Source organism: Corynebacterium sp. HMSC069E04 (assembly GCF_001813175.1).
Lineage (GTDB): Bacteria > Actinomycetota > Actinomycetes > Mycobacteriales > Mycobacteriaceae > Corynebacterium > Corynebacterium aurimucosum.
In genome coordinates this window covers 1-57671 of record NZ_KV811634.1, presented here as the reverse complement: position 1 = coordinate 57671, position 57671 = coordinate 1, and the positions used below count along the sequence as shown (strand labels likewise).

General features: G+C 58.7%; 51 protein-coding genes and 1 tRNA gene (1 of these 52 running past the window's edge). 39 read left to right on the top strand and 13 right to left on the bottom strand.

Annotated elements, in window-relative coordinates; all coding sequences use genetic code 11:
* Positions 1–939: the 5' portion of a carboxylesterase family protein gene (locus tag HMPREF2896_RS02395; RefSeq protein ID WP_070717408.1), read on the bottom strand. Its footprint begins 333 nt before the window's first position; only the first 939 of its 1272 coding nucleotides appear in the window; its start codon is at positions 937–939; its stop codon lies off the left edge, out of view.
* A 168-nt stretch (positions 940–1107) separates the two neighbouring features.
* Here HMPREF2896_RS02395 and HMPREF2896_RS12800 point away from each other — a divergent pair, with 168 nt between their 5' ends.
* The gene (locus HMPREF2896_RS12800; RefSeq protein ID WP_168160905.1) at positions 1108–1269 is read left to right on the top strand and encodes a hypothetical protein; all 162 of its coding nucleotides are present in this window, start codon (positions 1108–1110) and stop codon (positions 1267–1269) included.
* A 12-nt stretch (positions 1270–1281) separates the two neighbouring features.
* Here HMPREF2896_RS12800 and malQ read toward each other — a convergent pair whose 3' ends face one another.
* Positions 1282–3381 carry a 4-alpha-glucanotransferase gene (gene malQ, locus HMPREF2896_RS02390; RefSeq protein WP_246823976.1) on the bottom strand — a complete coding sequence of 700 codons (2100 nt, stop codon included), beginning with the start codon at positions 3379–3381 and terminating at the stop codon, positions 1282–1284.
* 93 nt (positions 3382–3474) lie between these two features.
* On the opposite strand from malQ, the gene HMPREF2896_RS02385 reads away from it, so the two are divergent.
* Both HMPREF2896_RS02385 and HMPREF2896_RS02380 read left to right on the top strand, forming a co-directional pair.
* Positions 3475–5316: an AMP-dependent synthetase/ligase gene (locus tag HMPREF2896_RS02385; RefSeq protein WP_070717403.1), complete on the top strand. Its 1842-nt coding sequence runs from the start codon at positions 3475–3477 to the stop codon at positions 5314–5316.
* Positions 5317–5441: 125 nt separating this feature from the next.
* Positions 5442–6122, top strand: a complete 681-nt coding sequence (locus HMPREF2896_RS02380; RefSeq protein WP_070710542.1) for a hypothetical protein — start codon at positions 5442–5444, stop codon at positions 6120–6122.
* 162 nt (positions 6123–6284) lie between these two features.
* Here HMPREF2896_RS02380 and HMPREF2896_RS02375 read toward each other — a convergent pair whose 3' ends face one another.
* On the bottom strand, positions 6285–7352 hold the full coding sequence (locus HMPREF2896_RS02375) for a CNNM domain-containing protein (RefSeq protein WP_070446688.1): 1068 nt from the start codon (positions 7350–7352) through the stop codon (positions 6285–6287).
* Positions 7352–8725 (bottom strand): hemolysin family protein, encoded by a 1374-nt coding sequence (locus HMPREF2896_RS02370; protein WP_070644576.1) that lies wholly within the window; start codon positions 8723–8725, stop codon positions 7352–7354. Before HMPREF2896_RS02370 ends, HMPREF2896_RS02375 begins: the two co-directional genes overlap by 1 nt.
* A 142-nt stretch (positions 8726–8867) precedes the next feature.
* Between HMPREF2896_RS02370 and hemW the strand changes: the two genes are divergently transcribed.
* The 11 genes from hemW (at position 8868) to HMPREF2896_RS02315 (ending at position 20143) form a co-directional block, all read left to right on the top strand.
* On the top strand, positions 8868–10016 hold the full coding sequence (gene hemW, locus HMPREF2896_RS02365) for a radical SAM family heme chaperone HemW (RefSeq protein ID WP_070717401.1): 1149 nt from the start codon (positions 8868–8870) through the stop codon (positions 10014–10016).
* Between the two features lie 431 nt (positions 10017–10447).
* Positions 10448–11620 carry an ATP-binding protein gene (locus HMPREF2896_RS02360; protein WP_070717396.1) on the top strand — a complete coding sequence of 391 codons (1173 nt, stop codon included), beginning with the start codon at positions 10448–10450 and terminating at the stop codon, positions 11618–11620.
* 10 nt (positions 11621–11630) lie between these two features.
* On the top strand, positions 11631–12665 hold the full coding sequence (hrcA, locus tag HMPREF2896_RS02355; RefSeq protein WP_070525541.1) for a heat-inducible transcriptional repressor HrcA: 1035 nt from the start codon (positions 11631–11633) through the stop codon (positions 12663–12665).
* Positions 12666–12719: 54 nt separating this feature from the next.
* Entirely contained in the window at positions 12720–13862 is a 1143-nt protein-coding gene (gene dnaJ, locus HMPREF2896_RS02350; RefSeq protein WP_070717393.1) for a molecular chaperone DnaJ, read from the top strand.
* Positions 13862–14602 carry a 16S rRNA (uracil(1498)-N(3))-methyltransferase gene (locus HMPREF2896_RS02345; RefSeq protein WP_070717391.1) on the top strand — a complete coding sequence of 247 codons (741 nt, stop codon included), beginning with the start codon at positions 13862–13864 and terminating at the stop codon, positions 14600–14602. The genes dnaJ and HMPREF2896_RS02345 overlap by 1 nt, the downstream gene beginning before the upstream one ends.
* A 10-nt stretch (positions 14603–14612) precedes the next feature.
* Positions 14613–15578 carry a PhoH family protein gene (locus HMPREF2896_RS02340; protein WP_070717389.1) on the top strand — a complete coding sequence of 322 codons (966 nt, stop codon included), beginning with the start codon at positions 14613–14615 and terminating at the stop codon, positions 15576–15578.
* Positions 15575–16150 (top strand): rRNA maturation RNase YbeY, encoded by a 576-nt coding sequence (gene ybeY, locus HMPREF2896_RS02335; RefSeq protein WP_070513587.1) that lies wholly within the window; start codon positions 15575–15577, stop codon positions 16148–16150. The genes HMPREF2896_RS02340 and ybeY overlap by 4 nt, the downstream gene beginning before the upstream one ends.
* 116 nt (positions 16151–16266) lie before the next feature.
* Positions 16267–17115: a pyridoxal kinase PdxY gene (gene pdxY / locus HMPREF2896_RS02330; RefSeq protein ID WP_070717386.1), complete on the top strand. Its 849-nt coding sequence runs from the start codon at positions 16267–16269 to the stop codon at positions 17113–17115.
* A gap of 534 nt (positions 17116–17649) precedes the next feature.
* Positions 17650–18645, top strand: a complete 996-nt coding sequence (era, locus tag HMPREF2896_RS02325; RefSeq protein ID WP_049157277.1) for a GTPase Era — start codon at positions 17650–17652, stop codon at positions 18643–18645.
* 18 nt (positions 18646–18663) lie between these two features.
* On the top strand, positions 18664–19380 hold the full coding sequence (gene recO, locus HMPREF2896_RS02320) for a DNA repair protein RecO (RefSeq protein WP_070644583.1): 717 nt from the start codon (positions 18664–18666) through the stop codon (positions 19378–19380).
* 10 nt (positions 19381–19390) lie between these two features.
* Positions 19391–20143, top strand: coding sequence for an isoprenyl transferase (locus tag HMPREF2896_RS02315; protein ID WP_070717384.1), 753 nt, complete (start codon positions 19391–19393; stop codon positions 20141–20143).
* Positions 20144–20211: 68 nt separating this feature from the next.
* Here the strand turns inward: HMPREF2896_RS02315 and HMPREF2896_RS02310 are convergent, their stop codons facing one another.
* Both HMPREF2896_RS02310 and HMPREF2896_RS02305 read right to left on the bottom strand, forming a co-directional pair.
* Positions 20212–20631 (bottom strand): Fur family transcriptional regulator, encoded by a 420-nt coding sequence (locus HMPREF2896_RS02310; RefSeq protein WP_070446678.1) that lies wholly within the window; start codon positions 20629–20631, stop codon positions 20212–20214.
* A 27-nt stretch (positions 20632–20658) separates the two neighbouring features.
* Entirely contained in the window at positions 20659–20958 is a 300-nt protein-coding gene (locus HMPREF2896_RS02305; protein ID WP_070446677.1) for an ArsR/SmtB family transcription factor, read from the bottom strand.
* A gap of 190 nt (positions 20959–21148) precedes the next feature.
* Between HMPREF2896_RS02305 and HMPREF2896_RS02300 the strand changes: the two genes are divergently transcribed.
* The 3 genes from HMPREF2896_RS02300 to HMPREF2896_RS02290 are packed head-to-tail and all read left to right on the top strand — an operon-like array spanning position 21149 to position 23483.
* Positions 21149–22528, top strand: a complete 1380-nt coding sequence (locus tag HMPREF2896_RS02300) for a glycine--tRNA ligase (protein ID WP_010190757.1) — start codon at positions 21149–21151, stop codon at positions 22526–22528.
* Entirely contained in the window at positions 22528–23046 is a 519-nt protein-coding gene (locus tag HMPREF2896_RS02295) for a hypothetical protein (RefSeq protein ID WP_070644585.1), read from the top strand. The genes HMPREF2896_RS02300 and HMPREF2896_RS02295 overlap by 1 nt, the downstream gene beginning before the upstream one ends.
* Entirely contained in the window at positions 23046–23483 is a 438-nt protein-coding gene (locus HMPREF2896_RS02290) for a hypothetical protein (protein WP_070717382.1), read from the top strand. Before HMPREF2896_RS02295 ends, HMPREF2896_RS02290 begins: the two co-directional genes overlap by 1 nt.
* A gap of 605 nt (positions 23484–24088) precedes the next feature.
* Here the strand turns inward: HMPREF2896_RS02290 and HMPREF2896_RS02285 are convergent.
* Entirely contained in the window at positions 24089–26155 is a 2067-nt protein-coding gene (locus HMPREF2896_RS02285; RefSeq protein WP_070717380.1) for a TPM domain-containing protein, read from the bottom strand.
* A 44-nt stretch (positions 26156–26199) separates the two neighbouring features.
* Between HMPREF2896_RS02285 and HMPREF2896_RS02280 the strand changes: the two genes are divergently transcribed.
* The 3 genes from HMPREF2896_RS02280 to HMPREF2896_RS02270 all read left to right on the top strand — a co-directional run bounded on the left by HMPREF2896_RS02280 (position 26200) and on the right by HMPREF2896_RS02270 (position 31621).
* Entirely contained in the window at positions 26200–26784 is a 585-nt protein-coding gene (locus HMPREF2896_RS02280) for a YdcF family protein (RefSeq protein ID WP_070717378.1), read from the top strand.
* Between the two features lie 11 nt (positions 26785–26795).
* Positions 26796–28070, top strand: coding sequence for a deoxyguanosinetriphosphate triphosphohydrolase (locus HMPREF2896_RS02275; protein ID WP_070717375.1), 1275 nt, complete (start codon positions 26796–26798; stop codon positions 28068–28070).
* A gap of 245 nt (positions 28071–28315) precedes the next feature.
* Complete coding sequence (locus HMPREF2896_RS02270) at positions 28316–31621, top strand: LamG-like jellyroll fold domain-containing protein (RefSeq protein WP_070717372.1); 3306 nt, start codon at positions 28316–28318, stop codon at positions 31619–31621.
* 61 nt (positions 31622–31682) lie between these two features.
* Here the strand turns inward: HMPREF2896_RS02270 and HMPREF2896_RS02265 are convergent, their stop codons facing one another.
* Positions 31683–31916 carry a barstar family protein gene (locus HMPREF2896_RS02265; RefSeq protein WP_070525502.1) on the bottom strand — a complete coding sequence of 78 codons (234 nt, stop codon included), beginning with the start codon at positions 31914–31916 and terminating at the stop codon, positions 31683–31685.
* 3 nt (positions 31917–31919) lie between these two features.
* Positions 31920–32447, bottom strand: a complete 528-nt coding sequence (locus HMPREF2896_RS02260; RefSeq protein WP_070717369.1) for a guanyl-specific ribonuclease — start codon at positions 32445–32447, stop codon at positions 31920–31922.
* Between the two features lie 156 nt (positions 32448–32603).
* Between HMPREF2896_RS02260 and dnaG the strand changes: the two genes are divergently transcribed.
* Positions 32604–34532, top strand: coding sequence for a DNA primase (gene dnaG, locus HMPREF2896_RS02255; protein ID WP_070717366.1), 1929 nt, complete (start codon positions 32604–32606; stop codon positions 34530–34532).
* 51 nt (positions 34533–34583) lie between these two features.
* Here dnaG and HMPREF2896_RS02250 read toward each other — a convergent pair whose 3' ends face one another.
* Positions 34584–34859: a hypothetical protein gene (locus HMPREF2896_RS02250; protein WP_070525497.1), complete on the bottom strand. Its 276-nt coding sequence runs from the start codon at positions 34857–34859 to the stop codon at positions 34584–34586.
* Between the two features lie 218 nt (positions 34860–35077).
* Here HMPREF2896_RS02250 and HMPREF2896_RS12795 point away from each other — a divergent pair, with 218 nt between their 5' ends.
* From HMPREF2896_RS12795 to HMPREF2896_RS02240, 3 genes are all read left to right on the top strand, one after another.
* Positions 35078–35215: a hypothetical protein gene (locus HMPREF2896_RS12795; protein ID WP_168160907.1), complete on the top strand. Its 138-nt coding sequence runs from the start codon at positions 35078–35080 to the stop codon at positions 35213–35215.
* 96 nt (positions 35216–35311) lie between these two features.
* Positions 35312–36469 carry a non-hydrolyzing UDP-N-acetylglucosamine 2-epimerase gene (gene wecB / locus HMPREF2896_RS02245; protein WP_070717363.1) on the top strand — a complete coding sequence of 386 codons (1158 nt, stop codon included), beginning with the start codon at positions 35312–35314 and terminating at the stop codon, positions 36467–36469.
* 76 nt (positions 36470–36545) lie between these two features.
* The gene (locus HMPREF2896_RS02240; RefSeq protein WP_070717361.1) at positions 36546–37208 is read left to right on the top strand and encodes a DUF1707 SHOCT-like domain-containing protein; all 663 of its coding nucleotides are present in this window, start codon (positions 36546–36548) and stop codon (positions 37206–37208) included.
* 70 nt (positions 37209–37278) lie between these two features.
* On the opposite strand, the gene HMPREF2896_RS02235 is transcribed toward HMPREF2896_RS02240, so the two are convergent.
* Positions 37279–37351 (bottom strand) — tRNA-Asn (locus tag HMPREF2896_RS02235).
* Positions 37352–37546: 195 nt separating this feature from the next.
* Between HMPREF2896_RS02235 and HMPREF2896_RS02230 the strand changes: the two genes are divergently transcribed.
* Positions 37547–38947 (top strand): glycosyltransferase, encoded by a 1401-nt coding sequence (locus HMPREF2896_RS02230; protein WP_070717357.1) that lies wholly within the window; start codon positions 37547–37549, stop codon positions 38945–38947.
* Positions 38948–38967: 20 nt separating this feature from the next.
* Here the strand turns inward: HMPREF2896_RS02230 and HMPREF2896_RS02225 are convergent, their stop codons facing one another.
* Positions 38968–39714 carry a hypothetical protein gene (locus HMPREF2896_RS02225; RefSeq protein ID WP_168165680.1) on the bottom strand — a complete coding sequence of 249 codons (747 nt, stop codon included), beginning with the start codon at positions 39712–39714 and terminating at the stop codon, positions 38968–38970.
* Positions 39715–40023: 309 nt separating this feature from the next.
* Between HMPREF2896_RS02225 and wecC the strand changes: the two genes are divergently transcribed.
* From wecC to HMPREF2896_RS02165, 13 genes are all read left to right on the top strand, one after another.
* Entirely contained in the window at positions 40024–41289 is a 1266-nt protein-coding gene (wecC, locus tag HMPREF2896_RS02220) for a UDP-N-acetyl-D-mannosamine dehydrogenase (protein WP_070717353.1), read from the top strand.
* A 58-nt stretch (positions 41290–41347) separates the two neighbouring features.
* Positions 41348–42661: a glycosyltransferase family 4 protein gene (locus tag HMPREF2896_RS02215; protein ID WP_070525481.1), complete on the top strand. Its 1314-nt coding sequence runs from the start codon at positions 41348–41350 to the stop codon at positions 42659–42661.
* A 21-nt stretch (positions 42662–42682) separates the two neighbouring features.
* Positions 42683–43258 carry a hypothetical protein gene (locus HMPREF2896_RS02210; RefSeq protein WP_070717350.1) on the top strand — a complete coding sequence of 192 codons (576 nt, stop codon included), beginning with the start codon at positions 42683–42685 and terminating at the stop codon, positions 43256–43258.
* A complete protein-coding gene (locus HMPREF2896_RS02205; protein WP_070717347.1) occupies positions 43255–45372 on the top strand; it encodes a glycosyltransferase in 2118 nt (705 codons plus the stop codon). Before HMPREF2896_RS02210 ends, HMPREF2896_RS02205 begins: the two co-directional genes overlap by 4 nt.
* A gap of 59 nt (positions 45373–45431) precedes the next feature.
* The gene (locus HMPREF2896_RS02200; RefSeq protein WP_141754752.1) at positions 45432–46424 is read left to right on the top strand and encodes an ABC transporter permease; all 993 of its coding nucleotides are present in this window, start codon (positions 45432–45434) and stop codon (positions 46422–46424) included.
* Complete coding sequence (locus HMPREF2896_RS02195) at positions 46408–47388, top strand: ABC transporter ATP-binding protein (protein ID WP_070717344.1); 981 nt, start codon at positions 46408–46410, stop codon at positions 47386–47388. Before HMPREF2896_RS02200 ends, HMPREF2896_RS02195 begins: the two co-directional genes overlap by 17 nt.
* A gap of 81 nt (positions 47389–47469) precedes the next feature.
* Positions 47470–48393, top strand: coding sequence for a hypothetical protein (locus HMPREF2896_RS02190; RefSeq protein WP_070717342.1), 924 nt, complete (start codon positions 47470–47472; stop codon positions 48391–48393).
* Entirely contained in the window at positions 48393–50561 is a 2169-nt protein-coding gene (locus HMPREF2896_RS02185; RefSeq protein WP_070717336.1) for a glycosyltransferase, read from the top strand. The genes HMPREF2896_RS02190 and HMPREF2896_RS02185 overlap by 1 nt, the downstream gene beginning before the upstream one ends.
* A gap of 41 nt (positions 50562–50602) precedes the next feature.
* Positions 50603–51544, top strand: coding sequence for an NAD-dependent epimerase/dehydratase family protein (locus HMPREF2896_RS12320; protein ID WP_083311438.1), 942 nt, complete (start codon positions 50603–50605; stop codon positions 51542–51544).
* 90 nt (positions 51545–51634) lie between these two features.
* Entirely contained in the window at positions 51635–52036 is a 402-nt protein-coding gene (locus tag HMPREF2896_RS12620) for a hypothetical protein (protein WP_141754751.1), read from the top strand.
* The gene (locus HMPREF2896_RS02175) at positions 52036–54207 is read left to right on the top strand and encodes a glycosyltransferase family 2 protein (protein ID WP_070717328.1); all 2172 of its coding nucleotides are present in this window, start codon (positions 52036–52038) and stop codon (positions 54205–54207) included. The genes HMPREF2896_RS12620 and HMPREF2896_RS02175 overlap by 1 nt, the downstream gene beginning before the upstream one ends.
* Positions 54208–54326: 119 nt before the next feature.
* A complete protein-coding gene (locus HMPREF2896_RS02170) occupies positions 54327–54881 on the top strand; it encodes a hypothetical protein (protein WP_141754750.1) in 555 nt (184 codons plus the stop codon).
* A complete protein-coding gene (locus HMPREF2896_RS02165) occupies positions 54871–55950 on the top strand; it encodes a glycosyltransferase family 4 protein (protein ID WP_070717321.1) in 1080 nt (359 codons plus the stop codon). The genes HMPREF2896_RS02170 and HMPREF2896_RS02165 overlap by 11 nt, the downstream gene beginning before the upstream one ends.
* A gap of 60 nt (positions 55951–56010) precedes the next feature.
* Here HMPREF2896_RS02165 and HMPREF2896_RS02160 read toward each other — a convergent pair whose 3' ends face one another.
* Positions 56011–57210: a hypothetical protein gene (locus HMPREF2896_RS02160; protein WP_070717318.1), complete on the bottom strand. Its 1200-nt coding sequence runs from the start codon at positions 57208–57210 to the stop codon at positions 56011–56013.
* Between the two features lie 281 nt (positions 57211–57491).
* On the opposite strand from HMPREF2896_RS02160, the gene HMPREF2896_RS02155 reads away from it, so the two are divergent.
* Positions 57492–57671, top strand: a 180-nt coding sequence (locus HMPREF2896_RS02155) for a transposase (protein WP_246823975.1), incomplete at its 3' end; no start/stop codon positions are given.

Below are 57671 nucleotides of genomic sequence, written 5' to 3'. Positions count from 1 at the left end.
CTTGTCCATGTGCTGCACCACCTGATACCAGGGTTGGAAACCATTGCGGGGAAAGCCAAAGCGCGGCGCCGCATAGCGCAGGATGAGGCCGCGGAACGGGGAGCGGTCAATCTTCCGTGTGGCCGGGATGTTGTAGAACTCGTCGCGGGTACTGCCGAGGATGAGGGGGACGTCGGCAAGCTGCCCACACTCCAGGGGCGTGGGGCCCAGTGCCATATCGAGGCTGTACTTCTTGCGGAACTTGGCGTAGCTGGCGGCAAGCTCCTCTTGGCTCATCGCCGCAAGCGAGGAACGCGTGATGGGCTTCTTCATCACCTGACGCAGGGTGGCACTGCGCTCCTCGAAGGTCTCCCGCGGGAAGCCCGGGGAGAGCGCTAGTGCTCGGCGAAAGGCCCCGCGGTAGTGGTCCCGCCGACACAGCCACAGCACGGCGTTGGCGCCGGCGGACTGGCCCAAGATGGTGACGTTGGTGGGATCCCCGCCGAAGGCCTCGATATTGCGCTGGATCCATTCCAAGCCCAGCTGCAGGTCCTCGATGGCGCGGTAGCGGTCGGGCTCATCATCACGGAAACGGGCAAGCCCCGGCAGGCCCACGCGGTAGCCCAGCTGCACGTGGACGATGCCTGCCTGTGCGGTCGGCGTGCCCTCTGCGCGGGGATCCTCGTGGGAGCCGTGCTCGTAGCGGCCGCCGTGGATATAGACCAACGTGGGCGCCAGTGACGTGGTGCGGCTGCCGGGTGCGGGGGCGGTGATGGTGAGCGCGACCTTCTCCGGGTGCGGGGTGCGTGCATCCTGGTCACGGGGTGGGGCAGGTTCGGGGTTCTCGAAATCCCCCGGGATATGGGAGTACTCGATGGAGTGAAAGTGGGCCACGTCCTCATCGAGGTAGCCGGTGATGGTGCCCGCGGGGCAGGTGACGTCGAAAGGTGCACTGCTCATGGTGAACAGGCTACCCTGAGGGCATGGAATGGCTCGTGCAGGCGCCAGTGTGGGCGCAAATGGCGGTGCTTGCCGTCACCGCAGTGCCGGCCGCAACCGTGATGGGGTGGGGGTTGATGTGGGCCATCGACCGCGTGTACACACTCGTGGAGGGGCGGACTAGGATAAATGACCATGACTCCCGATGATCACCGCGAAGGCCTGTGGGACCCTGAGCGCTCACAGCCTTCTCACCGCAAGCGCGCACTACCCAAATCCCGAGTGAGCGTGACCCTCTGGTTGATGATCACGCTCATCGTCGTGGTGGCCATCGTCGGCGTCGTCCTTTAGAGGGACGACGCTTTAGCGTTGGGTGCCCGGACGTTGGGCGGCCTGGGCGAGGCGCTGGTAGAGCTCCTGCTTCGGTAGATCCTCCAAGAGCACCGGCTTGCCGGCGGTATCGCACAGCGGGATGCACCAGTTCGGGTACTGATCTTTCGTCGTGCCCGGCTGGTTCTGTGCGCGCACGTCACCGACCATGTCCACCACGTTGGTGACCGTCAGCGCCGAGGGAGTTCCCGCAACATAACGATGCAGGGCGACGAGCACGTCCTCTTCGCTCTCGCGGTTCTCCAACATGCCATAGGCCTGCAGATTATCCTTGACCTTTTCTTGCCAGGCGCGGTCCTCGGCTACTTCTTCCGCCACGGGGCGGGTCAAAAGGCCTAGGCGGGCACGCAGCTCGATGTGGTCGCCACGCAGGAAGGCGAGCGTCGGCGGCAGATCGTGCGTGCCCACCGAGGACATCGCCATGTGGCGGTATTGATCCTGCGGGCGCGGGGTGGGACCGTCTTCGGCATGCTCAAACCAGATGATCGTGGTGCCCAGCACGCCCATATCGCGCAGAGCGTTTTGTACCCACGGCTCCAGCGTGCCCAGATCCTCGCCCACGAGGACCGCGCCAGCGCGCTCTGCTTCGAGCGCGAGGATGCCCAGCATGGCTTCCCAGTCATAGGTCACGTAGGTGCCGTTGAGCGGGGTGGAGTGGCGCGGGATCCAGTACAGGCGGAACAGGCCAAGGACGTGGTCGACGCGCAGACCACCAGCATTGCCCAGCATCGTGCGCAGCAAATCACGCCATGGCTCGTAGCCGGCTTCCGCTAGGCGTACCGGGTGCCACGGCGGCTGGGACCAGTCCTGGCCCTGCTGGTTATAGTCATCCGGCGGGGCACCCACCGAGCATTGCGGGGCGAGGTATTCCGCCAGATTCACGGCATCGGCACCAGCGGGGTGGATACCTACGGCCATATCGGTGATGAGGCCGATGCTCATGCCGGCCTCGAGCGCGCGGCGCTGGGCGGCATCCAGCTGCTCATCGCAGAGGAATTGCAGCCAGGAGTAGAACTCGGCTAAGTCGTTGACGTCGAGGCTCAGCGCGTGGCGGCGTCCACTGTGGCGCGAGAGCTCAGTCTCTGCACACCACAGCGCGAAGTTGCGCAGGACGCGGCCCTCGCGGCGCTGGTACTCGCTGAAGGCGGTGCGGCGCTCCGGGGTCATCCCCTTGCTGAAAAGCTCCTGCAGGACCTGCAGCTTGGCCTCGAAGATGGAATCACGGTCGATCTCTTCGGCAGACCGGTTGCGTTCGCGGAACTCGGCGGCGAGCTCGGCCACATCATCCTGAAGTTCTGGGCTGAGCAGCTTCAGCTCTGGGACATCTTCGATGCGAATATAGATCGGGTTGATGAAGCGCCGGGTGGTGGGCAGGTAGGGCGAATCCTCCACTGGCGGAATCGGCTCGCCCGCGTGCAGCGGGTTAATAAGGAGGAAGTCATAATCCGGTGCCAAGGTCTCCGCCAATTCGGCGAGGTCACCGAAGTCACCCATGCCCCAGGACTTCTCGGAGCGCACCGAATACAGCTGCGCCATCGCGCCCGCCGCGGGGCGGTCAAGGTAGCGATCCGCAGTGCTGAGGTGATTGGGCACCACGATGAGCGGGCACTCGTGCTCGCCGATGCCGGGCGAGGACAAGCGCAGCTTGTGGAAGCCTAAGGGCAGGTCCCCGGGGACGTGGAAACTGGCTTCGCCCCACATGGTTCCGGCGACGTCGGCAGCCGGGGCGTCGTTCGGATCCTGGTAGGTCGGCCGAGTCTCGCCGTTCTCCAGCTCGATGGTCACGGTGACGGGGTCGCCGTCGTGGACGTGGACGGCAAAGGACTTTTCGGCGCCTTCGCGGGCCACCACGCAGGGCGGCAGCGGGCGGGAGGCGCGTTCGAGGTAGTCCTCGAACAAGGCCTGGGTTAGCTCTTCATCGTCCGGACGGTCGGAGATAGAGACGCCGAGTGCGCGCAGCGTATAGGTAATTGTCTCCTCGCTGACGTACACGGGCTGTCCGTTCTGGGCGGTGTACTCGCAGGCCACGCCGTGGCGTTGGGCAAGTTCTTGAAGCAGATCACGGGTAGTCACGTCCCCCAATTGTGCCACGCCCTTGCTGCGCGCGGGAGAAATCCGGTTGGTAGAGTGGGCTGGAATTTAATTTTTGTGGGAAAGGACACAACTGTGACTTTGAATGAAGCGCATACGAAGGCGGAGTTCGAGATCAAGGACGGCGAAACCTGCCTTACCGCGATGATGGCTACGGCGCACGCCCGCCCACATGGCGTGCTGTTTACCCGCCCTGCGAACTATGAGTGGGTCAACGTGACCGCCAAAGAGTTCGTGGAAGAGGTCTACGCGGTGGCCAAGGGGCTCATTGCTTTCGGCGTGGAGCAGGGCGACCGCGTAGCCCTTATCTCTACCACCCGCTATGAGTGGTCCCTGCTGGACTACGCCATCTGGGCGGCCGGTGCTATCTCCGTTCCGGTGTACCCCTCTTCGTCGATGTCCCAAGTCCAGTGGATTATCGAGGATTCCGGTGCCATCCTCGCCATCACGGAAACCCGCGAGCACTCCGAGCTGGTCAAGCACCTGAAGCTGCAAGAGGATGGCACCCCACAGTTGCACGGCTCTCCTTCCCAGCTGCGCCGCATCCTAGAGATCAACTCTTCCGCCATCGATACGCTGAAGTTCGAGGGGCGCGATGTCAGTGACGATACCGTCGACCAGCGCATCGAGGCCACGGGCACCGATGACGTCGCCTCGTTGGTCTACACCTCCGGCACTACCGGGCGCCCCAAGGGCTGCATGCTGACCCACCGCAACTGGCTCGCGGAAGCTCGCGGCCTGCTGACCAACCCCATTGGCGCCATCGCCGTGCCGGGTTCCCACGTTCTGACCTTCCTGCCCTTGGCACACGTCTTTAGCCGCGCGGTGTCGCTGGCGGTCACCATCGGCGGTGCCTCCCAGAACCACTGGTCCGACTTCAGTACCATCACCATCGAATTCGCGCGCTCCCGCCCGAACCTGATCCTGGGCGTGCCGCGCGTCTTTGAGAAGGTACGCAACGGCGCTTCCGCCAAGGCTCACGGTTCTTCTGCAGTCAAGGGCGCCATTTTCGATCGCGCGGAGAAGGTCGCTATCGAGTACTCGAAGGCGCTGGATACTCCGGAGGGGCCTAACCGTGTCCTTAAGGCCAAGCACAAGGCTTTTGACAAGCTGGTCTACTCCGCCATCCGTCAAGCCATGGGCGGCGACGTTAAATATTGCATCTCCGGTGGTTCGGCCATCTCGCAGGATCTGCTGCACTGGTACCGCGGCATCGGCGTGACCATCTATGAGGGCTATGGCTTGACGGAAACCGCCGCGGCCGCCGCCGTCGACTTTGTCGATCAATCCATCGGTACCGTTGGTCCACCACTGGGTGGAACGACGATGCGCATTAACGACGACGGCGAGATCATGATCAAGGGCGATATCGTCTTTAAGGGCTACTGGCAGAACGAGGAAGCCACCGAGAACGCCCTGCAGGACGGTTGGTACAACACCGGCGACCTGGGGGAGATTGATGAGGATGGCAAGCTCGTCATCACCGGCCGCAAGAAGGATCTCATCGTCACCGCTGGCGGCAAGAACGTCTCTCCTGGCCCGATGGAAGATATCCTGCGCTCCCACCCGCTGATTTCCCAAGCCATGGTGGTCGGTGACGGCAAGCCGTTCGTCGGCGTGTTGCTCACCCTGGATGAGGATGCGCTCAAGCGCTGGAAGGCCGATCACAACATCTCCGCGACCAAGGGAATGCGCGAAGTAGCGGCTGATCCGGCGCTGCGCGCGGATATCCAGGACGCCATTAACCAGGTCAACGCCACCGTTTCCCACGCGGAGGGTATTAAGAAGTTCGTCATCCTCGACCAGGACCTCACCGAGGAAAGTAACGAGCTCACCCCCACGATGAAGGTCAAGCGCTATGTCGTGGCGCAGCGCTACGCAGCGGATATCGAGCGCCTCTACGCCGGCAAGAAATAAGGCTGGATGGAGTCTGTGAATTCCTTCGGAGTGTCGCGCAGCCGAATGGGTGGATCTCTAATAGAGTCAGCGGGGTCAGAAAAACTCTAAACCTCAACTAGAGGTTCTCACGGAAAGGGCAGCCTATGCACAAGATCGCAGCCGAGCTGCGCCACCGTGAGCTGACCCAAGAAATCTATAACATCGGCGATGAAGTCGTTGACTACATCGAGCACCTCATCGAGGCCATTGAGGACTGGGATGATGAACTCGCCCTCGACTGCCTAGCCGAGCTGGGGGATATCGTCGAAGACGCCCGCGTGGATTCTGGGCGTTGTGTCGGCGAGCTCATCGGCCTGCGCCACGCGCTGGTCTCCGGCCTGAAGTCCGGCACCATTTCCGCTGCCTCCTCCGGCGACAATGATGTGGAGGAGCCGAAGCAGCTTACCGCCCGCGCGTTGGCTGAGGGCTTGCCCATCTCCGGCCCGCCCGTTGTGGTCTCGGAGCTGGCGGAAACCCTGCGTGGCCGCACCGCCGCGGTGGCCGCCTACCTGCGCGAGCTGGTCGAGTACGTGCTGGCGCAAACCGACGCCGTGGCCCGCAACCTCGATGTGGTCTCCCTGCCGAATCTGTACAAGCGCGCGGGTGAATCCTCGCTCATCGCCGTGCAGGCTTGGCGTCACACCGTCGTTGAGGCGCACCCCGCCTTCGTGCGCACCATGCGCGGGCATAACCCGCCGCCCTTCTTGGAGGAGCGTGCGCGTATCGACGCCGTCGTTGCCCGTGTGCGCGCCAAGCGCCAGAAGAAGGCCGCCACGACCGCATAGTCGCCGCATCACAGACTTCCTTGTTGCCAACACACAAGGATTACCTAAGAAGAGCGCCGCCGAGATTCCCTCTCTCGGCGGCGCTCTTCGCTGCTAGTGTGGCACGAATAATTTTGCGTGCCACCGTCTAGCTTCGTGTGCCAGGGGCTTAGCGCGTACGCGCTAAGCCCCTGGGTTCTTGGTGGCCGGCGCGGCCTGGTCCAACTGCTCCGTAATCTGCGGCCACAGCTGGCCCATGATGTCATCCCAGGTGAGGATCCACACGGTCTTGTCTTTGGTGGGTTTGCCCACCATGACGAGCTGCTCGTTGCGGGCGCGCATCTGGTCCAGCGTCTTCTGCACGGTGGAGGATGAGCCCACCGCCAGTGCGGGGCGGGAGAAATCCAGCACCGGAGTTTCCGGGTCCGCGAGCAAGGTATCGCGCACGTGGACGATGCGCGGGATGCGCGAAGTACGCGGGTAGACCAGCACGCGCATGATGGACTTGCGCACCACGAGGTCATGAAGCTCAGCCACGGTGGCATCGGAGGATAGCGGCAGGATTTCCGAGCCGTGCTCGCGGGCCAACTGGGCCGCAGTGGCGGCTTCCAGTTCGATGACGCCGGTGATCTGGTTGGCGGAGTCATCGTCAAGCGTGCCCGTCAGGCGCGAGTGCTCGACCAAGTGGCGAAGGGTCTCCGCGTCATAGCCAGCCGCACCAGCGCGGTCGACAGGTTCCTCGCCGGTCATCGTCACCAGCTTGTTGGCCATCTTGTTGATCCAGAGCAGCAGCGGACGGAAGAGCCAGATGAAGCCGCGGGCAGGCACCGCGATGAGCTGAAGGGCGGTCTCCGGGTGGGCGATGGCCCAGGACTTCGGCGCCATCTCACCAATGACCAGGTGCAGGAAGGTCACGACGAACAGCGCCAGCAGGAAGGAGATGACGTCAGCAACGCCCAGCGGCAGGCCAAGGGCCTCCAGTGGGGTCATCAGCAGGTGATGGACCCAAGGTTTGGTCACCGCACCGAGGACGAAGGTTGCGGCGGTAATGCCCAGCTGGGCGCCGGCCAGCATGACGGTCAGCTCATTCAGCGAGCGTAGGCCCGCACGCGAAGCCGCCGAGGATTCCGCGGTCTCCTCCAAGCGGTTGCGGCGCGCCCCCATGAGGGAAAACTCGATGACCACGAAGAACGCGGAAGCAGCGATGATGAGAATAGTGATAAGGAGGTTAAACCACCAGGTATCAGTCATTAGTCATCCTCTCCTTCCGGGAATTCCTCTACCAGCTCGAGTGCCAGGACGGAGGGCACGTGGCGGTCGATTTCCTCGACGCGCACGTTGAGCGTGCGGATGGGGGCTTCGTCACCATCGACCCAATCTTCCGGTTCGGCCTCGAGCTCGATGGAGAGCTTTTCACCCTCGTCCGGCAACGTGCCGGAATGCGCGATGAGCAGACCGGCGACGGTTTCGAAATCGCCCTCCGGCAGGTCGTGGCCAATGGCGCGCTCGACCTCGTCGATGGGGGTGTCACCGTCGACGATCCAGTGCGTCTCGTCCTGCTCGGTGATTTCCTCGGTCTCTTCGAGGTCGTGCTCGTCGGTGACATCGCCGAGGATTTCCTCGGCCAAGTCCTCCATGGTCACGATCCCGACGAAGCCGCCGTATTCGTCGATGACGCAGGCGAGTTTCTCGTCGGCATCGCGAAGCTCCGTGACGACGTCGGGAAGCGGCATGAGCTCCGGCACCACCACGGGTTCCTTCATGATTTCACGAGCCGGGGTAGCCAATGGCAGCTCACTGCCCAGCACGTCGTAGAGGTGCACCACGCCGATGGGATTGTGCTCATCGTCGATGATGGGGTAGCGGGTGTGGTTCTCCGACATCATCTCGCGCACCTCACCAATGGTGGTCTCCGGCTCGATGACATCCACGCGCGAGCGCGGGATCATGGCGTGTTCCACGTCGTGCTCGGGAAAGTCGAGGAGACGGTCGAGGACCAGGTAGGTGTCCTCATCCAAGTCGCCAGCCTCGTGGGAGGCATCCACGATGGACTCCAGGTCATCGGTGGTGGCCGAAGAATCGACATCCTCCACCGGCTCAATACCGAAGACCTTGAGCAGGGCATTGGAGGAATACTCAAAGAAGTGGATGAGCCAGCCGAAGATCTTGAGGTACCACATCGTGGATGCGGACAACCACAGCGCTGACTTCATGGGGGCGGCGATGGTGTAGTTCTTCGGGAAGAGCTCGGCGAAGAGCATCGTGAGAACCGTCGACACCGCCAGCGCTGTCACCGTGCCGATGGCGACAGACACGCCCGTGGGCACGCCCACGCCGCCGAGCAGCTGGCCCAAACCTTGGCCCACGAGGGGCTCGGCCACATAACCAATGAGCAGACCTGTAATCGTGATACCCAGCTGCGCGCCGGAAAGCATGAAGGAGGTCTTTTGGGTGATCTTTAAGGCGCGCTCCGCGGACTTATCCCCTGTCGCTGCGCGCTGGCGCAGCTGCGTGCGGTCCACCGACATGAAGGCGAATTCCTGCGCCACGAAATAGGCGTTGGCCACGATAATGAGAGCGATGACGGCGAAACCCGCCACAATCATCAGGATGGCAGATAACACGGCTTACCCCACCGCCTTAAGACGGCGGTGGGGACATCGACTCGGAGGTTCCACTTAAAAGAGGCCTTTCTTCATTAATCGGGGTGGCAAATCTGCACTATAGACTACCGCTTTAACGGCGCTGTCGGATACTTTGTTCCCCATGGATCCCTTTGGTCTCTATATTCACGTTCCTTTCTGTGCCTCCCGCTGCGGATACTGCGACTTCAACACCTACACCCCCGGCGAGCTGGGAGGGGATTTGACCAGCGATTATCTAAGTGCTTTGGAGAAAGAGCTGGAGATGGCGGCGGCGCAGGTGGGCCGCGAAGCCGAGACTGTTTTTATCGGTGGCGGCACGCCGAGCCTGCTGGGTGCTGAGGGCCTGGGCCGTGTCTTGTCGAAGGTCCGCGATACCTTTGGCCTCGCCCCAGGCGCGGAGGTCACCACGGAATCCAACCCGGAATCCACTTCGCCGGAGTACTTCGCCGGGCTTCTCGACGCCGGCTTCACCCGCCTCTCCCTGGGTATGCAATCCGCCTCGCCGGGGGTGCTCGCCGTGTTGGAGCGAGCCCACACGCCGGGCCGTGCCTTCGATGCCGCGCGCGAAGCCATCGCTGCGGGCTTTGAGCACGTCAACCTCGACATGATTTATGGCACGCCGACTGAAGAAGATGCCGACGTTGCCCTGACCTTGGAGCGCGCCCTGGAGACCGGGGTGGACCACATAAGTGCGTATTCGCTCATCGTGGAGGATGGCACGCGCATGGCCCGCAAGGTGTCCAAGGGCCTCCTGCCCGCACCGGATGAGGACGTGCTGGCCCGGCGCTATGAGATGATCTCCTCCACACTCGAGGCCGAAGGTTTTGAGTGGTATGAGGTGTCCAACTGGGCCAAGCCGGGCGGGGAGTGTCAGCACAACCGCATTTACTGGGTGGACGGCAACTGGTGGGGTGCGGGCCCGGGCGCGCATTCGCACTTAGGCAACGAGCGCTTCTATAACGTGAAGAACCCGCGGACCTACATCAAGGCGGTAGGCGAGGGCGAGTTGCCCATCAAGGAGCGCGAGCAGCTCACGGAGGCTGACCGTCATACCGAGCGCATCATGCTGGGACTGCGCCTGCGCGAGGGCATTCCTGCGTCCTGGCTCGCGCCGGCGGCTGAGCCCGTGGCCGCGCGTTTTATCGAGCGCGGCCTGCTCGAGCGCGCCGGTGACCGCCTTCGCGTGACCAAGGCAGGCCGCCTGCTCGCGGATGGCATTATTACGGACCTCCTCGTCGCTGAAGACACCGCCCAAAACACCGCCCGCTAGCGGCTTGCCCCGCCGGCGGGCCGACCTCCGAGTCCGCATCAGCTGGCTCATTAGCGGCCGTACCCTGATCGTGGCCTGCCCTGCCTTCTGCACATGGTTCCAGTGGAAAGGCTCCGGTCGGAAGGTTCGTTTGGGGGTAAGCAAACCTTCCTTAGGCTGCTAGAAGGTTCGTTTGGGGGCAGGTAAACCGTATGACCTGAGCCATCTGAGTAGAACCATCTGTGTGATGCAACCGCGAAGCCGCGAAGAAGTGGCCAAGCCTTGGCCTTTCGATACCGAGGAGACATAGTGACTTAAAGTTAGCCCCGCTGGGAATTTGTTAGTTTTTCTCCTTTCGTCGGAAAGTTTGATAGCGGCGTTAGTCGGTGTTAGTTTCTTTCTCTACGTCGAGAAACCTGTTAGTCGCTCTCGATAATGCTAGTATTAGTGGCATGGATGATGCCTTAAACCCCTACACTCCTGGCTCGGGCATCGCGCCGACAGTTCTTACTGGGCGCGAGAGAGACCTTCATGCGTTTGACAATCTTGTCAAACGCGTCCAGAACGGATTGCTTGGCCGTCCAATGCTGCTCGTTGGCTTGCGTGGAGTGGGTAAGACCGTGCTGCTCAACCAATTAAAAAGGAAGGCTGACCAAGCCGACTGGCTAACGATTAAGTTTGAGGCTTCGCAGGGGGCACGTGGACGAGAAGGAGCACGCCGTGCTCTAGCACAAGGTTTAGCCAAGGCCTCTTTGCGTTACCGAACGAAAGCCAAGGTATCTGAGGGTTTTAACTTTATTGCTGCGGCCGTAAAATCCTTTTCGCTCTCGGTAGGACAAAGCATTATTGACCTTGGAGTTGAAGTAGGAGACATTCCTCCGGCAACAGGAAACCTTGAGCTTGATCTGCACGATGTGATCGAGGCCATCACCACGACGCTCCTTAAGGAGGATAAAGCTTTAGGAATCTTCATCGACGAAATGCAAGACCTCGATGAAGAGCTGCTCGAAGCGCTCATTTCTGCACAACATGAAGCAGGGCAGCTGGGCTTGCCTTTTTACATTATTGGTGCTGGGCTTCCGAGTCTGCCAGGGATTCTGGCGGAGTCCCGCTCTTATGCAGAGCGAATGTTCGAGGTGCACCAAATTGGCAGGCTCGAAATGTATGCCGCACTTGCCGCCTTCCGTGAACCTGCGCGGACACAGAATGTGGAATTTGACGATGAAGCAGTTGAATATCTAGCAAATGTATCGGGGCAGTATCCGTATTTCATCCAGGAATTTGGTGCACAAATGTGGTGCACTGCGCGAACTTCACCTATGGATTCCGATGCAGCTCGACGCGCCGCGCGGCTTGGAATTGAGCAGTTGGACCGCGGGTTTTTCCAAGCCAGGTGGGATCGCGCTACTCCAGCCGAGCGGGACTACTTGACCGCGATGGCGAAGGTTGGCGGAGTGGAAATCTCGAGCAAGGACATCGCGGACATCTTAGGTAAAGACACGAAGAAATTGGGTCCTGTGCGAGCCAAGCTCATTAGTAAAGGGTTGATCTATGCTCCAGAACACGGCAGGGTGAGCTACACTGTGCCAAATTTTGACGACTTCATCGCCCGCCAGGACGGATAGTCTTAAAGACATGTCTAGCTCCACCGATGCCCGCCGCCAAGAGGTCCTGCGCGCCATCGTCGCGGACTACATCGCCTCGCAATCGCCCGTCGGCTCCAAGGCCCTGCTCGAGCGCTACCAGCTGGGCGTGTCCTCGGCGACGATTCGCAATGACATGGCCGTGCTCGAAGCCGAAGGCCTCATCGCCCAAGAGCACGCCAGCTCCGGGCGCGTGCCCACGCAGAAGGGCTACCGCCAGTTCGTCGATACGCTGCACGATGTTAAGCCGCTTTCCAAGGCCGAGCGCCGCGCCATGCTCACCTTCCTCGAGGGCGGCGTGGATTTGGAAGACGTGCTGCGCCGCTCTGTCCAGCTGTTGGCCCAGGTAACTAAGCAAGCGGCCGTCGTACAGATGCCTAACCTCAAGGTCTCCCGCGTGAAGCACTGCGAGGTCGTGGCACTCTCACCGGTGCGTCTGCTCTTGGTGTTGATTACGGATAATGGGCGCGTCGATCAGCGCAATGTGGAGCTCGATGATGTCATCGACCCCGAGCAGACCCACCGCCTGCGCGATATCCTCAACACCGCCCTGGAGGGGAAAACGCTCACGGAAGCCTCGGTGGAGCTGGCCGCGCTTGTCGACGACTCCCCGGCCGATATCCGCCCCCACCTCCTCAAGGCGGCGACGACGCTGATTGAGACCCTCGTGGAGCAGCCCTCCGATCGCCTGATCATGGCGGGTACGTCCAATCTCACCCGCGTGGCCCTGACCGAGGGTTTGCCCTCTATCATCGAAGCTCTTGAAGAGCAGGTCGTGGTGCTGAAATTGCTGGCCCGCGTGCCAGACTTGGGCAACGTATCAGTCTCCATTGGTGAGGAAAATGAAGCCGATGAGCTGCGCCAAACCTCCGTCGTGGCCACGCGCTATGGATTCGGCACCGGCTCGGAGGCTGCAGCACTCGGCGGGCTTGGTGTGGTGGGGCCGACATATATGGATTATTCGGGAACAATCTCCAAGGTCTCTGCCGTTGCACGCTATGTGAGTGAAATTTTGGCGGGCGAGTAAGCTGGCCCGTCGGATTAGATTTAGTATCAACGAGATATAGAAGGATGACAGTACGTGGCTCGTGACTACTACGGCATTCTTGGTGTAGAAAAGTCGGCGTCCGACGCCGAGATTAAGAAGGCTTACCGCAAGCTGGCGCGCAAGTACCACCCGGATGTGAACCCGGGCGATGAGGAGGCCGCGGAGAAGTTCCGCGAGGCTTCCCTTGCACAGGAGGTTCTGCTGGATCCGCAGAAGCGCCGGGTTGTGGACATGGGTGGTGACCCCATGGAGGAGCGCGCGGCCCAGGGCGGCGGCTTTGGTGGTTTCGGTGGCGGCGGCCTCGGGGATATCTTCGCCGAGTTCTTCGGCGGGGGAGCAGCCTCCCGCGGCCCGCGTTCCCGCGTGCAGCCGGGCGATGATGCGCTCCTGCGCACCACCATTACTCTCGAGGAGGCCTATAGCGGCGTTAAGCAGCAGGTCAAGGTTGATACCGCTGTGGTTTGTGACCGCTGTGAGGGCTCCGGTTCTGAGTCCAAGTCCAAGCCAGTGACCTGTGATCACTGTGGCGGCATGGGCCAGGTCCAAGAGGTCCAGCGCAGCATGCTGGGCAACATGATGACCACTCGCGATTGCCCGAAGTGCTATGGCTTCGGCGAAGTAGTCACCGACCCTTGTGGCCACTGCGGCGGCGATGGCCGCGTGCGCAAGCGTCGCGATATTACGGTGAATATCCCCGCCGGCATTGGTGATGGCATGCGCATCCGCATGGCTTCCCAAGGCGAGGTCGGCCACGGCGGCGGCCCCGCTGGCGACCTGTACGTTGAGGTGCACACTGAGCCGCACCCCGTCTTCGAGCGCAATGCCGATGACCTGCACCTGACCGTGCGCGTGCCCATGGTGGATGCCGCGCTGGGTGCTTCCTGCACCGTCGAGCAGCTCGACGGCGAGGAGCTCACCATCGATATCGCGCCGGGCACCCAGCCGGGCGAGTCCATCACCCTCCAAGGCAAGGGCATGCCGCGCCTGCGCACCGATGGCTTTGGCAACCTCCACGCCCACGTGGATGTTGTTATCCCAACTGACCTGGATAAGAAGACCCGCGAGGCACTGGAGAAGGTCCGCGCCGCCGGCCACGGCGGCACCGAGGTCCACCATGCCGGGGACGGCCAGGGTGAATCCCTTTTTAGCCGCTTCCGCGATAAGTTCCGCCGCTAATGTCTTTACCCGTCTTCCTCCACCCGGATCTTTCCCTCGCGAAGGTCAGCCAGCCGGTGGGCCTCGATGGTGCGGAGGGCCGCCACGCGGTCACCGTCAAGCGCATGGGCCCAGGGGAGCACCTGGTCCTGATCGATGGGTCCGGGCGTCGCGCCACCGCCACCATCACTGATACGCAGGGCAAGGACACGCTGGTCGCGCTTGTCGACGACCTCGCGATCCTCCCCGAACCCTCCCCGAGGGTGGTCGTGGTCCAGGCTATCCCCAAGTCTGAGCGCGCCGAACTCGCCGTCGACCTGGCCACCCAGGCCGGGGCGGATGAGATCATCGCCTGGCAGGCGGATCGCTGCGTGTCCAAATGGGATGCCAAGAAGGCCCCGAAGGCGCTAGCGAAGTGGGAATCTGCAGCCGTGGCGGCGGCGAAGCAATCGCGCCGAGTGCGCGTACCGGTGGTGCGCGGCCCGCTTACTACCCGCCAGCTGTGCCAGGAGATGTCCGGCACCCGCGCCTTGGTCCTCCACGAGGAAGCTCAAGCGCGGCTCAAGGATCTGGAGGACCTCGACTCCACCGGAACCATCTACCTGCTGGTGGGGCCGGAGGGCGGCATCGGCGCGGAGGAACTAGCTCGCTTGCAAGAGGCCGGTGCGACGGCGATCAAGTTGGGGCCGGAGGTGTTGCGGACGGCGTCGGCAAGCATGGTGGCCTTGGCCAGCATCGGCACCCTGACCGCGCGCTGGTAGCCTTTTGGGCGTGCCTATTATCACCACCAAGTTTGATCTCGATTCCGCCTACCTCGCCACCGTGCTGGGCCCGGCGGACGATAACCTGCGCGTTTTGGGCAACCTCGTGGGCGTGGACCTCTTTGCCCGCGGCACCACCATTACTGCCGCCGGCCCGGATTATGAGGTGGCCCGTGCACGCAAGGTCCTGGAAGAGCTCGAGGCGATTGCACGCCGCGGCCATCCGGTGAGCACGGATACCGTTAAGCACACCCTGGACCTTGTCACGGTGGATGCTCCAGCTTCCGTGTCCGAGACGCTCGCGGCCGATATCGTCTCGCGCCGCGGCAAGGCTGTGCGCGCGAAGACGGTGGGGCAATCGCGCTATGTGCAGGCGATTGATGAGAACACGATTGTCTTCGGCATTGGTCCGGCCGGTACCGGCAAGACCTACCTGGCGGTGGCCAAGGCCGTGCAGGCCCTGCGCGCCAAGCAGGTCAGCCGCATTATCTTGACCCGCCCGGCCGTGGAAGCGGGGGAGAAGCTGGGCTTTCTGCCTGGCACGCTCAACGACAAGATCGATCCTTATCTGCGCCCGCTCTACGACGCTTTGCGGGACATGATTGATCCGGAGATGATTCCGAAGCTCATGGAAGCCGGCATCATTGAGGTCGCCCCCTTGGCCTATATGCGTGGCCGCACGCTCAACGATGCCTTCGTCATCCTCGATGAGGCCCAAAACACCACGCCGGCGCAGATGAAAATGTTCCTGACGCGTTTGGGCTTTGGCTCCACCATCGTAGTGACCGGGGATATCTCCCAGGTGGATCTGCCCGGTGGCCAGGTCTCCGGGCTGCGCCTGGTGCGCCGCATTCTCAAGGGCGTGCCGGATATTCACTTCGCGGAGCTGGGCTCTGCTGATGTGGTGCGCCACCAGCTGGTCGGGCGCATCGTGGAGGCCTACGACAATTTTGCTGAGCAGAAGGAGAAGAAATGAGCATCGAGTTTATCAACGAGTCCGGCTATGACGGCGTCAACGAGGAGATGCTGATCGACGTCTGCTCCTACGCCCTCGGCCGCCTCGACGTGAATCCGGATGCCGAGTGCACCATTACCGCGGTGGACCTAGACACCATCGCGGAGTTGCATGTGCGTTGGATGGACCTGGAAGGCCCGACGGACGTGATGAGCTTCCCCATGGATGAGCTCACCCCGGGGGCTACGGCCGGCCGCCCTGATGCGGTGGAGGCCGGACCGGCCATGCTGGGTGATATCGTACTCTGCCCGGAGTTTGCGCAGCGCCAAGCCACCGCGGCCGGCCACTCCCTGGGGCACGAGTTGGCTCTGCTCACCGTGCATGGTTGCCTGCACCTGTTGGGTTATGACCACACCACCGCGGCAGAGGAGAAGGAAATGTTCGGCCTGCAGAATGAGCTGCTGGCGGACTGGTACGAGGACTTGGCAGCGCGCGGCGTGAGCTACCAACCTAAGCCTTCTGGCCCGAAGGCCTTCCCGGATGCCGCCGAGCGCGCCGAGCTGGATAAGGAAGTCCCCGGCGGCGGCTTGTAATCCGGATGTGAGTGGGCCCACCGCCTGTGTCTGTTGCGGACAAACACAGGCAGTGCGTTTGCTTAAATGGGGCTAATCGTTGAGGTGCGTGGTGGGGCGTAGCACAATGGAGAGTTATGAATATCCTCTCCATCCAGTCCCACGTCACCTTCGGCCACGTGGGCAATTCCGCAGCAGTCTTTCCTCTTCAGCGCGCTGGCCATGAGGTATGGCCTATCCACACGGTGAACTTCTCCAACCACACCGGTTACGGCGATTGGGGCGGGCCGATGATCCCGGCGGAAGAGGTCACGGCGATTGTGGATGGCATCGAAAAGCGCGGCGCCTTCTCGCGCATTGATGCGATCTTGTCTGGCTACCAGGGCGGTCCGGACATCGCCGGTGCCATCGTGGATGCTGTGAACCGCATCAAGGCGGTCAACCCCAAGGCCCTCTATGCCTGCGACCCGGTGATGGGCAACGCCAAGTCTGGCTGCTTCGTCTCCGATGAAATTCCACCGCTGCTGCGCGATAAGGTTGTTCCGGTCGCGGACATCATCACCCCGAATCAGTTTGAGCTGGGCTACCTGACTGACTCCGAGGTGGGCACCTTGGAACAGACCCTTGCCGCGGTGAAGCGTGCGCAGGAGATCGGTCCGAAGCCTGTGCTGGTGACCTCGGTGCAGCGCCCAGAGACCAGCGAGGACGAGATTGAGATGCTCGCCGTTGATGGCGAGCGCGCCTTCCTGGTCAGCACTCCCAAGCTGCCGTTCAAGCGCAACGGCTCGGGTGATGTCACGGCCTCGCTCTTTACTGGTCACTACGTGGAAACGCACGATGCAAAGGAAGCGCTCAAGCGCACGGCTTCCTCGGTCTTCGACTTGCTGCAGAACACCTACGAGGCGGATTCGCAGGAGCTGCTCCTCATCGAATCGCAGGACACCTTCGCTCACCCGCAGCTGCAATTCCAGGTCGAGGAGCTCTAGCCGCCAATCCGTGACCGCTGCCCGCGCGCCTTTGCAGCTTGAGGCTTGGCGGTCTCGCGCACCAGTCTGAGTCTCGGCCTTACGTGGCCCTGCCGTCAGCCTTCGCTGTGGTCCCGCAAAAGGTGCCCGGCAAACGGCATCTCCCAAAAGGCGTCTCTGGTAGTAAAAACGCCATCTGGACGCCGCAAAAGGCGTTTTTAGGCGTGAAAACGCCTTTTAACAGATGCCTCCTGGAAGATGCCATGTGGCGCAAGCTTTTTCGCAGTCGCCATGCGGCGGATACGCTCGCGCCATCAACTCTCACCCTCGCGCACCGCTGCTTTCGTGGCCCACCTTCAACGATGTGGTTTCCAGCCATAAGGTTCTACTCACATGGTTCGGGTCAGAAGGTTCTCTTGGGGGCAAACAAACCTTCTGCAGGTCGCTAGATGGTTCGTTTGGGGGCAAGGAAACCTTATGACTAGAACCGTCTGACTGGAACCATCTGCGCAGCGCGAAGGAACCACCGGTGCGTGCGTTATGATATGAGGCAATATGAGCACTGATTTCGATGCCGCCTTCGCCGACCTACCAGCCGAGGGCGAAGCCAACCCAGCCGACTACTCGCAGTACACCGACACGCCCGAGGGCTTCCGCTCCGGCTTCGTGTCTTTCGTCGGCCGCCCCAACACCGGCAAGTCCACCCTGACCAACGCGCTGGTGGGGCAGAAGATCGCCATCACGGCGGACCAGCCCGAGACCACCCGCCACCCCATCCGCGGCCTGGTGCACCGCGAGGATGCGCAGATCGTCCTCGTCGACACACCTGGCCTGCACCGCCCGCGCACTCTGCTCGGCGAGCGCCTCAACGAGGTAGTCAAAGACACGTATGCAGACGTTGACGTCATCGGCCTGACCATCCCCGCGGACGAAAAGATTGGCCCCGGTGATCGTTGGATCTTGGAGAACGTCCGCAAGGTCGCGCCGAAGACCCCCATCATCGGCATCGTCACCAAGCTAGATAAAGCGTCCAAGGACCAAGTCGGCGCCCAGCTGCTTGCCCTGCACGAGCTGCTCGCGGAAGAGAACCCCGATGCCGTGGTCATCCCCGTTTCCGCCACCGAGCGCGTGCAGCTGGATGAGCTGACCCAGGTCATCGTGGACCACCTGCCCGAAGGCCCCAAGTTTTACCCCGATGACCACGTCACCGACGAAGACCAGTCCAAGCGCATCGCCGAGCTGATCCGCGAGTCTGCGCTCTCCGGCCTGAAATACGAGCTGCCGCACTCGGTTGCCGTCGAGGTCGATGAGATTCTGCCTAGCCAGGAGCGCCCGGACGTCCTCAACGTCCACGCCATCCTCTACCTGGAGCGCCCCGGCCAGAAGCGCATCATCGAAGGCAAGGACGGCCGCCGCTTCCGCCGCATCGTGGGTACCGCCCGCAAGGAAATCATTCAGCTCCTTGGCCAAAACGTCTACCTTGACCTGCGTATTAAGGTGCTCAAGAATTGGCAGTCGGACCCGAAGGCGCTGGGCCGCCTGGGCTTCTAAAAGCCGGAGAACTTCCACATGCGCGAAAACTTCCGCGACCGCGCCCTTGTCATCCGCTCCTATGATTTTGGCGAGGCGGACCGCATCATCGTGCTCTTGACCCGTCGTCACGGCCTCGTGCGCGGGGTGGCCAAGGGAGTGCGCCGCGCCAAGTCGCGCTTCGGCTCGCGCCTGCAGCTCTTCGTTAACCTCGACGTTCAGCTTTATCCCGGGCGTAACCTCTACACCATTTCCCAGGCCGATACCGTGGATTACTTCGGCGCGCGCATCATCGAGGACTACGAGCGCTATACCGCCGCGTGTGCTGCCCTTGAATCCGCCGAGCGCCTCGCCGCCGCTGATGCCCCCGGCGATCCCTACCTCTATGAGGCCTGCGTCGATGTCCTCGACAAGCTTCAGCACGGCGATCCGCTCATGCTTCTCGACGCCTTCCTTCTCAAAGCCATGTCCCACGCCGGCTGGGCGCCCAGCCTTTTCGATTGCGCCCAGTGCCAAAGACCCGGCCCGCACCACGCCTTCCACCCAGCCGTGGGCGGGGCCGCCTGCCACCAATGCCGCCCACCAGGCGCCGCCGAGGTAGACCCAGAAACCCTGCACCACATGTGGCTCATCGCCCATGACCACCCCAGCCAGCCGACGAACGCCCAAGCCCAAGAGGCCCATCGCCTCACCCGCGCGCACCTGCAATGGCATCTTGAGCGAAGCGTTGGCGCGTTGGGGATCATGGAACAGTAGACTGTAACCCGTGATTACGCCTGACCCGAACCGAGTTCTTCATCCGCCCGCTATCCCGCAGGAGTTCCTGCCGCGCCATATCGCGCTGGTCATGGACGGCAACGGCCGCTGGGCAGAGGAGCGCGGCATGAAGCGCACCGAGGGCCATCGTAGGGGAGAAGCTGTGCTTCTCGACGTCGTCGATGCCTGTCTTTCCCTCGGTGTTCCTTACCTTTCCGCTTATGCCTTCTCCACCGAGAATTGGCGCCGCAGCGCGGAGGAAGTCCGCTTCCTCATGGGCTTTAACCGCGACGTGCTGCGCCGCCAGCGCCACTGGCTCAACGAGAGGGGAGTGCGCGTGGTCTGGGCCGGCCGCCGACCGCGCCTGTGGCGCTCAGTTATCAAGGAGCTCGAGGCCGCCGAGGAGCTGACCAAGGACAACACCAAGATGACCCTGGTGATGTGCGTGAATTACGGTGGTCGCGCCGAGCTTGTCGACGGTATCCGGAAACTCGCCGAGCAAGTCTCCCGCGGCGAGCTTGACCCGCGCTCCATCAATGAGAAGACGGTCAGCTCGGTGATGTATGACCCCGATATGCCGGACGTGGATTTGTTCTTGCGCCCCTCCGGCGAGAAGCGCACCTCCAACTTCCTGCTGTGGCAGTCGGCTTACGCAGAGATGATTTACCAGGACAAGCTCTTCCCGGATTTCACTCCGGATGACTTGTTCGCCGCGGTGGAGGAGTACGCGCGGCGTGACCGCCGCTTCGGCGGCGTCAAGTAGCGCGCGAGCTGTGTAGTGCTGTCAGGGGGGATGAAGATATCCTCGATGTGGCAGGAAAAGTGGCGTGTCTAAGACGCCGCGCGGCACTCGGCGCAGATGCCGAAGATTTCGGCATCGTGCCCGGTGAGCTCGAAGTCGTGCTCCTTGGCTACCGAGGAGGCCCACTCTTCAATCGGGCCGCCATCGATCTCTTCGGTGCGGCCGCATTTGGTGCACACCAAGTGGTGGTGGTGCGCATCGCTCTCGCAATGGCGGTAGAGGGTCTCGCCGGAGGGCATGTGGAGCGCATCAACAGCGTCAATCTCCGAGAGTGACTGGAGCGTGCGGTAGACGGTGGTGAGGCCGACTTTCTGGTTACCGTCGAGAAGCGCCTGGTGAATGTCCTTGGCGGAGACGAACTTATCGAGACTGCGCAGGACCTCAACGACGGCGGTGCGCTGGCGGGTATTGCGAGCGCCGAGTTTGGGAATACTGTCGTGGATGGCCATGGGGCTTAGTTTATCAACACACTTCCATTAAGAGGTGGCCAGTGAGGCGTCGCGAAGCAAAGGCAGCACCTTAGGGGCCACCAAAGAGTAACGGACTTCGCGGCCGGTGCGCTCGCTGTCGACGATGTTCGCGCGTTTCAAAACCCGCAGGTGCTGACTAATAAGTGGCTGCGATTTGCCGGTCGCGGAGACCAGTTCGTGGACGTAGTGATCGCGCTCGGCCAGGCGCTGGATGATGTCGATGCGCAATGGTGAATCCAAAGCGCTAATGACGGAGGCAGCCGCCGCCAGATCGAGGGGAGGGGTGTCAGTCTGGGTGTTGGTCACGCCGTTCACCTTCAGTCATTTCTATCGGTGGAGAGTTAAAAAGAGAGCTATCGGCACTATAGCTGAAGAATGCGGAAATGTGTATAAAATGCACCACACTTCTGGGGTGAAGGCACGCGGTGCTAAGGGGCACGCTAGACTAGGCCGCACTGTATAAAGACTGTCCCCTACCAGAGGAGTCCCATTAGCTATGGCATCCGTCATTGATACCGTCGTCAGCCTGTGTAAGCGCCGCGGCTTGGTCTACCAGGCAGGTGAAATTTATGGCGGTTCCCGCTCTGCGTGGGACTATGGCCCGCTTGGCGTCGAGCTCAAAGAGAACATCAAGCGCCAGTGGTGGCGCCACATGGTGCAGTCCCGCGATGATGTCGTGGGTGTCGATACATCTGTGATCCAGCCGCGCCAGGTGTGGGTGTCCTCCGGCCACGTTGAGGTTTTCACCGACCCGCTGGTGGAGTCCAAGCACACCGGTAAGCGCTACCGCGCCGACCACCTGATTGAGGCTTATGAGGAAAAGCACGGCCATGAGCCGGCAAATGGCCTTGCGGATATTAATGATCCGGAGACCGGCCAGCCGGGTGACTGGACCGAGCCGAAGGCTTTCTCCGGTCTGCTCAAGACCTTCCTGGGCCCGGTCGATGATGAGCAGGGACTGCACTACCTGCGCCCGGAGACCGCGCAGGGCATCTTCGTGAACTTCAAGAACGTGATGACCTCGGCGCGTATGAAGCCGCCGTTCGGCATCGCCAACATTGGTAAGTCCTTCCGTAACGAGATCACCCCGGGTAACTTCATTTTCCGCACCCGCGAGTTCGAGCAGATGGAGATGGAGTTCTTCGTCAAACCGGGCGAGGACGAAGAGTGGCACCAGTACTGGATTGATGACCGCTTCAACTGGTACATCGACCTCGGTATCAAGAAGGAGAACCTGCGCCTCTACGAGCACCCGCAGGAGAAGCTCTCCCACTACTCCAAGCGCACCGTGGACGTGGAATACGCCTACAACTTCAAGGGCTCCAAGTGGGGCGAGCTGGAAGGCGTGGCCAACCGTACGGACTACGACCTTTCCGTGCACACCAAGGGCTCGGGCGAGGACCTGTCCTACTTCGACCAGGAGGCTGGCGAGCGCTGGACGCCGTACGTCATCGAGCCGGCTGCCGGCCTGGGCCGCGCCATGATGGCCTTCCTCATCGATGCTTATGACGAGGAGGAGGCCCCGAACGCCAAGGGCGGTACCGATAAGCGCGTGGTGCTGCGCCTGGACCGCCGTCTGGCTCCGGTCAAGGTGGCCGTGCTGCCGCTGTCCAAGAAAGAAGAGCTGTCCACCCCGGCCCGCGAGCTGGCCAACAAGCTGCGCGCCAACTGGAACGTGGAGTTCGATGTCTCTGGTGCCATCGGCCGCCGCTACCGCCGCCAGGATGAGATCGGCACGCCTTTCTGCGTGACCTATGACTTCGACACCCTCGAGGACAACGCGGTCACCGTGCGTGAGCGTGACTCCATGGAGCAGGAGCGCGTCAAGCTCGACGAGCTTGAGGCTTACCTGGCCGCCCGCCTGGTTGGCTGCTAATGCACTACACCAGCTGGGACCGCAGTGACCGCCAGAACCCGGTCCTCCTCGTGGGGGAAGGGCCGGCGTCGTTGGGCATGTTCCAGGAACGCTCGGCGGATGTGGAAGGCGAGCACTGGCGCTTAGGCCTCGATGACTTGGGCGCGTCCGTGACCTTGGAGGATGACCGCGTCTACCGCCTGGCGGGCAACCCCAAGCGCGATAAGCGTTTGGAGGCTTCCCTGGACGGGCGCACCTTTGCCTTCATCAACGAGGCTGGTGGCGACTGGATTGTTGAAGACCACGACGGCCTTAAAATCGCGCAATTTTCCTCCAAGAACTCTGGCGTACGCAAGGCCATCCTCGAGTTCGAAGGCGAGGACAGCGATGATTCCGATGGCCTCAGCCACTCGGAGATTGCTGCCCTGAGCTGGTTTACGCGCGTCATTTTGGAGGCCCGGACGCAGAAAACCGCGATTCCGATCATCGCGACGCTGCTGCTCATGACCATCGTCGCCATTGTTGCGGTGCTTCTCTGATGCAGCGCTGGGTGTGGCGCGATGAGGCGCTGGTGGATGGCGCGGGCGAAGTCATCGCCCGCGTGACTCCGACGGGCCTGCTGCTGCCCCAAACGGGCACCACCATCGCCTTCAAGCACACCCCGGGCGCGCGGCGCTTTACCGTGCGTGGGGCCGACTTTTCCGCGGAGCAGGCCAGCTTTACGGTGAACAAGCTGCGCGCGGCCTGTCAGGGCCGCGAGTACTTGCTTGAGCGCACGAATCCATTCCGCCGACAGCGCCGTATCCTCGCTATCCCAGACTCCGCCACGTTGGGCGCCACCACCGAGGTCGCCCGCACCACTCCGCGGGGCCGCGGCCTCGAAGTCGCGGTGGGCGAACTACCCCTCACCGACGCCGTCTTCATCAGCTACTGTTGCCTGCTTCTCGACGGCTCCACTCGCCCCCTTCGCACCTAACCCACCTTCCGCGATATAGTCAGAACTGGCGTGGAAACTTGGGTGATTTCATTAAAAGGGGAGCTCTTCTAGCTTCCTTGCTCGGCTTGGTATGCCGGTAGAGGGCTCGCGTCAGATGGTTGCAGTCATAAGGTTTGTTTGCCCCCAAACGAACCATCTAGCTCGGTGTAAAAGGTTTACTTGCCCCCAGGTAAACCGTTTGACTGCAACCTTTTGAGAGAAGCCTTTTGACGAGAACCATGTGCATGACCGGTCTACGCCTACCGTGTATGTGCACCACCCCGTATCCGAGGAACTGATTGGCCGGCTACCGAGACGCGGTCCAATCGCCGGATGCGTGTACAGGAAAACCGGCCGAAGGCATCTCGCGGACGGCATCCGACAGAAGGCATCTGACAAATGGCGTCTGTCAAAAGGCGTCTTTGGGGCTGAAAACGCCATGTAGAGGGTGCAAAAGGCGTTTTTAGCTGTAAAAATTCCTTCTAGAAGATGCCTTTTGCAAGGCGCCTTGTGCGAGATGCCTTATGGGGCCGCCCCGGTTATGAGATGCCGGGTGTGGGCCGCGGGCTTCGAGGCCTAGGCGCGGAAAGGGGAAGTAGGGGCGGCTAGAAGGAGCCGCCGCGGAAGCCGCCTCCACCGCCGCCGCCCGAGAAGCCACCGCCGCCGAAACCACCGCCACCGGAGAAGCCGCCGCCGAAACCGCCACCGAAGCCACCACCGCGGTGGCCGCTGGAGCCTCCGCCGAGAATCTGGCCGATAACCATGCCGGTCAGAATGTTGCCCGCGGCATCAGTGGCCTGACGGCGCTGCTCCTGGCGGCGATAAGCCTCCAGGTCTTGCTTCGCGCGGTTGAGCGAAGTCTGCGCGGCAGAAGCGGCATCGCGGGAGTAGTTGAGGGCTGCGCGCAAGTCCTTGGAGGCGGAGTTCTGGGCTTGGGCGAAGAGGCGGGTGGCATCGGCAAGAGCCACACGCGCATCGGGGCCCACCACGCGGCCACGCGAGGACAGCAAGTCTTCCGCCGCCTGGATGGCGGACTCGGCCGCGGCAATCTGCTGGCGGTAGAGCGCGATTTGGCGCTCGCGGGTGGCATTGGTCTCGCGGACAGTATCGAGCTGCTCATCTAGCTTGCTATCGATAGCCGTCAGCGCTGTGTACTGTCCCAGCGGGTCTGCCTGGCCATGCTGGCGAGCCGTACTCAGCGCCTCCCGGGCCTCCGCAAGCAGTGATTCCAGCGCGGACCAATCAGCAGGGGAGCCCTGGGCCTTGCCTCGCTGCTCGAGGTGCTGTGCTTCGGCGATTTCTTCCTCAACCTCATCGATGAGCGCAGGCAAGTTATCGCGCGCCGCCGTAATCGAGTTCTCTGCATTCTCCACTGCATTAAGCAGCCGGTCCGAGACCTCCAAGGCGTGCTCGGCATCGCGGATATAGCCCACCAAAGGACCCTGCTGCCCGGCCGGCTGGGACTGCAATTCCCGGCCGCGCGAAAGCAGTTTCTCGGCCTCATTGAGCGAGACCTCCGCCATCTCCGGGTTATCCGCAATGGAGGACAGTACCTCCTCGGAATAAGAGCCGCTGAGAGTGGACAGCGTCGTGCGGGCCTGCGGCAGGCGCCCGCGCAAGTCCACCGTGCGCTGAGTCAATTCATCGAGCTTGGAGCCGGCGTTAATGAGCAAATCGCGCATCTTGGCAAAGTCGGCAGCCTGCTCATCCAGCGCATCATCGGCCTGCCCGCAGGAGGAGATAATCTCCACCAGCATCTGGCGGCGCTCCGCCGTCGATTCCGGAAGGTTGTCCTGCAGCTTCTGCTGCAACTGGAAAGCCTTCTGCAACGTCAGCGTGGAGTGGTTCATTGCGCGCGTGAACGGGCGGGTGCGCTCGGGGCCGAACTCGGCCACCGCAATATCCAGCTCCTCCTTGCCACGGCGGATCGATTCATCCGTGGAGACCAGCTCTTCCTGTGCCAGCTTCTCCAAGGTGTCCACATCCAAGCGGTCCAGCTGTGCGGTATTACTCGGCTCAATCTGGCGCGCCGACTCCAGCGTGGCCGCCGAGTCCTTCTTGGTCTTGCGCCGGCTTGCCACCGCGATGCCACCGCCGGCCAACGCCAGGGCACCTGCGCCGCCAGCCAGCCATAGACCACCCGACCCATCGGAATCAGAAGAGCTGGATGAACCAGCCGAGCCAGAAGAGGAACCCGAAGAACCGGTCGCGGCAGCGTCGACAAGCGCGAGCGCAGAGGCGCCGAACTGGCGGCCGTCGGCAAGCTTGGCATAAGCCGCCTCATACATCACGTCTAGACGCCCGCGCGGCCACTCATTACCCGTTTGCACGCCTATGGTGGAATCATCCACGCCCACCACATAGGCTGCGGAGTTCGGCCCCTTAGACTTCACAATGCTGTCCGCATAGCTCTCCGCGCCCTCCGGCAGCGAGGAGGCAAAGACCACGAAAATGACCACGTGGTGCTCCTGCTGCAGTGCGCTAATCTTGTCCTCCAACTCGGCCTTTTCCGAATCCGAGAGCACCCCCGCCTCATCCGTTACCTTATCCGTGAGCGAGGCCGCCTCCGGCGCGGCAAGAACGAAATCCGCAGCCATAGCGGGGCTAGCAGTGGCCAACCCCAACACAAGAGCAGCAAGGGCGGCGCGACCAAAACGAGCAGCAGTAGTCATGCGCACCACGATACCTTCCCATTCATCGCTAGAGTGGTCAGGCAGTGAAGTACGTTATTGTCCTGGGCGCTGCGCAATACGACGGGCGCCCCTCCCGCATTCTGAGCGGACGCGTCCGCTTCGCCGCCGAGTACGCCGCCGCGCACGACCTGCCCATCATCACAGTCGGCGGGAAGCTGCCCGGCGATAGGTTCACCGAAGCCGGGGTGGCGAAACGCCTGCTTGCCGACGAACCCCTCACCGTCACCGCCCTCGAAGAAGGCCTCGACACCCGCAGTGAGCTGGCCGCTGCCCGCGACAAGCTGGGTGCGAGAGAGGCCGTCATCATCACCGATCCGCTCCACCGCCTGCGTACCTTCCTCATCGCCCGCCAAGAGGGGATTGCAGCCACGGTGCTGGGCACGCCCTATTATCCTTCCCCGCGCTTTTCCATCCCCTGGTGGCGCTACCTGGCCCACGAGAGCGGTGGCTTGGCCTACCTGGGCTTGCGCACCTTGCTGGGGGAGGAGCGCACCGAAGGCGTGCGCGCGGCCTTCTACCGCATCGAGCGCCTCATCCGCCCCAACCAGGCCCTGCGCCACCGCGTCATTGGCGCGAGGCAGCCCCAGGATGGCCAGGACTCCGCCTAAGCTGGAACACTGTGAGCTATTCCTATCGTGCAGAAGACGTCGCCCGCCTTGCCTCCGAGACTCCCAAAGGCTCGGCCTTGCTCAAAAGCGAGGAACACCGCGGCGCCTTCTCCCGGGACCGCGCCCGCGTCCTGCACTCCGCGGCCCTGCGCCGCCTGGCGGATAAGACCCAAGTGGTGGGCCCGCGCGATGGCGATACCCCGCGCACCCGGCTGACACACTCCCTGGAGGTCAGCCAGATTGCCCGCAGCATCGGCGCGGGCTTAGGGCTGGACCCGGACCTGTGCGACATGGCGGGTCTGACGCATGACATTGGCCACCCGCCCTACGGCCACAACGGCGAGAACGCGCTTAACGAGGTGGCCCTCGGCGGTTTTGAGGGCAATGCCCAGACCTTGCGCATCCTGACCAAGCTGGAGCCCAAGGTAGTGCTGGATACCCCGGCGGGCCCGCGCAGCTATGGCCTCAACCTCACCCGCGCCTCACTCGACGCCGCCTGCAAATACCCCTGGACCAAAACCAACCCGGATGGCACGACCAACCGCAAATACGGCGCCTACGACGAAGACGCGGACGTGCTGGAGTGGCTGCGCCAGGGGCATTCCGATCAGCGCAAGTCCATGGAAGCCCAAGTCATGGACTGGTCGGATGATATTGCCTATTCCGTCCATGACGTCGAAGACGGCATCATCTCCCGCCGCATCTCTTTGGGCGTGCTCTGGGACCTGGTGGAGCTGGCCAACCTCGCGGACAAGGGCGCGAAAGCCTTCGGCGGTAATGCCGATGAGCTCCTCGAGGCCGCCGACCGCCTGCGCCAGCTCGATGTCATCAACGCCATCGGCAATTTCGACTACTCCCTGCGCTCTTATGCCAACTTAAAGAAGATGACCTCGGAGCTTGTCGGCCGCTATGTTGGCGCCACCGTCTCCGCCACGCTCGCGGCTAACGACGGCCCCCTCGGCCGCATGCACGGCGACCTCGCCGTCCCACCGGGCGCAGTAGCGGAGGTAACGCTGCTGAAAACCATCGCCGTTCTCTACGTCATGGATGAGCCCGCCCACCTGTCCCGCCAGGACCGCCAGCGCGAGCGTATCTACCGCGTCTACGACTACCTGGTGGCCGGCGCGCCGGGCTCGCTGGACGCCACCTTCTCCCTGTGGTGGAAGCAAGCCGAGACCGATCTGGAGCGTGACCGCGCCATCATCGACCAGATTGCTTCCATGACGGAATCCCGCCTGGAGCGCTTGGCGCAGCGCAGCGCGGACCTTTTTGGTTTCCTTAGCTAGCCGGCAACTAGTCAGCAGCACACCAGCACCAAGCCCAGTAGCACCGTGCCCCACACAACGGCACGGCATCCCAAGAGACGCCTGTCACCCGATAGTTGAACACCGTTCACTTGGGTGTTACATAGCTGACAACTCTTCTTAAAACCGGCCACCTAACCTCAGGCAGGTCCGCGTGCCGCCAGGCCCCCTTATTGCCTGCCCGCAGCGGAAGTCTCTTCATTTGTATTAACTGTCAAGGAATTTTTATGTCTCAGAAAAAGCTGCATAAAGCCGCGCTCATTGCCTCTATCAGCCTCGTTGGCTCCAGCCTCGTCTCTCCCGCACTCGCCTCTGCCCAGGACCTGCCCCAGGCAGACATCCTGGATCTCTCCTTTGAGAACGGTGTCATCAGCAACTCCGCCTCCGATGCCGAGCCGCTGAAGATCGGCGAGCCCACTGTGGAGCAAGACAGCGTGCTTGAGCGCCCCGTGGCTCACTTCGATGGCCGCAAGGATGCCGTCGGCTTCGACATCGGGGATAAGTTTGACCAGATCAAGGACGGCTTCACCGTCGAGTGCGTCTTCCGCTACGACGGGGACTTCGACGGCAACGAAAAGAGCCTCTGTGCCAACAAGGAAGCCGGCGGCTGGGCCATGGTCATCTACGGCGACCAGCTCACCTTCACCGTCAACGGCAGCGATGGCTACAAGAAGGCCCAGCAGCAGGTGGAGCCGGGCCAGTGGTACCACGCGGTCGGCGTCTATGACGGAAACAAGAGCGAGCTCTACGTCAACGGCGCCAAGGTGGCTGAGAACACCGAGATCAACGGCGAGGTGACCAAGCCCAAGTCCAATTCCACCGCCGTGATGATCGGCGCGGATTCCGGCCGGGATAACGCCGCCCAGTTCTACTCCGATGCCGTGGTCAGCGAGGCCCGCATCTTCTCCGATCCGCTGGGCGAAGATGAGATTTCCGCCCTCTACGAGGACTCCAACCTGAGCACCGATAAGAAGGCCGAGATCACCGGCTCCACCCCGAGCGCGGGTCAGCACCTGACGGGCCCGGTGACTTTCGACGTCCAGTTCAACAACGATGCCCTCATCTCCCGCGAGCTCACCTACACCCTGGACGGCGAGGACATCGAGCTGGGGCAAGAAATCGGAGCTGGCCTCAAGGAAGGAAACCACTCCATCCAGGCCGAGGGCCGCGATGTCTTTGGCAACCCCATCTCCCAGACCATCGATTTCACCTCCGGCAACCTCCCGGGGGCCGCCGGCACCGACTCCACGCCGAGCGGGGAGGGTGTGACCATCTCCGCTCGCGCCGATAACCCGAGCGGTGGGGAAGTGGAGACCACTTTCACTGAAGCCGATGTGGCTGTAGCGGAGAAGGGCTTCCAAGGCACCTTCACGGATATCCCGGAGAGTCTGGACTTTAACTACGAAGACGGCGAGGACTTCGACAAGGCCCTCGACCCGGACAACGAGGATGCTCAAGAGACTAGCTCCACGGAGCACATGCCCTTCCAGCGCTTTGACCTGAAGCTCAAGGACGCTGAGAAGAAGGCCCACGACATCGCCTGGTCCGGCACCGTGGACCCCAAGCGCTCGGTGCGCCTCATGGCCTGGAACACCACAACCAATAGCTGGGAGAAGTTGGCAGAAACCCGCGGCGCAGCCGACGCTCAAGTAAGCCTCAGCGCGGAAGCCAACCAAGGTTTCGTCGACGGTGACACCATCCACACCATGCTGGTGGGCTACGACGTCTTTGCCGATGACCTCAACGAGCCCGTCAACGAAGAGTTCGCCGCTACTAGCGACTATGACTTTTCCATCGCCCACCACACCGATACCCAGTACCTCTCCGAAGGCGCGGTAGAAAAGGCCACCGCCGAGGAGCGCAAGAAGTGGGAAGAAAGCTACACCGCGGCCACCCAATGGATTGCCGATAACGCCGATGAGCGCAAGATCGCCTACTCCGCACACACCGGTGACATCATTGAGAACTGGATTGGCAAGGACAATGACCGCCCCAATGCCAAGAAGGAATTCGAGGTAGCCTCCAACGCCCAGAAGATTCTGGAGGACGCCGGCGTGGTCAACGGCGTGCTGCCGGGCAACCACGATAACCAAAGCGGCGCGGATGTCGGTGCCGGCAACCTCTACAACGAGTACTTTGGTCCGGAACGCTACGAGGCTCAGCAGGGCAAGGGTAAGTGGGCTGAGCAGGATGCCTCCTACCACCCCTATGCTGAGGGCGATAACGACAACCACTATGACCTGTTTTCCACCAACGGCATGGACTTCATTGCCCTGCACCTAGGCTATGACGTCACTGAGGAGGAAGCCGCGTGGGCGGATAAGGTGCTCAAGCAGTACTCCGACCGCAACGCCATCTTGCTGACCCACGCCTACCTCAAGCCTTCCGCTAGCCCGGATGGTCGCGGCTCGGACTTCTCCCACGACGGCGTGATGGTTTATGAGAACGTCATCCAGAAAAACCCCAACGTGGCCCTGGTCCTGGCCGGCCACGAGCACGGCGTGTCCATCGTCAGCCGCAAGGACGTCGGTCACACCAACAACCACGTGGTGGAGCTTCTCGCGGACTACCAGTTCTACGAGGTCGGCTCCGATGAGCTGGGTCTGACGGAGATCGGCGACTATGATGGCGACACCGGCCTGCGCTTTGGTTCCAGCTACCTGCGCCTCCTGCAATTCGATCTGAAGAATTCGGAGATGATCGTGGATACGTATTCGCCGCTTCTCGACGACCACAATGCCACCGAGTACGACGACCGCCAGCGCTACAACGGCCACGAGGACGAGTTCCGTATTCCGATCCAGTTCCAGACCCGCAAGACCAGCTTTGCGACGAACTCCATGCTCGCCTTGACCGATACCGGCAAGGAGATTGGCACAGACACCGCCAAGTCCGGTTGGCCTGCCAGCGTGACCTACAAGGACGTCAAGGCTGGCGAAGCCTATGGCTGGTACGCCACCTCCGCTGATGCCTCCTCCAAGGAGAGTACCAAGCCCGGCATCGTGCGCCAGTTCGGCGTCTTCACCGCGCAGGAGCAGCAGGAGAAGGATAACAAAGCCCCTGAGCTCACCGTCCCCAGCGACAAGCTCACCATCACCAAGGGCACCGAAGCCAACCTCCTCGAAGGTGTCAACGCCAAGGACGATAAGGACGGTGACCTCACCGACAAGGTGAAGGTCGTGGGCAACATCGACACCGCCAAGCCGGGCGTGTACTCCGTCACCTACGCCGTCACGGACTCCGCCGGCAACCAGGCTTTGGCCTCCCGCGTCGTGGAAGTCACCGCCGGCAGCCAAGGCGATAACACCGACAACGGCTCCAGCGACAGCGACATCAGCAGCGGCAACTCGAGCAGCAACGGCAACAGCTCCAGCAGCTCGAGCAATAGCTCGAGCCGGGGTACGGGCAGCGTCCTCCCCGCCATCCTCGGCGCCCTCTTCGGTGCTGCAGGCGCCACCGCCGTCATCGCCGGCCTGCTGAACTACCTCGCACCGGAGGTCCGCGACACCATCAAGCGCGCCCTTGGCCTCTAAGGCCTAAGACCCCGGCTGGGCCACCACCCGCCGGGGCACCACGCGCCGGGCCATCACCTTACTAGCGCACGAGCGCGACACCCTGGTCCTCCAGCACCATGCTGATGGGGGCCAGGTCTTCTTCAACCATGTCGAAGTCCGCGGCGATAATCGCCACGATGTGTTGCTCTCGGAGGAAATCCGCCAGTGCATCAAGGTTGCGCGGGGCGCCGGAGGTGCAGCCGCGCAGGCGGCCGAGCGCGCCGTAGAAGTCCTCGCGCGTGCGGATGGGTTCAGTGATGAGAATGCGTTGCATGCCTTAGTCCTCCGCGTCCGGGATACTGCAGAAGCTTTCGTAGTGGTCATCGGTGTAGTACCAGACATCCGGGTCGGTCTCGCTGTCGCCACCGGTAACAATGCGTTTGGCCCCGCGGTGCCCAATCCCCGGTGTTTCCACGGTGTATTCGCGGTAGTAGTCCTTCGCCTGCTGCGGTAGCACGCCCTCATAGTTTCCGAAACGCACGTTGTCATTATCCGGATAGTCATAGGGCCCGCCGGCCAGGATGTCCTCGGCGGTTTGGTGGGCCTCCTGCGGCAGGGAATCCATAGCGCAGGTCGGCAGGTCTGACTCGCCCTGATTTGCGACGTCCCCCTCATCCCCACCAGCTGGAGAGGATGCACCCGCCGCAGTGGAGGCGCCAGCAGCAGCGGAAGACGGCGCTGCCTTCTGGTCCGCACTATCGCTGGAGCTACCAAGGTCAATACCGAAGTAGCCCGCGACGAGGACCAGAACCGCGCCACCGATGAGGGCCGGCAGCGACTTTTTGGAGGGGGAGGATTGGGACATGGCCCCATCATTGCAGCTATAAGGCCTGAAACAGAAATCCAGACCAGGCCATTTTTCAATCCCCACCGCGGGGTCTTTGCGGATGTGGGACTAGGCGGCCTAGCCCCACCCAGCCGTGGGTACCTGTGCGTCCTATGGGCGGGGTAGTCTGTACGCATGGCACGAGGCAGAATTCCGGACAGCGACATCCAAGCTATCCGTGAACGCGCGCCTATTGATGAAATCGTGGGCGAGTACGTTCAGCTCAAACCCGCTGGCTATGACTCCTTGAAAGGCTTGAGCCCTTTTAAGGATGAGAAGACCCCGTCTTTCCACGTGCGCCCACAGCGCGGCTATTATCACTGCTTCTCCACCGGTAAGGGCGGGGATGTTTTCAGCTTCCTCATGGAGATGGAGCAGGTCTCCTTCCCGGAGGCCGTTGAGGCCGTAGCCCAAAAAATTGGCTACCACATCAACTACCAAGGTGGTACCACCGGTGCGCGCGATGAAAAGCCCGGCACCCGCCGCCGGCTTATCGCTGCGAACAAGGCCGCGCACGAGTTCTACCGCCAGCAGCTAGAAACCCCGCAAGCCGCCGCCGGACGCGAGTTCCTTCTGGACCGCGGCTTCTCCAAAGAAATCATCTACGAATTTGAATGCGGCTATGCCCCGGAGGGCTGGGATACCGCCACCAAGCATTTGCTGCGCATGGGCTTTTCCTTTGAGGAGCTGGAAGCCGCAGGCATTTCCAAGATGGGCAAGCGCGGTCCCATCGACCGCTTCCACCGGCGTCTGCTGTGGCCCATCAAGGACTTATCCGGCAACGTCATCGGTTTTGGCGCGCGCAAGCTTTTCGACGATGACAAGCTGGGCAAGTACATGAACACGCCCGAAACCATGCTTTATCACAAGTCCAAGGTGCTCTTCGGCCTGGATTTGGCCAAGCGCAACATAGCGGAGCAGCACCAGGCCGTGGTGGTGGAGGGCTATACGGACGTCATGGCGATGTACGCCGCGGGCGTGAAGACTGCCGTGGCCTCCTGTGGCACCGCCTTCGGTGCGGACCACTTGCAGGTGCTGCGCCGCCTGATGCTGGATGATTCCTATTTCCACGGTGAGCTCATCTACACCTTCGACGGTGATGAGGCCGGCCAGAAGGCCGCCATGCGCGCCTTCGAGGGCGAGCAGAAGTTCACCGGCCAGTCCTTCGTCTCCGTAGCCCCCGACGGCATGGATCCCTGCGATCTGCGCCTTGAGCGCGGTGATGCCGCCGTGCGTGACCTAGTGGCGGACCGCATCCCCATGTTTGAGTTCGTCATCCGCTCGGTCATCTCAGACTTCAGCATCGACTCTGCCGAAGGCCGCCTCCAAGCCCTGCGCCGTGCGGTGCCCGTGGTGGCCCAGATCCGCGACCAACCCCTGCAGCGCGAATACGCCCGCCGCCTTGCCGGTTGGGTGGGCTGGCCCGACCCGGAGGAAGTACTCCACCAAGTACGCCAGGAAGCCCGCAAGCCAAAGAAGGAACAGCGCCCGCGCTTTGCCTCCCTGGACCAGACCTCCTCTGCGCCCGCGCAGTCCAACGCCCCCGTCATGCACATCCCCGGCCCCCGCGAGCCACACCTGTGGCCGCAACGCGAGGCCCTCAAGCTGGCCCTACAGTACCCGCAGATTGCCGGCAGTTACTTCGACGGGATTACGGAGGATGCCTACTCCAACGAGGCCTACCGCACCATCCGCCGCGCCATCTCCACCCTCGGTGGTGTCACCGCCGGTGCCGAACAACCCGGTGTGGAATGGCTAGCCGCCGTGGCCGGTGAGATGCCGGATCTCATGGCCCGCAACTTCGTTTCTGAGTTGGCCGTGGAACCGATCAAGCTAGGGGAGACCGGCAACCCCGATACCGACCTTGAGGCCTACGCCGATTCCGTGCTCTCCCGCCTCCAAGAGGCGCGCGTGGGTGACCAAGTAGCCCAACTCAAGGCTCAACTAGGCCGCATGCGCCCCTCCGACGATGAAGAGTCCTACAACTCACTCTTCGCCGACCTCGTCGCCCTCGAGCAGGCCCGCCGCGAGCTCAATGATCGCGCTTTCCGAGGCGTGCGCTAGCTAGCACTAGGCACTAATCCGCACCCCCGCGCACGCGTTCTAGCGTGCGCGTTAATCCTCGTCCGGCTCGTAAATCCGATCTTCTTGGACTCCATCTGCCGCGCCCTTGCCGCGGCGCTTGCCCTTGTTGTAATCCTTGAGTTCGCGCATACGCGGTTCTGGGTCCAACCGATTGGCCACAGCCTTGCGCGCGGAACGCACTGCGGCCTTAGTAGCGGGGGAGTTGACGGCCTTCTCATAGGCGCCCTTAATTTGGTGATAGCGCTTGCGCCCAGCCTTGGTTCCAAAGACGTATCCGGCGGCAGCACCCACAACAAATTGGATCATCGGAAACTAGTCATCCCCTTCTTCAGCCGGCTCGACAGCCAGCGTTTGCGTACAACGTACGGGAAACGTGCAATTCTCATGAACAGCCTACCTGCCTTAGCAGTCTTGGGCAGGCGGCGGTGACGCAGCGGAGCCACCAGTAACGGGGAGTAGAGATAGGGAATAGATATGACGTGAACTCTTCCCATAATGCATTCGCTTCAGTTAACTTAATACCTGTGAAGACTTCTAAGCATACGTATGCGGCATCGGCAGCCGTAGCGATGTCGGCGCTGCTCACCGCCAGCGTGGCGGCAGCAGAGCCCCGTACCGCCGGGCTCGAAGAGCCGCGCGAAGTCACCGTGAGTGAGGATTAGCGTTCACCGTCCCTTAACTACCGGCCCATGTACGTGGGACATGAGAGCTGTAGACTCTTATACGGTTTCTCGCTCGGAAGTATACGAAGGAAGTCTATGACTAAGCCAAAGATCATGACGGTGTACGGGACTCGCCCTGAGGCAATCAAAGTGGCACCGGTCGTCAAGGCATTGGAGAAGGACGAGCGTTTTGAATCCGTAGCTGTCTCCACCGGCCAGCACAAGGAAATGCTGGAGCAGGTCAACACTATGTTTGGAATCGAACCCAAGCTGGACCTTCACCTCATGAAGCCCGGTCAAAGGCTCAATGAGATTGTCTCTCGTGCACTCATGGGGCTTGACGAGATCATTGATGCGGAGCAACCTGATGTCATTATTTCCCAGGGTGATACCTCGACTGCAATGACTGCAGCACTTGCTGGTTTCCATCGCGGTGTGAAAATCGTCCACCTCGAAGCAGGTTTACGCACCGGCGATATTCATTCTCCGTTTCCGGAAGAAGCTAATCGCAAGCTGATTGGCCAAGTAGCCGAGCTACACCTTGCTCCGACGGCAGGCTCGATGGAAAACCTGCGCCGCGAGAATGTGCGCTCCAAGGATATTGCGGTCACCGGCAACACTGTCATTGATGCTCTCCTAGAGGCAGCCAGCTGGGATACCGCGTTTGAGGATCCTGCCCTACAGGCAGTGGCTGAATCCGACAAGCGTCTGGTTGTCGTCACCACCCACCGCCGCGAAAACCTTGAAGCGATGAAGGAAATCGGCGGCGCAGTCAAGGATCTTGCGGAGAATTACTCGGACATCAACTTTGTCCTGCCGCTACACCTAAACCCCAAGGTTCGTGAAGCCGTGCTTCCGGAAGTCGAGTCTTTGCCCAATGTTCTCATCACGGATCCGCTTCCGTATGACCAGTTCACCAAGCTGCTTGACCGTGCGACCATCATCCTGACTGATTCCGGCGGAGTCCAGGAGGAAGCACCAGCCTTGGGTAAGCCGGTCCTAGTTATGCGCCAGAATACTGAGCGCCCTGAAGCTGTTGTTGCCGGCACTGTGAAGCTTGTGGGTACCAACCGGAGTCTCATCGTGGCGGAAGCCAAGCTGCTGCTCGATGACGACGCTGCGTACACCTCCATGGCCAACGCCGTAAACCCCTATGGCGACGGTAAGGCCGCAGAGCGTGCCGTTGCCGCTATTGCAGAGCTCCTCGGCGTAGGGGAGCGTCTGCCGGACTTTGACCCAGGTATTGAGCTATAGCGAAATGAGACGAATGGGGCAGGCGCGTATTTCTAGTTGCCCCGCCCATTCATGTGGTTCCACGTAAGGTAAAGCCATGGAACCACGCGACATTAAATGCACTAATTCTCAACGCACCACAGCTTCTCAAGTCTTGGCTGACGCGATGTCTGTAGGCCAACTCAGTGTCGCCGAATTTGAGGAACGTTCTTCTGCATGCACCAACGCTACGACGCGCGGCGAGTTACTCGACCTCGTTTCCGATCTCCTTGAGGATCCCGGAAGGGTACTCTTCGGTGGCCATGAGGTCGCCTCAAAGAGCGCACATGAGCTGAACTCTGTTGATAGTGAGCTTGCTTCTACTGTTGACCGTGCACTGACTCAAGTCGAACCATCCGTTCGTAGCGCTCAGAGCCTTTCCTTGGGTATTTTCGGTGGCACCACGGTTCGAAGTACTCCCATTGCCTCTCGCCACACCACAATGGGCATTTTTGGTGGAACAGATGTCGACCTGCGCGGTGCTTCACTGCGAGACCACGTAACCACGATCGAAGCGGTTGGAGTCTTTGGTGGTGTCGACCTGTGGATTCCCGAGGGCTTCCGTGTTCGAGTTAGTGGCATCGGCCTTTTTGGCGGGCATGACATCAAGGTTGACCGTGGGGCTATTGACCCGGCCGACCTACCTGCTAGCGCTCCAGAGGTTGTCGTCAACTGCTTTAGCCTTTTTGGAGGGGTAGATGTGCACGTTGTTAAGCGTTAGATCGGTGACGAGGATTAACCCTCCTATATAGGAAGGCAAATAGCCGCTTGGAATACAAGCGGCTATTTCGCTCCTCCAACTGGGCTCGAACCAGTGACCCTTCGATTAACAGTCGAATGCTCTGCCAACTGAGCTATGGAGGAATATGTGTGGGTTGCTTGAACAGAGGCTTGCTCGTTGCAACGAGATGTAACTATATAAGGTCGGCAGAGAGGATTGCAAATCGCCAGCGCAATCCACTTTTCAAGCGGTGCAATGTGGTGCCTTTCGAGCCTGCCCCAAGCAAAGCTAGACTGTCAGTCAGATATCACTCGCAGAGAAGAGGTAGAGGTTTCTTCATGTTCGTTGGACACACTCGATTTAGTCTCTTCGTTCCGGATTCGGCGTCGTGGCGAGCAAGCAACGAACACACCGGGTTCTCGGAAGATGAGTACCGCGACTACCTCTACGACCATGCGCGACTAGCGTTGCGCACGGATATTTTCCTCAACCACACTGTGCCGACTCTTGCAAAGGCCGCCGAAGGCTTCGATGTGAAGCACGTTGTCTCCTTCTCTGAGTCCTTGCCGCAGAAGTTCAAGGAGCAGCTGCAGGAGGCAGCGGACAAGTTCAATGTCTTACACCTCGATGAGCTTCCTGATGGCGACAGCGGGTGGACAGCGGTGCGACGCTACGTCCAAACAACGGGGTTCAACGGCACGTTCGGTCGATACCGCCTCGACGACGATGACGTTTTGTCCGCTCACTATTTCGAGACCACTGCGCCTTATATCCAGCCGGAGTTTGCAGGGATGCTCGTCAGCATGCCACTCGGTATTGAAGCGGTCTACGCGGATGGTCAGTTTTTCCACCTGCGTGAAGCACACACACCGATGAACTCGATGGGTCTGATGTCCATCTGCTCCGTGAAGGAAGACGGCACCGTCGTGGAACCCCAAAGCGGACCGCACGACAAGTCAGATCGCTATGCGCCCGTGATTCTGGACGCCTCCCAGGTGGGCTACTTGCGCGCGATCCATGCGGGGCAGGACAACGCCATGCGCCATGAACCAGGCGTGGTCATGGCACGCCTCATGGAAAACATGGCAGCCTTCCCACCATTCACGGATGCAGCTGCCCTGGAGGAGGCCTTTCCCACGGTGGCCGAGCAGATGCAGAGCACTAGCACGTCGCTGAGCATTGATAGCACCGTCGGTAGCGGTCAGCACTACCTCCTTCAGCCCGCCAGCGGGGATGTCAGCTTCGTCATTCACGGAGAGTCAGAGTGGGAACTCGATAATGAGCTCCTTGTGAGCCTGTGGATCGAGGATTCCCGTGGGCGACGCGTCGCCTCTTACAAAACAGTCGAGGGCTTTGCTGCCTCCAATAACCCCAGCATTGGTCACTTCGCGTACGTTCCCACAGAGAACGGAACCTTTCAAACCTTGGTGAGCCTTCATTTGGAGCACGGCTATATCCTTCGCGGCTTCCGTATTCTGGCACAAAGCGAGCGAGCCGGGGGAGTTCGGGTCGCAAAAATCTTCATGCAACAGCGAGGCGGGAAGGCGCGTTTCGTTAGCATCGAGGACTGGGAATCAGCACGAAGCCAAGGCGTGCGTGGCCTATTTGACCAAGCTATCGACAGCGTTTATCAGAATCGGATGAGCATCGTGGCTAACGTGCGCAGCGTTCTTGGGGAAGACCGTGCCAATAAAGTCATCGCGCGCTTGGACCAGCTGAACAAGAAGCTACGCAACTAGGGGCGGCCCTAGTCTGAGCCCTAGTCTGAGCTGGCAAACACCTCGTCCTCGAAGAGTTGCTCCCAATCGCCAGCTAGTGATGCTGCGTAGCCGAGAATTCCGGTGAGAAGCATTTGTGGGGCAGGGGCATGACCTTCGCCCCAATCCCCGAGGAGAAGCCTCCACTGCTGTGTGCGCTCTGCCACGGCCTTGGACCACGGCAGATAGTGTTGGGTGTAATGTAGCTCATCATCCTCGTTCTGAAGGTAAGCCACGTAGTTATCGAAACCCTTGCCATATTCAGTGACCAAGTCGAAGGTCATGGTGGTCTCGGAAAGCTTTCGGCTGCTCCAGCACTTTCTGCGGTATGCCTTTACCTGCGGCTCAAGGTAACGCCCGATATGGGTTTGGGGGTTTGAGACTACAGCCAATGAACCGGGAAAGCGGCGCGAAAAGTACAGCGCAGCAAATCCACCGGCTGATGCCCCAAAGAAGATAGCCTTCTTCCCTAGGTCCTCGATAGGCACATCAGGGTAAAAGCTAGCGAAAATATGATTCAAGCAGGAAGTGAGGTCTTTCTGAAATGGTCGCGTCTCATCCCCTGTGAACCATCCAATATTTGTGCCTCGGTCGAGTGATGGATCGGAGATGTACACCACGTTCGCGTCAACGCCTTCAACCATCTGCCTTCCAATGAAGACAGGAAGAGTGGCCTTCGCCAGGTTGATCGCCGCGTGAAACAACACGATCGTGGTATCGGCGCCGCGATCCTCAACGAGCAAATCCATGAACGCAGCGCCGTAGCGAATCGAAATCGCCTCAGCTTCCTCGGAAGAGCTAGCGGGCACGGGGGAGCTGAGAAACTCCTCGACAGAGTCGAAAAAAGTCGTTGAAGCGCCGTAGCGCGCGTAGTTTCTCCTCAGTGCCATAGCCGCCTACTGTAGTCGCACACGCAGCACACCTGGGAAACGCTCACTCAGGGGATACAGGAATGAAGCATGGGCTGAGACAAAACACCGACATCGACCCATTCGACCGCAAGCCGGTAACCGTCACCGTGCTACCGTAATTAGCAGCGAATTAATAGAAAGGCGGACATGGTTCCGAACACAACTGATTCCCGTTCCTTAGGCAAGGTTAGCGTCGTTGGCCTTGGCTACATCGGCCTTCCCACCGCCGCGTTCATAGCTTCCAAGGGAATCCCAGTAGTCGGCATCGACGTGAATCAGGATGCTGTAGACAGCATCAACGCCGGCACGGTGCCTTTCTTCGAACCAGGCTTCGGGGAGCTGCTTGCAAGAGTCGTCGAGGACGGAACGCTAGCGGCCCAGACGGAACAGGTCGATGCCGATGCCTACATTGTCTGCGTTCCCACTCCATTTCGTGAGGACCACAGCGTAGACATCAAGTACATTCGTGCGGCATCCGAAGCGCTTGCTCCTTACCTGAAACCCGGTGCACTTGTAGTGCTCGAGTCCACCTCACCTCCTGGAACCACGGAGGATATGGCCAAGCATCTCATTGAGTTGCGCCCTGACCTGTCCCTCAATGACGAGGATGAGAACGCCATCTTTGTCGCCCACTGCCCGGAGCGCGTTCTTCCCGGCAAGATTATGGAGGAGATGGAAAACAATGACCGTGTCATCGGCGGCCTAACTCCAAAGGGCGCCCAGCTTGCCCGCGACCTCTACGCCACTTTCTGCACCGCGGACCTGCTTCTCACCAACGCCACGACCGCTGAGATGGCCAAGCTCACGGAAAACTCCTTCCGCGATGTCAATATCGCCTTTGCTAACGAGCTTTCCCTCATCTGTGACCGCCTCGGAATCGATGTCTGGGAGCTTATCGAGCTGGCGAACCACCACCCCCGCGTCAACATCCTGCAGCCGGGGCCGGGCGTGGGCGGACACTGCATCGCCGTGGACCCGTGGTTCATCGTCTCCGCCGCACCCGAAGAAGCAAAGCTCATCCAAACGGCGCGCAACGTCAATGATGGCAAGCCGGAGTGGGTCATCGACCAGGTTCTCACGGCCCTTGAAGGCAAGGATAATCCCGTCGTTGCGGCCCTCGGTATCGCCTTCAAGAACGATATCGATGACCTGCGTGAATCGCCGTCCCTCGAAATCGTCAAACGCCTCGGCGTTGATAACCCGCAGCTAGATATCCGCGTTGTCGAGCCCAACGTGGAGGCATTGCCACCGGTGCTGAGCAACCTTTCAAACCTGACAAAGCAGGACACGGAGGAAGCCATTGCAGCAGCCGACGTCGTCCTCCTTCTGGTCAACCACCGACAGTTCGTCGAGCTTGATCAATCTCTGCTCGGCGGCAAGACAATCATCGATACCAAGGGCATTTGGCGCTAAATTAAGCGGTTAGACTAGTCACTCACCATCACTTGAAAGCCAGGAGGCAGCACGAAGCGTGAGGATTCTCGTTCTCTCTCAATACTGGGCTCCCGAGAACGGAGTTCCGCAGCGCCGCTGGTCATGGTTGTCCAAAATCCTTGTCCAGGCCGGGCATGAAGTCCTCGTCATTGCGCCACCACCGCATTATCAGCGCCGCCTCGGGCTCAAGCAGTGGTTCTCGCGGAAGAATATCCTTGGTGCGAACGAGCTAGAAACCGGAAACTCCGGCGAAAAGATTCTGCGCTCCGGTTTCTTTCCAGCTGGTCCCTCGCTGACGCACCGCATCCTTAACCAGGCCTCAGTAGCTGGCTCAATGCTGTTTATGCAAGCTACTAAGCGCAAGCAGCTCAAGAGCTTCAAACCAGATCTGGTTATCGGCACCGTCCCGGCCCTTCCCACGGCTGTCGTTACGCAGTTCGTTGCCAGAATTCTCCACACTCCCTACATCATCGATCTCCGTGATGCGTGGCCGGAGCTGCTGAAAGAAAAAGGCGACTGGAATTCAGGAACAGGCAAACGCTCTATTCGTGAGATTGTCCTGACCAAGGGGCCCTTCCAACTGCTCACGGCGCTCACCGAGCGCGCCATGAACCGCGCCCTGCACCACGCTGATGGCATCATGACGACCTCACAGGACCTCACTGAGCACATGGAACAGGACGATGTCAGTAGGGGAGCGGCGGGTGCTCGTCGCATCCGGACGGTGCGTAACGTCTTTCCGCCCAAGACCGAGTTCATCGCCAGCGACAAAGGACAGCAGTCTTCCAAAGAACTGAATGTCCTCTACGCCGGCACAGTAGGACGCGCGCAGAAGATCGACAATGCCGTGAAGGCAGTCAAGATTGCACAAGACCGTGGTTACGACATCAACCTTCGCATCGTAGGCGATGGAGCAACCTGGCACGCCACCAAGGCCACGATTGAATCCCTGGATATCAACGCAACCATTGAGCATCGAGTCCCCGCCGATGAGCTTCAGAACATCTACGAGTGGGCCGATACTGCCCTAGTGCACTTGACTGATTGGGAGCCGCTCAACCGCACGGTTCCGTCGAAGACCTATGAGCTGATGTCCTTGGGTGTTCACACCACTGCGGTGGTCCAAGGTGAGGCAGCACGTCTCATTGAAGAGCTCGGCGCGGGGGTCGTCGTTCCTCCGGAGAACCCGGAAGCACTCGCTGAGGCTTGGGCTGCGCTTATCGGCGACCGCTCGAAGCTCACCGTTTCTCCTTCCGGGCGCGAGTGGGTCGCCACCCAGCGCGATGAGGTTGTCCCTGAAGCATTCCTGGACATCGTCTATGCCGTGAACAACCAGCACGAAGAGCCATAGGCCAGGAGAATAGGTTCACCGATGCGCATATCTTCTCTTGACGGGTTTCAGCCGTTGGACTCCGCCTATGCCATGTTGTTGGAGTCCTCCGAACAACCTTTTTCTTTCCCACCGGCTACATCCCCAGTGACGTTCTGCTTTGCCGCGGAACAGCTCTCTGATGTCGCTGAGCTCCCGCTCGTTCTCGTCGATACCGATGCTAATGAGGCTTTGCCCATCCTCCGCGATTATGCGGCGAAGAATCGCCACGTTGAGTATTGGGCCCCGCGGGCGGATACGGCGCGGCTCCAGCAGATAGCGCTGGCGCAAGACAGCCACGATCTGTCGATTACAGGTAGCCGTCTCACCAAGAACTGGATACAGGTTTGCATCGGTCCTGCTACCGAGCACGACCGCTCGTGCGAGGACTGGGTGCAGGGGCTTAAGGCTGCTACAGCTCCGGTCGAATTCACCGAATCCCCCGGTGTCGCTGCCCCTGAGGTGTCATTGAGAAGCCTTGTGATCTCTCGTATCACCCCATTGGCTAAGCCACTCAAGAAGTACCTTCCGGGTTCTGTGGTGATTGTGCTGTACAAGATTCTGGAGAAGATCCGATGAACAACCTTTTGCCTGGCGTATCCGTGGTCATCCCATCCTTTGTCGCCGACGCATCAGAGATGACAGAAGAAATTGCAGCCACAAGCCTCGGTTCTGCTCTTGCCTCCCTTGCGGAACAGAGCTTGAGAAAAGACCTCATCGAGGTTCTCATCACCCTCAACGGTAAAGGAGTCGCTGCTGCCAGCGGAGAGGCTATGCAGATCGCATTGCGCGACAGCTTGGCCAGCCGCTTCCCAGAGCTAAGCATTCGGGTGCTACGCAGCCTGGTTCCCGGTGCCGGGCGCGCCCGTAATCTTGGAATTGCCTCCGCAAGCCGCCGCTTCATCGCTTTTCTTGATGACGATGACACCCTTCAACCAAAGTATCTCGAAACTGGCCTTGAGAATGCCGACGACGGCGCTATTATTCTCTTGCCCATCGTCGACACCACCGACGGGGCGTCCACCCAGGACAACTCCCTCAACGCCCGCATCACGACGTTGCGCGGTACGGCGGTTCCAGTTGCCGCCGCGCCGTGGGCGCTTGGCTTCAATGCCAGCAAAATCATTCCGACCGCACTAGCTCAGCGCTACCGCTACGATGAGTCACTCCGCTCCGGCGAGGACGTGGTGTATTTCGCGAACTTCCTTAGGCGTCCAGGACTGCTTCTTCACACCCCACAGGCGGGGGAGGAGGCTGCCTACGTGCGCACGATTCGACCCGACTCGGTTTCTCGCCAACGGGAAAGCTTCGATTTCAACGTGGTGCAGCGTCTGGAATGCATTGCCAAGCTCCGAGAAATCGAGGAAGCAGACAGCAAGCAGCGCGCACTAGAAAAGCTTGAACAAGCCCAGTTTAGTTTCGTGGAGAACTATCTCACAACACACCCGGGCGAGGTTCAGCAAGCCATCAACACCGCCGTGGATGCCGGCGTTCCCGGTTTGAATTGGGAGAACCTCCGCCAGGAAAGTGCCAGGCGCCTGGTATTTTCATATTGCTTCCCTCCTTACGCTGACACCTCAGCCAATGTCACGGCGAAGGTGATCAGGAATGATGCAGAGCTTGTTGATGTCTTCTATGCCAACATGCAGCGCGTTCGCGGACGTGACGATTCAACCAGGTTGATTGTCGATCCCTACCTGATCCATGCCGAGGAGATCGATGTCGTGCCCTCCTTCGCGCATTGGGGAGCGATTTGCTCCTACGCGCGCCAGGCGGCACGCAAGGCAAGCAAACGGGCTAGAAAACAAGGCGGCTATGAGTCGATGTACTCCCGCGCCCTATGGTCTGGCTCCCACGTCGCCGCTGCGCTGTTCGAAGACAAGCACCCGGGAACGCGATGGGAAGCAGAATTCTCCGATCCTTTGAGCGTCGGTGTGGACGGCACGCCCCGTCCAGGCGAGCTAACGAGGGGTATCACAACTTATCAACTGCGGAAGATGGTCGAGCGCTCCGACTGGTCGGGACTCTCGTACACAACTCACTTCGAGCTCACTGAGCTTGTCACCCTTCTTTATGCAGATGAGGTGATTTTCACCAATGCTAATCAGCAGCAGGTGATGTTGGAGCGCTATCCGGAGGAATTTCAATTTTTCGTTCGGGAAAAATCGACCATCCGCCACCATGCAGTCCCGACGGCGGAAATGTACCGCTTGGTGGGGTCGGACTATAGCCTCGACTCAGAACGCATCAACATTGCTTACTTCGGAAATTTCTACGCCAACCGCGGCATCAGAGATGTATTGGCCGCGCTTGCGGAACATCCACGACGCGAGAAGTTCGTCCTGCACATCTTCACCTCTAATCCGGAAAAGCTGAGACGGCAGTTGTGGGGGAACCCAGCAGCTGACAATGTCCGGATCAACGGTTACGTTCCCTATCTGGAGTTTCTTAACGTTTCCACGAGTTTTGACGTCTTGGTGGTCAATGACACCGACACGGTGGGAACAGCATTCAGTGTCAATCCATTCTTGCCTTCGAAATACGCCGATTACGCTGGGAGCGGAACAGCCGTGTGGGGCATCGTGGTCGAAGACTCGCCGCTATCTAAGTTACCGTTGACGTACTGCACGGCTTCGGGTGATTCTGCACAGGCAGGCACGGTGCTAGACGAACTTCTTGGGAAGTCTGAGTAGAATACTCGTTAGTAAAACTCGGTCTGCGTGAAGTAGGCGCTTCCTTTGATAGGCCGAGAGTGGACACACTGGTGTCATATCACTCGAAAACCGATGAAGGAATGGAAGGGCTGATGCATGTGGCACGCCATAAATGGCGAAGCTCCAAAACTGCACAACGCGGAGTTGAAGAGCTCAATGCCCAGGTTGCCCGGCATGAGGGCCGGGTGCAGATAGTAAACCCAGAGGGGCTCCACCCCTTGGCTACACGCCCGACGCTGCGTGAGTACATTTCGCAGCTGTGGGCACGCCGTTTCTTCATTACTGCGGATGCTCGGGCAAAGGCACTGCGAACCACTCGTGATTACCGTCTGTGGCAGTTATGGCTCGTTCTCAACCCGCTCTTTGATGTAGCTCTGTACGGGTTTCTTTTCGGCATACTCTTGAAAACCTCCAGGGGCATTGAGAACTTCATTGGCTTTCTCTTTATCGGCATTATCTTTATGTCGATGATGACGGGGCTGATGAACTCTGGCATCAGCCTCATGCAATCCTCGCGCTCCATGATCCGCGCGTTCCAGTTTCCACGTGCATCTATCCCTTTCTCGACGACTCTACGGTCAATGATCGATAACGTCTTACCAGCCATGGTGGCGTTGTTAGCGGCTTTCCTTTTTCAGTGGGGAACGTGGCCTTCATGGACATTGATACTCGTAGTTCCGCTGTTTGTGTTGATCCACATCTTTGGTTGCGGGCTTATGATGATCACGGCGCGCCTTACAGCCCAGATTCCTGAAGCAAAAACCATTCTGGGTCTTGTGAGCCGCGGACTCTTCTTCTTATCCGGTGTGATGTTTTCCATCGATAGGTTCGCTGAGCATTCAGCTGTTCACCAGGTCATGTCGGCCAATCCGTGCTACATCTTCCTTACGGCAGTGCGTGATGCTTCGATTTATCGTACCGCACCTAGTCTCGCGACCTGGGGAGAGCTTGTGGCCTGGAGCGTAGGAGCCTTTGTGCTTGGTTTTATCTTCTTCTGGAGGGCGGAGGATAAGTATGTTCGACTCGTCTAAGTTGCCTGCAGCACCTGGTGAGTACCTCGAAACGAAAAAGAAGGTCACGGATGAGAAAGGCGAGGACCAATCGCGGGAAGGCTTTATAGAAGAACCATCTGTCGCCGAACCACCAGCGCAGTCGCAATCTGACCTCGATATCAATTACGTGGAGCGAGCGAACGTTGTCGTAGACAACGTGTCCAAGCGCTACGTGATTAGTCAGGGCCGCTCCTCTGATGCGAGTATGACTCGCGTGAGTCGCGGAAAAACTGTCGTTGATGCAATCGTTAATGCTTCGCTCATCGCGCTACCCGGTGAATCGATCGGCATTATTGGCCTCAATGGTTCAGGAAAATCGACTCTGTTGAGCATGATTGCCGGAGGCTTAGCTCCAACATCGGGGCGGATTCTGACGCGCTCCCAGCCCACGCTCATGGGCGTGTCCCCGGCTCTTCAGCCAGATCTGTCCGGGGAGCACAATATCTACCTGGGGTGCTTGGCTCTGGGAATGAGTCCTGCCGACGCAAGGGCACAAATTCCTGAAATCGCGGAGTGGACCGAACTCGGTGATGCGATCAAACGACCAATGAAGACCTATTCGTCCGGTATGTCAGCACGCTTGTCTTTCGCAATTTCGACAGCAGTGAGGCCAGACATCCTCATGATTGATGAAGCCCTGTCCACTGGTGACGCCGCCTTCGGTGCAAAGGCTAGCGCCCGAATGCACGAGCTCCTTGAGCGCGCCGGAAACCTGTTCTTGGTTTCGCACGCTATCAAGGAAATTGAGAATAATTGCAACCGGGCGATCTGGATTTCAAAAGGCCGAATCATCGCCGATGGTCCAACTGATGTAGTTGCGGCACAGTATCACGAATGGGCAAAACTCATGGGTAGGGAAGATAAGCAGCCTGCACACGACTTTCTCGCAGAAGTCACGGCCGATTACCGGCCCCCAATGGTGATTCTCGAAAAACCTATCTAAATCTAAGCCATCGAAATGTGGGTGAGTTATCTGGAATCCGCCCATACGTTAAGCAAGAGATTGTTTGAAGGAATGACTTTCATGAGCCTTGATTACTTCCGCCGTGGTAGAGGACTAATCATCCTTGCAGCTTTGGCTGCGGTACTGCTTATCGGCGCAATTGTAGTGAACAGCAGCGCTATTAGCAGAATGCTTTTGGCTGGTGCAGTCATCGTTGGTTTTGTCTTTTTAGTGATGTCGATTTCCGCACGCAAAAAGTCGGAGGGTCTCACCAAAGAAGCTCTACGACGGAGTTCGCGCCTAGAGAGAGAGCTTCAGACTATTTCTGTAGCTGCCCAAGAACAGAATCAGCGTGCTGAGCGGGAGCCGCTGTCGTCCCTGACAGTAGAACCGTCTGGAAAGACTGGCAAAGAGGGGAACACTGTACAAAGCGTGTTTGCACCTCACACAATTCCGGCATCGCACATCGTAGGGCGCCCTGACGCGCATACAGCTGGGCGCGTGGCAGCTGAACAGACTATGGATAGCGATAGCTCCGACGTTCTGCGTGCACTGATGAATGCGCATTCTGAAAAGTGGATTCGACGTATCGAGCTTATCGGTTCACAGCGGTGTGCCGATTCCTTGAACGATCTGGCAGAAGTAGAGCGAATCTCTGCGCCTCACTTAATTGGAAAACCATCAAGAAATGCAAGCTACCTCGTAATTGAGGAGGACCAATTTGAGCGAGGCGTATGGGCAGGCCTGTTGTCTACGCAGAAAACGACGAGTTTTCTCCAGTTACTAGATCACATGAAGAAAGCAGAAGAAAATGGAACTGTCGTTATCGTCTGCCCTAGCGAAACTTCGAATCATTTCAGCGAAGAGCTTCGTCAACGTGCGACAGTAGTGTTGTCGAAGAACTCCTCCTCATGGGGTTGGGAAGATGATATTAATGCACCGGTGTTCAAAGCACTGCTCCGCGACGTGACGGAACTCAGTGGTACAGAAGAGGAGAGGATGTAATGAGCTCAGTTGTGGTCTACGGTGATGTAAGTCCGAACGTTATTGATGGCTCCTCCATTTGGCTGATGTCGGTTTCTGAAGTGCTTTCCGGGGTGTTTGATGAGGTCCACATTCAGCTAAAAAGCCATCCTCAAAACCGTACGTTGCTTGGAGCAGTCGATGGGATTGCAAACATTCACATTCATGCTCCCGAAGGCATTGCAGACGACGCAGCACTTGATACAACGGCTGCGGCAGAATTGGTGGAGAAGCTCCTTGAGGAGACCCGTTCAACCGCTATCGTAGTGAGAGGCTTCCAAGCAGCCTACGATTTCAGCTTGAGCGAGAGAATCTCGCCGGTGCTGTGGTCCTATGTCACAGACCTTCCCTTTCCTCCGAAGAAGCTGTCCGAAACTAATGTGCAGCGGCTGAAGCACATCGCCGAGAATTCTCGTCGAATTTTTGCCCAAACTGAAGCCGCACGTTCGTATTGGGAAGCCTTGGTTCCACAAGCTGCCGGAAGAGTTCTTCTTATCCCGCCGATGATTCCGGACTATGCATTTAATACCGAGAAAAATCCTAAGACCACAGAGCAAGTTGCTATCAAAATTGTGTACGCAGGAAAGCTGGCTCGTGAGTGGCGAACACTTGAAATGTTAGAGCTTCCGCGGAAGTTGAAGGAACACGATATTGAGGCGCATCTCAATGTGGTGGGGGCGAAATTCAATAGGGCAAAGGATGACCCTCAATGGGTCGGAAGAATGCGAGACGCGCTAGAGAAGGCACATGCTGATCCTGACAGTGGAGTGACGTGGCTGGGAGCGCTTCCCCGAACCGAGTCGATCAAGGAGATTATGAAGGCCGACCTTGGCTTTGGTTGGCGCACGGCAGAATTGGATTCGAGCCTGGAAGTCTCAACCAAGGCCCTAGAGTATGGCGCGGCCGGGGCAGCGCCAATCATTAATGACACTGAGGACCATCGACTACTCTGGGGCGACGACTACCCATTCTTTGTTCGTGCTGATGACACAGTTGATGTCGTTGCGAAGAAGATCGCTGCGGGCTTACCGAAGGTAGAAGCGGCGCGTCAAAAGGCGGCCCTGGCAAGTGGGTATTTCTCGATGAGTAAAGCTCGCGAAAGGTTTGAGTCTTATTTTGGGCGAGCAGGGGCACTGGTCACGTCGAATACACTGAACGGAGACCGGCCGCAACGGGTGGTGGTGGCGTCTCATGATTTCAAATTCATGGGAGAGTTGATGGATTTCCTCAATCGAAATCCATCGTTCGACGTGCAGCTAGATAGATGGTCCACGCTTCACACACATAATGAGGAAATCAGCAAGCAACTCGCGGAATGGGCCGATACAGTTTTTTGTGAATGGGCGGGTCCCTCGCTGGCGTGGTATTCGAAGCACCTTCCCGAGGGAACGAGACTAATCTCTCGGCTTCATAGATTTGAACTCAATGGTCCATGGATGGACAACGTTGTATGGGACAACGTGAACAAATTGGTGTTTGTCTCAGATTGGGTCCGTAGGCAGGCGGTTGAACGATTCGGATTGGCTGAAAGCAAGACCATGGTTTTGCCTAACACAGTCGATCTTCTGGATTTCGATCGGCCGAAGACCAGTAATGCGCAATTCACACTGGGATTAGTCGGTATGGTCCCGTTCCTTAAGCGTCCAGATCGTGCACTCGACCTCATTGAAGAACTTGTTAGCATTGATGAACGTTATACCTTGCGTATTAAGGGACGAATGCCATGGGAGTATCCACATGTATGGAGCGACTCCGTGCAAAAACAACTCTACTTAGAGTTCTTTGAGCGCCTCGCACGAAGTGAGATACTTGCTGAGCACGTCACGTTCGATTCATTTAGTGCCGATATCGCTTCCTGGCACCGTGGCATTGGATTTATTCTGTCCCCAAGCGAGTTGGAAAGCTTCCACCTTGCACCGGCCGAAGGAATGGCAGCTCGGACAATTCCAGTTTTCTGGGAGCGGGAAGGTGTGAAGGAAGTATTCGGTGACTACTCGCGAGAGTGCAGCCCTGAGGCTCGGATTAAGGTCATTTTGCAAGGCCAGGAAAAGGAGTCCTTTGTTGCGTTAGGGGCAGCCGCGAGGGAATATTCCCAGCGCTGGGATGTGACTACAATAATGCCGCGGTGGGAGCAACTGCTCGCGGACTGATCTCGTACGCAACGACGAACAACAATGCTAATATCACGGCTATGCATTGTCTTGTGACCGGTGGCGCCGGGTTTATTGGTTCTCATCTTGTTGATCTTCTCGTTGAGGAAGGCCATACGGTCACAGTCTTGGATGATTTTTCGTCCGGGCGGTTGGAGAATCTTCACATCGCACGATCAATGGGTGGGGTCGATATCGTGGAAGGCGATATTCGTACCATCGATTACGACAATCTCTTTTCCCAGGCTCCCTTTGAAGTTGTGTTCCATCTGGCAGCTCAAATTGATGTACGGAAGTCAGTGGAGAATCCAGTAATTGATTGTGAGACTAATGTCGTGGCCACGGTGAAACTCGCAGACGCAGCACGGCGGCACGGTGTACGTAAAATCGTCCATACCTCGTCTGGTGGATCCATTTATGGGCAGCCAGATTCTTTCCCGGTAAGCGAATCCATGCCAGTGGCTCCTGAATCACCTTATGCGGCCAGTAAAGCAGCCGGCGAGCTGTATTTGAGCATGTTTTCCCGCCTTTATGGAATTCAATCAAGTTTTGTTGCTCCGGCCAATGTGTACGGGCCACGCCAAAATCCGCATGGCGAAGCCGGCGTGGTTGCAATCTTTATTGAACGCCTACTGAATGGGAGGCCGACAAAGGTCTTTGGCACGGGTTCAAATACCCGAGACTATGTCTTTGTCAAGGACGTTGCTCGAGCGTTTTACTTGGCTTCCAATGATGAAGCTAACGGTGAGCGGTTCAATATCGGTACGGGCATTGAAACGAGTGACAGGGAATTGCATACGTTGGTTGCGCAAGCTGTGGGAGTGCAAGATGAACCAGAATATGCGCCTGCGAGAAAAGGCGATGTGCCGAGGTCCTCGTTGGATTCTTCTAAGGCAAGGAGACTACTTGGTTGGAATTCGTCTCTGACACTATCCGCTGGAATTGCAGAAACGGTGGCTTTCTTTAAGGGGACAGGGAAATAAGCCGTTAGCTGCTAAGGGCATGATTCACCACAAGCTTGGGGCTCGTACCAAAGCGCTGCAGTAGCGTTGCTGCTCCACTACACTTGCCCTATGTCAAAAAACTCTCATAGCGCGGTCTTTCCATTCGAGGTAAGCAGTATTGCCCTCTTCTTACCTGGAGAGGCGCTCGTCCCTTTCCAATTTCGCGATTTTCTTGTAACTTTTCGTTTCTTTAATGCTGAAGGGGTTGAATTACCGCCGGCAGTTTGTAGTGCGCCGGTGACTGAGGCGTTCAATGAGCCTTTTGTTTACCTAAAGGAGTCCGGCGTAGAGGGTGTCTTTCTAGAGACGAATGCGGCTCGGTTTAATCCATATATTAAGTCCGTCGACCTTACAGTGCACCCGTGGAAAAGCCATGATGCTAGCGTTCTAGATTCAATCACGGATTCGCTTTATGCTCACGCGATTGCCGCAGAAAGCAAAGAAAACTTAGTTTGGAAGGTGGCGCCGTAATGTCGATTTCTGTAGTTTTTCAGCTTATACCCGAGGATATTGACGAGGCTCGCGCTTACATTGATAGCTTCAAGAAGATTGAAGGTGTGAACGAGTGCATTCTTAGCCTTCCTAATCTCCTCGATGGTGCAGCAGTATCTGGGCTTTTTGAAACTGCGAACGCTCTTGCCGACTCATTCTTTAAGTTTGAGGTGTGCCCATCAGATTATTCTAGTTCTGCGTGCATGAATATTTCCGCGGTGAAGGCACAGAATAACGTTCTGTTGTTCGTGGAAAGAGGATTTTGGGTCGTCCCAGACGACGAGACAACGCACAACTTAGCTGAGCTTCAGCGTGGGGTCGTTGCTGAGATCACGCGGTTCAGGAGTCTTAATAGCAAGGCTAACGACATATCGGGCCAAGTAAGCTATTTAACCCGTATGCCCGATACCGTGCTTGGCCGTGTTTTTGCTATTAACCGGGCCCATTTCTTGGAAGTCCGTGGGTTTGACGAGAGCGCGTTGTTTTGTGAAGCACTTGGCTACGACTTTATCCTCCGCCAGCACAGGCGTGGGGGAAAGGCGGCAAGGGTAGAAGGCTTTAAAGCAGTTGCAGAAGAAGCGTCATTATCAACCGCTAGCGACGCTGAAATGCAGCTAATGGAGCGCGTAGACAGCAGACAGAGTCTGTATCCAAACCTGATTAATTGGTCTGTCCCGCAAAATGAACGTCTGCCGTTGGTTTCCGTAGCAATTGCAACGAAAGACCGATATGACATGCTGGTTGAGAGTATCAACTCTGTGCTGTACCAGACATTCCAAGAGTTCGAAATTGTTGTTGTCGATGATGGCTCCGAGGAACCTCTTCGTGTGAAAGAGGCGATCGCCAGCATCAATGATTCCAGGGTAAGACTGATTCAGCACGATAAGCCTAGGGGAGTTGCTGCTGCTCGGAATACAGCAGCGAAACACTCAAATTGTTTGCTCACTGCAGTTCATGATGATGATGACATCATGCTTCCCAATCGTCTTGAAATTGGTATTGACGGCCTGTCACAGACAATCGACGCTACCTACGGTGGCTGGATTAATTTCCAGGATGATACGGGTGAACTGCGCGGTTTCTTGACTCTGAAGGGCTTTAGCGCAGCTATGGTGGCATTCAATGGTGCTGGGCCCGGTCACAGTACTTGGACTTTGCCGACTCAGTTGATTAGGGATTTTGCTTATGACGAGCGGCTGACTTCTTCAGTTGACCATGAATTAGCTACTCGCCTGATGAACGCGGGTGTTAGCTGGGGCCACGTCGAAAGATTCATGTATTTGCGGCGAGTGCACGACTTGCAGATCACCGCGCAAGATTCCGACAATCAAAAGGCAGGACACACTCTTTCCCGGCTGGCGAACCGGTTCCTGACATCTGGGCCAAGCCAAAGTTCATTGAAGAAGTTGGGCGGGGAACTAAAGTATCCGGATGTTCCGGGAAGAACGGATCTTTTCAATACTTTCGGTGCATATCTTCCAGACAAGCTGGTGTCCCGTGACATTATCTTGCAAGGGAATACGGTAAATCTTGCTATCGATGCCGATATGCCGGACAAATTGACGACGATTGTTACGGAGCGCGATATCCTACGTGATCGTGCCGTCTTTGAGAACGCGGTTATTGAAGATGTGAGTCAGGAAGAAATTGTGAATCTTCGCCAAATTGGCTTCAAATCTTTTACTCTTCGTGTTCGTGATCAACTTCAACTCCACGCAAATGAAGGGATGGAGGGAGAGCATGAAGTGCCAGCAGTTACGCAAGCTCGAGTCGATGAGTCTTTGCAGCAACGAATTTTAACGAGCAGTAGGTCGCTCCGTACACAAGATGGCAATGTGCAGCTTAGTGTTCTTTACTTCCCAGACAGCGTAGAAGTGGTTGCCATCGATGCCTTTGAGGGGCTACTCCAAGAGGCTAGGAAGATTGTTAGCGTTGGCGAGTTCGGGTACAAGAGTTCTGCTTACATCTTTGTCACTAAAGAACATGATTCAGCGCGAGAGCTGGAGGCCTATTTGCGCACGGCTTACCCTGGGGGTTCAGTATATAGAATAGGGCTTGGAAGTGCATTATTTGCGAAACAATTCTCTAATTCAAATAAAAATGTAATAGCCGAAGAATTGAATGATTCTGGAATCGATAGGGGACTTTAATGAGATTCGCTTGGGAGAATTCGTTGACAGGTAAGTTTGCTCTTCGAGAGCGAACCGATCAACCGAGTGAGTCCGTCTCATTCCCGAGAGAGCTACGATTAGACCTCGTGCTCACTGGCATGAATAAGACAATTGCTCTATTAGCGGGGTTACTCATTTTCGGCGAAAACGCAGATCGACAGCGGATAAGCTGGCCTCAGGCCACGCTTGAGTTTGACGATTGTGTAAGAAATGTGTGGGAGGAGCAGGCTCCTCGTTTTGAAATCGAGACGGATGCTAACTGGACTCCTGATAATCACACCATCTTGATCCTTTGTGACTATCGACCACAAACCGTTCCGATCCAGTCAAACGATAAACCACGGCAAGTAATGCTGCAGGTGCGTGATAGTGCGCACTGGACTGGAAAGATGTTCTCGATTGATCGGGTGGAATTTGCAGCCAACATTTCCGCTTTCGGAAAACGCTTTGCTGAAGATTTGAGTTTTCGTGTAGCCGTCGCACTCTTGCTATGCGGTGACTGGCGCTCTTCAGAGCTTGTAGTGGAGCGCCCAAAAACGGATAACTCTTGGCTCAATGAAAGAGACGTCATCGAGCTCTGTGCGTCAATTGGGATAAAGCTTCGTTTACTTGATCCAGTGCAATTGGAGGAGATGCTCGTCTATGCCCAATAGAAAGATTCTCATGCCTGTCCGGACTGTCGCCGAATGGGGAGGCGTTCATGAGTGGACTGTTGACGCCGCTTCATCACTAGTAGCTCGCGGTAACGACGTAACTTTTGTTGGACAAGGCGATACCTTTAGCGAAAGAGCGCAAGTGGTTGGTGCCTCGTTCATCGAAATTGATTGGAACGATTGGGAGAACGACATTGAGCGTATCGCTCAAGATGTCGATTTTGATTTGATATTTTCCCATGCTCCCGGGGGCAGACAGATCGGCCTCGCTGTAAACGAGATTGCGAACGCAGAACATGTCGTTATGGTTCACGGTGCGTACCATGATTACATGTACGAGTGGTCTGACAGAGTCGATGCTTTTGTCGCAGCAAGTCCATCACTGGTGCATTTTGTGCAGCGCTTTGGACGAGTAGCACCGTGGAAAGTAACCAATCTTCCGAATGCGGCGCCCACTGAAATTTTTGACCTTCCGTTAATTTCGCATGATGAGAAACTAAGTGACGGTGTGGGCAGGATCTTGACTGCCTCGCGCCTTTCTCCTGATAAGGTTCCCCAAATCGCTGCTGTCGAAGAGGCTGCGGAGAGCCTAAGCCGGCTCTACCCCGACATCAGATGGGTTATTGACATCTATGGTGATGGCCCGCTCAAAGCGGTTTATGAGCAGCGATATGCTGCTTTGTCACGTCGTTTATCAAATGTCAGCTATAAATTTCATGGTTGGGTTTCCCCTCAAGAAGTACCCATACTAATGAATAAGGCTTACTTAACTGTTACAGCAGGCATGGCCGGAATGCGAGCACTCGCTGCTGGGTCCCTTTGCCTTGCTGCAGGAGCTAAAGATACGGTTGGCATTCAAATTGGTCGAAACCTACGGGCTGGCTTATGGTCAAACTTTGGTGACCACGGGGTGCAACGGTTTGAAAAAACTGATGTGAAATCCGACCTCAATTCGTTGTCGAATCCAATCCGATACAATGAAGCAGTCAAAATAGCCCGAGAAAAGGTATTGACGGGCAATTCTCAAGAATTGGTAAATAATTTGATGTACAGTGCGCTGAACATCTAATGGGCATTGGATAAGTAATAGAAAAGCCCCTTTACTGAATATAAAGGGGCAAATCTAGCTCTACGGCCAATGTGGCTCTGCTTGACTGTTAACAATTGGCGTTAGGGCTTTCTGCAGCTGTTTCCACTCATTTGCTAACTGGTCAAATTTATTGCTAAAGACTGTCGAATTGACAGTGGGCTCAACGATGTCTTCGGGGCGCTTAAAATTCGGCACCTGCCTCTTCTCTTCGAGCCGCCAACGAATGCGAATCGCGTCGAAATGACCAGCAAATGCCTCAGTCTCAGGAAGTGGCGTAGTGTCTTGTCCTCTGACGACGTGAGCCATAAGTTGATCGCTTTCGACTATCCTCGCAGGAGCGAAGATGTATTTTGGAGCTAGCCATGCACCGCGCTCTTCGCCTAGAGAATAGTCGGAGTGCACCCTGACATCAGTTAGAGCATCTGACCTATTGGGGAACGGGCGTATGGGCTGGCGATTAAAGTGGAGCACAGCTTGGTCGGTGTTGGCTAGAACCTCCGGAAGTGACTCTCCTCCAACGTGAATAGGAAGCTCATCGATGTCGATCATTAAGGCAGAGCGTGCCTTCTGGGTGAAAAATCGACGCGAATGCTCCCACGCAACGTGTTGACTGTAGTCAGAGTCCCAGACATTGTTTGGCCCGCCTGTCGGCCCGTAGGGCATGTTCCATCGAACGACCATATGTGACTTTAAGCCAGGAATCATAGACAGAACTTGGTCGACCCGTTCTGGCGGGTATAGTGTGCTTGCATTGTCATAGATGACTACCGTGTCTATCGCATTGACGTTAACATTGTAGAAAGCCCAGTACGCAATCCATTCAAGTCTGTTGTCTTGTTGTTGAGTGACCAGAACGTTTCTATCCTCGTTTAAGTCACTCGGAATGTTTGGGACCTCAACTTCCCAGTGGCCCAAAGGGCCGTCGATCTCGAGCACGCCGGAAGAGTCGGGAACATGGGCGTATGCTCGAGACATTCGATTCAGTGATTCGAAGGTGATGGAGGTGGAAATGTCAGTCCAGTTCCATCTAAATTTGGAAGCCTTTAACTCTTCTTCGAGATTCTCCCATTTGGGGCCGATCATCCACAATGTTCCGTCTTTTACGAAGACGTCGGAAAAGACGGTTAGGAAATCGTAGTTTTTAAGATAGTTGTCCTGCCGATCGCTGGGTTTCCGTGGAGGATACCTTTTGATTGGGGCGTCAGAAGGTAGGCTGACGATATTCGGAGTGTAAATCATGTGACTCTTCCTGAATAGGGTCTGTACGGAGGCTTCGGCGCATAGGCTAAGCGAAGGTTGGATTGTTGCAGGTTTGCATCCAAATTGGACATGATAATTCTACCATTGTGAGAGTCGTTGGATTGCGGGAACGGGGGTGTTCCTATATAGGTTTGTCAACCTCGCGGGTGTAATAGCCGGGGTTGATTTTTCAACCGGGGTTGTTTGGACGTGTTGTTTTCTGGCATGGCTGTGAAGCGTCCTGGGTTTAGTTCCCACCTCAGCTAAGGAAGGATTGAACTATGCCTAGAAAGTATTCCGTCGAGTTCAAGGAGAAGGCGGTCCATCAGATCATCGAAATGGTCCGCCTGGAGTCTTGCTCACTGCAACGTGCCTACACGGAGGTCGGTGAGCTGCTTGGGGTGTCTCACCACACGTTGCGGGCTTGGTACCGTGACAGCGCTTCAGTACGTGATGACTCT

What these genes read in the sequence shown, in the direction of transcription:
- HMPREF2896_RS12800 (WP_168160905.1), top strand. Translation starts at nt 1,108, where the DNA reads ATGACCATGACTCCCGATGATCACCGCGAAGGCCTGTGGGACCCTGAG.
- HMPREF2896_RS02380 (WP_070710542.1), top strand. Translation starts at nt 5,442, where the DNA reads ATGCACAAGATCGCAGCCGAGCTGCGCCACCGTGAGCTGACCCAAGAA.
- HMPREF2896_RS02375 (WP_070446688.1), bottom strand. Translation starts at nt 7,352, where the DNA reads ATGACTGATACCTGGTGGTTTAACCTCCTTATCACTATTCTCATCATC.
- hemW (WP_070717401.1), top strand. Translation starts at nt 8,868, where the DNA reads ATGGATCCCTTTGGTCTCTATATTCACGTTCCTTTCTGTGCCTCCCGC.
- HMPREF2896_RS02360 (WP_070717396.1), top strand. Translation starts at nt 10,448, where the DNA reads ATGGATGATGCCTTAAACCCCTACACTCCTGGCTCGGGCATCGCGCCG.
- hrcA (WP_070525541.1), top strand. Translation starts at nt 11,631, where the DNA reads ATGTCTAGCTCCACCGATGCCCGCCGCCAAGAGGTCCTGCGCGCCATC.
- HMPREF2896_RS02345 (WP_070717391.1), top strand. Translation starts at nt 13,862, where the DNA reads ATGTCTTTACCCGTCTTCCTCCACCCGGATCTTTCCCTCGCGAAGGTC.
- ybeY (WP_070513587.1), top strand. Translation starts at nt 15,575, where the DNA reads ATGAGCATCGAGTTTATCAACGAGTCCGGCTATGACGGCGTCAACGAG.
- pdxY (WP_070717386.1), top strand. Translation starts at nt 16,267, where the DNA reads ATGAATATCCTCTCCATCCAGTCCCACGTCACCTTCGGCCACGTGGGC.
- era (WP_049157277.1), top strand. Translation starts at nt 17,650, where the DNA reads ATGAGCACTGATTTCGATGCCGCCTTCGCCGACCTACCAGCCGAGGGC.
- recO (WP_070644583.1), top strand. Translation starts at nt 18,664, where the DNA reads ATGCGCGAAAACTTCCGCGACCGCGCCCTTGTCATCCGCTCCTATGAT.
- HMPREF2896_RS02310 (WP_070446678.1), bottom strand. Translation starts at nt 20,631, where the DNA reads ATGGCCATCCACGACAGTATTCCCAAACTCGGCGCTCGCAATACCCGC.
- HMPREF2896_RS02300 (WP_010190757.1), top strand. Translation starts at nt 21,149, where the DNA reads ATGGCATCCGTCATTGATACCGTCGTCAGCCTGTGTAAGCGCCGCGGC.
- HMPREF2896_RS02295 (WP_070644585.1), top strand. Translation starts at nt 22,528, where the DNA reads ATGCACTACACCAGCTGGGACCGCAGTGACCGCCAGAACCCGGTCCTC.
- HMPREF2896_RS02290 (WP_070717382.1), top strand. Translation starts at nt 23,046, where the DNA reads ATGCAGCGCTGGGTGTGGCGCGATGAGGCGCTGGTGGATGGCGCGGGC.
- HMPREF2896_RS02285 (WP_070717380.1), bottom strand. Translation starts at nt 26,155, where the DNA reads ATGACTACTGCTGCTCGTTTTGGTCGCGCCGCCCTTGCTGCTCTTGTG.
- HMPREF2896_RS02270 (WP_070717372.1), top strand. Translation starts at nt 28,316, where the DNA reads ATGTCTCAGAAAAAGCTGCATAAAGCCGCGCTCATTGCCTCTATCAGC.
- HMPREF2896_RS02265 (WP_070525502.1), bottom strand. Translation starts at nt 31,916, where the DNA reads ATGCAACGCATTCTCATCACTGAACCCATCCGCACGCGCGAGGACTTC.
- HMPREF2896_RS02260 (WP_070717369.1), bottom strand. Translation starts at nt 32,447, where the DNA reads ATGTCCCAATCCTCCCCCTCCAAAAAGTCGCTGCCGGCCCTCATCGGT.
- dnaG (WP_070717366.1), top strand. Translation starts at nt 32,604, where the DNA reads ATGGCACGAGGCAGAATTCCGGACAGCGACATCCAAGCTATCCGTGAA.
- HMPREF2896_RS02250 (WP_070525497.1), bottom strand. Translation starts at nt 34,859, where the DNA reads ATGATCCAATTTGTTGTGGGTGCTGCCGCCGGATACGTCTTTGGAACC.
- wecB (WP_070717363.1), top strand. Translation starts at nt 35,312, where the DNA reads ATGACTAAGCCAAAGATCATGACGGTGTACGGGACTCGCCCTGAGGCA.
- HMPREF2896_RS02240 (WP_070717361.1), top strand. Translation starts at nt 36,546, where the DNA reads ATGGAACCACGCGACATTAAATGCACTAATTCTCAACGCACCACAGCT.
- HMPREF2896_RS02230 (WP_070717357.1), top strand. Translation starts at nt 37,547, where the DNA reads ATGTTCGTTGGACACACTCGATTTAGTCTCTTCGTTCCGGATTCGGCG.
- HMPREF2896_RS02225 (WP_168165680.1), bottom strand. Translation starts at nt 39,714, where the DNA reads ATGGATTTGCTCGTTGAGGATCGCGGCGCCGATACCACGATCGTGTTG.
- wecC (WP_070717353.1), top strand. Translation starts at nt 40,024, where the DNA reads ATGGTTCCGAACACAACTGATTCCCGTTCCTTAGGCAAGGTTAGCGTC.
- HMPREF2896_RS02210 (WP_070717350.1), top strand. Translation starts at nt 42,683, where the DNA reads ATGCGCATATCTTCTCTTGACGGGTTTCAGCCGTTGGACTCCGCCTAT.
- HMPREF2896_RS02205 (WP_070717347.1), top strand. Translation starts at nt 43,255, where the DNA reads ATGAACAACCTTTTGCCTGGCGTATCCGTGGTCATCCCATCCTTTGTC.
- HMPREF2896_RS02195 (WP_070717344.1), top strand. Translation starts at nt 46,408, where the DNA reads ATGTTCGACTCGTCTAAGTTGCCTGCAGCACCTGGTGAGTACCTCGAA.
- HMPREF2896_RS02190 (WP_070717342.1), top strand. Translation starts at nt 47,470, where the DNA reads ATGAGCCTTGATTACTTCCGCCGTGGTAGAGGACTAATCATCCTTGCA.
- HMPREF2896_RS02185 (WP_070717336.1), top strand. Translation starts at nt 48,393, where the DNA reads ATGAGCTCAGTTGTGGTCTACGGTGATGTAAGTCCGAACGTTATTGAT.
- HMPREF2896_RS12320 (WP_083311438.1), top strand. Translation starts at nt 50,603, where the DNA reads ATGCATTGTCTTGTGACCGGTGGCGCCGGGTTTATTGGTTCTCATCTT.
- HMPREF2896_RS12620 (WP_141754751.1), top strand. Translation starts at nt 51,635, where the DNA reads ATGTCAAAAAACTCTCATAGCGCGGTCTTTCCATTCGAGGTAAGCAGT.
- HMPREF2896_RS02175 (WP_070717328.1), top strand. Translation starts at nt 52,036, where the DNA reads ATGTCGATTTCTGTAGTTTTTCAGCTTATACCCGAGGATATTGACGAG.
- HMPREF2896_RS02170 (WP_141754750.1), top strand. Translation starts at nt 54,327, where the DNA reads ATGAATAAGACAATTGCTCTATTAGCGGGGTTACTCATTTTCGGCGAA.
- HMPREF2896_RS02165 (WP_070717321.1), top strand. Translation starts at nt 54,871, where the DNA reads ATGCCCAATAGAAAGATTCTCATGCCTGTCCGGACTGTCGCCGAATGG.
- HMPREF2896_RS02160 (WP_070717318.1), bottom strand. Translation starts at nt 57,210, where the DNA reads ATGATTTACACTCCGAATATCGTCAGCCTACCTTCTGACGCCCCAATC.